This is a genomic window from Reinekea sp., assembly GCF_982785585.1.
In genome coordinates this window covers 1-41,317 of the sequence record NZ_CEYAVF010000030.1, presented here as the reverse complement: position 1 = coordinate 41,317, position 41,317 = coordinate 1, and the positions used below count along the sequence as shown (strand labels likewise).

The 41,317-nt window shown below is 54.0% G+C and carries 32 protein-coding genes and 2 tRNA genes; 22 read left to right on the top strand and 12 right to left on the bottom strand.

What is annotated here, in order from left to right:
* Positions 1 to 258: 258 nt before the first annotated feature.
* From gatB to gatC, 3 genes are read right to left on the bottom strand one after another with little or no spacing between them, the layout of a single operon-like run.
* Entirely contained in the window at positions 259 to 1,692 is a 1,434-nt protein-coding gene (gene gatB / locus AC4FIC_RS11975; protein WP_273283848.1) for an Asp-tRNA(Asn)/Glu-tRNA(Gln) amidotransferase subunit GatB, read from the bottom strand.
* A 10-nt stretch (positions 1,693 to 1,702) separates the two neighbouring features.
* Positions 1,703 to 3,151, bottom strand: a complete 1,449-nt coding sequence (gene gatA / locus AC4FIC_RS11970) for an Asp-tRNA(Asn)/Glu-tRNA(Gln) amidotransferase subunit GatA (protein WP_100257685.1) — start codon at positions 3,149 to 3,151, stop codon at positions 1,703 to 1,705.
* An 11-nt stretch (positions 3,152 to 3,162) separates the two neighbouring features.
* On the bottom strand, positions 3,163 to 3,450 hold the full coding sequence (gene gatC, locus AC4FIC_RS11965; protein ID WP_100257684.1) for an Asp-tRNA(Asn)/Glu-tRNA(Gln) amidotransferase subunit GatC: 288 nt from the start codon (positions 3,448 to 3,450) through the stop codon (positions 3,163 to 3,165).
* Positions 3,451 to 3,718: 268 nt separating this feature from the next.
* Between gatC and AC4FIC_RS11960 the strand changes: the two genes are divergently transcribed.
* From AC4FIC_RS11960 to AC4FIC_RS11930, 7 genes are all read left to right on the top strand, one after another.
* The gene (locus tag AC4FIC_RS11960) at positions 3,719 to 4,756 is read left to right on the top strand and encodes a rod shape-determining protein (protein WP_100257683.1); all 1,038 of its coding nucleotides are present in this window, start codon (positions 3,719 to 3,721) and stop codon (positions 4,754 to 4,756) included.
* A 131-nt stretch (positions 4,757 to 4,887) separates the two neighbouring features.
* Complete coding sequence (gene mreC, locus AC4FIC_RS11955; protein ID WP_273283842.1) at positions 4,888 to 5,745, top strand: rod shape-determining protein MreC; 858 nt, start codon at positions 4,888 to 4,890, stop codon at positions 5,743 to 5,745.
* Positions 5,742 to 6,230, top strand: coding sequence for a rod shape-determining protein MreD (mreD, locus tag AC4FIC_RS11950; protein WP_100257681.1), 489 nt, complete (start codon positions 5,742 to 5,744; stop codon positions 6,228 to 6,230). The genes mreC and mreD overlap by 4 nt, the downstream gene beginning before the upstream one ends.
* Positions 6,230 to 6,826 (top strand): Maf family protein, encoded by a 597-nt coding sequence (locus AC4FIC_RS11945; RefSeq protein WP_193437299.1) that lies wholly within the window; start codon positions 6,230 to 6,232, stop codon positions 6,824 to 6,826. The genes mreD and AC4FIC_RS11945 overlap by 1 nt, the downstream gene beginning before the upstream one ends.
* Positions 6,827 to 6,880: 54 nt before the next feature.
* Positions 6,881 to 8,341: a ribonuclease G gene (gene rng / locus AC4FIC_RS11940; protein ID WP_100257680.1), complete on the top strand. Its 1,461-nt coding sequence runs from the start codon at positions 6,881 to 6,883 to the stop codon at positions 8,339 to 8,341.
* Between the two features lie 104 nt (positions 8,342 to 8,445).
* Positions 8,446 to 12,285 (top strand): YhdP family phospholipid transporter, encoded by a 3,840-nt coding sequence (locus AC4FIC_RS11935; protein ID WP_476195008.1) that lies wholly within the window; start codon positions 8,446 to 8,448, stop codon positions 12,283 to 12,285.
* A 25-nt stretch (positions 12,286 to 12,310) separates the two neighbouring features.
* The gene (locus AC4FIC_RS11930; RefSeq protein ID WP_227003666.1) at positions 12,311 to 13,129 is read left to right on the top strand and encodes a carbon-nitrogen hydrolase family protein; all 819 of its coding nucleotides are present in this window, start codon (positions 12,311 to 12,313) and stop codon (positions 13,127 to 13,129) included.
* Here AC4FIC_RS11930 and AC4FIC_RS11925 read toward each other — a convergent pair.
* From AC4FIC_RS11925 to rarD, 4 genes are all read right to left on the bottom strand, one after another.
* Positions 13,104 to 13,868 carry an NRDE family protein gene (locus tag AC4FIC_RS11925; RefSeq protein ID WP_100257678.1) on the bottom strand — a complete coding sequence of 255 codons (765 nt, stop codon included), beginning with the start codon at positions 13,866 to 13,868 and terminating at the stop codon, positions 13,104 to 13,106. The genes AC4FIC_RS11930 and AC4FIC_RS11925 overlap by 26 nt on opposite strands.
* 2 nt (positions 13,869 to 13,870) lie before the next feature.
* On the bottom strand, positions 13,871 to 14,248 hold the full coding sequence (locus AC4FIC_RS11920; RefSeq protein ID WP_100257677.1) for a VOC family protein: 378 nt from the start codon (positions 14,246 to 14,248) through the stop codon (positions 13,871 to 13,873).
* Positions 14,249 to 14,323: 75 nt separating this feature from the next.
* Complete coding sequence (locus tag AC4FIC_RS11915) at positions 14,324 to 15,127, bottom strand: DUF1338 domain-containing protein (RefSeq protein ID WP_100257676.1); 804 nt, start codon at positions 15,125 to 15,127, stop codon at positions 14,324 to 14,326.
* Positions 15,128 to 15,247: 120 nt separating this feature from the next.
* Positions 15,248 to 16,171, bottom strand: coding sequence for an EamA family transporter RarD (rarD, locus tag AC4FIC_RS11910; protein WP_100257675.1), 924 nt, complete (start codon positions 16,169 to 16,171; stop codon positions 15,248 to 15,250).
* Positions 16,172 to 16,437: 266 nt separating this feature from the next.
* Here rarD and galU point away from each other — a divergent pair, with 266 nt between their 5' ends.
* Positions 16,438 to 17,280: a UTP--glucose-1-phosphate uridylyltransferase GalU gene (gene galU, locus AC4FIC_RS11905; RefSeq protein WP_100257674.1), complete on the top strand. Its 843-nt coding sequence runs from the start codon at positions 16,438 to 16,440 to the stop codon at positions 17,278 to 17,280.
* Between the two features lie 85 nt (positions 17,281 to 17,365).
* On the opposite strand, the gene AC4FIC_RS11900 is transcribed toward galU, so the two are convergent.
* The 4 genes from AC4FIC_RS11900 to hexR form a co-directional block, all read right to left on the bottom strand.
* A complete protein-coding gene (locus AC4FIC_RS11900; RefSeq protein WP_100257673.1) occupies positions 17,366 to 19,264 on the bottom strand; it encodes a 2-oxo acid dehydrogenase subunit E2 in 1,899 nt (632 codons plus the stop codon).
* A gap of 21 nt (positions 19,265 to 19,285) precedes the next feature.
* Positions 19,286 to 21,943 carry a pyruvate dehydrogenase (acetyl-transferring), homodimeric type gene (gene aceE, locus AC4FIC_RS11895; RefSeq protein ID WP_100257672.1) on the bottom strand — a complete coding sequence of 886 codons (2,658 nt, stop codon included), beginning with the start codon at positions 21,941 to 21,943 and terminating at the stop codon, positions 19,286 to 19,288.
* 256 nt (positions 21,944 to 22,199) lie between these two features.
* Positions 22,200 to 23,648, bottom strand: a complete 1,449-nt coding sequence (pyk, locus tag AC4FIC_RS11890) for a pyruvate kinase (protein WP_273285772.1) — start codon at positions 23,646 to 23,648, stop codon at positions 22,200 to 22,202.
* A 126-nt stretch (positions 23,649 to 23,774) separates the two neighbouring features.
* Positions 23,775 to 24,635 (bottom strand): transcriptional regulator HexR, encoded by an 861-nt coding sequence (gene hexR / locus AC4FIC_RS11885; protein ID WP_100257671.1) that lies wholly within the window; start codon positions 24,633 to 24,635, stop codon positions 23,775 to 23,777.
* 265 nt (positions 24,636 to 24,900) lie between these two features.
* Here hexR and zwf point away from each other — a divergent pair, with 265 nt between their 5' ends.
* The 11 genes from zwf to queF all read left to right on the top strand — a co-directional run bounded on the left by zwf (position 24,901) and on the right by queF (position 38,710).
* Positions 24,901 to 26,382, top strand: a complete 1,482-nt coding sequence (gene zwf, locus AC4FIC_RS11880) for a glucose-6-phosphate dehydrogenase (RefSeq protein WP_100257670.1) — start codon at positions 24,901 to 24,903, stop codon at positions 26,380 to 26,382.
* A gap of 19 nt (positions 26,383 to 26,401) precedes the next feature.
* Entirely contained in the window at positions 26,402 to 27,097 is a 696-nt protein-coding gene (pgl, locus tag AC4FIC_RS11875) for a 6-phosphogluconolactonase (RefSeq protein ID WP_100257669.1), read from the top strand.
* Between the two features lie 16 nt (positions 27,098 to 27,113).
* Positions 27,114 to 28,940 (top strand): phosphogluconate dehydratase, encoded by a 1,827-nt coding sequence (gene edd, locus AC4FIC_RS11870; protein ID WP_100257668.1) that lies wholly within the window; start codon positions 27,114 to 27,116, stop codon positions 28,938 to 28,940.
* Positions 28,941 to 28,943: 3 nt separating this feature from the next.
* Entirely contained in the window at positions 28,944 to 29,954 is a 1,011-nt protein-coding gene (gene glk, locus AC4FIC_RS11865; RefSeq protein WP_100257667.1) for a glucokinase, read from the top strand.
* 54 nt (positions 29,955 to 30,008) lie between these two features.
* Entirely contained in the window at positions 30,009 to 30,635 is a 627-nt protein-coding gene (locus tag AC4FIC_RS11860; protein ID WP_100257666.1) for a bifunctional 4-hydroxy-2-oxoglutarate aldolase/2-dehydro-3-deoxy-phosphogluconate aldolase, read from the top strand.
* 328 nt (positions 30,636 to 30,963) lie between these two features.
* Entirely contained in the window at positions 30,964 to 33,156 is a 2,193-nt protein-coding gene (gene malQ, locus AC4FIC_RS11855; protein WP_100257665.1) for a 4-alpha-glucanotransferase, read from the top strand.
* A 302-nt stretch (positions 33,157 to 33,458) separates the two neighbouring features.
* Positions 33,459 to 34,553 carry an ABC transporter ATP-binding protein gene (locus tag AC4FIC_RS11850; protein ID WP_100257664.1) on the top strand — a complete coding sequence of 365 codons (1,095 nt, stop codon included), beginning with the start codon at positions 33,459 to 33,461 and terminating at the stop codon, positions 34,551 to 34,553.
* Between the two features lie 189 nt (positions 34,554 to 34,742).
* Positions 34,743 to 35,981 (top strand): DUF4032 domain-containing protein, encoded by a 1,239-nt coding sequence (locus tag AC4FIC_RS11845; protein WP_100257663.1) that lies wholly within the window; start codon positions 34,743 to 34,745, stop codon positions 35,979 to 35,981.
* A 188-nt stretch (positions 35,982 to 36,169) separates the two neighbouring features.
* Positions 36,170 to 37,111 (top strand): ABC transporter ATP-binding protein, encoded by a 942-nt coding sequence (locus AC4FIC_RS11840; protein WP_100257662.1) that lies wholly within the window; start codon positions 36,170 to 36,172, stop codon positions 37,109 to 37,111.
* A complete protein-coding gene (locus AC4FIC_RS11835; protein ID WP_100257661.1) occupies positions 37,108 to 37,878 on the top strand; it encodes an ABC transporter permease in 771 nt (256 codons plus the stop codon). The genes AC4FIC_RS11840 and AC4FIC_RS11835 overlap by 4 nt, the downstream gene beginning before the upstream one ends.
* Before the next feature lie 10 nt (positions 37,879 to 37,888).
* Entirely contained in the window at positions 37,889 to 38,710 is an 822-nt protein-coding gene (queF, locus tag AC4FIC_RS11830) for an NADPH-dependent 7-cyano-7-deazaguanine reductase QueF (RefSeq protein WP_100257660.1), read from the top strand.
* A 1-nt stretch (position 38,711) separates the two neighbouring features.
* On the opposite strand, the gene AC4FIC_RS11825 is transcribed toward queF, so the two are convergent.
* On the bottom strand, positions 38,712 to 40,154 hold the full coding sequence (locus AC4FIC_RS11825) for an adenylate/guanylate cyclase domain-containing protein (RefSeq protein ID WP_100257659.1): 1,443 nt from the start codon (positions 40,152 to 40,154) through the stop codon (positions 38,712 to 38,714).
* A gap of 101 nt (positions 40,155 to 40,255) precedes the next feature.
* On the opposite strand from AC4FIC_RS11825, the gene AC4FIC_RS11820 reads away from it, so the two are divergent.
* From AC4FIC_RS11820 to AC4FIC_RS11810, 3 genes are all read left to right on the top strand, one after another.
* A complete protein-coding gene (locus AC4FIC_RS11820; RefSeq protein WP_100257658.1) occupies positions 40,256 to 40,837 on the top strand; it encodes a nitroreductase family protein in 582 nt (193 codons plus the stop codon).
* Between the two features lie 150 nt (positions 40,838 to 40,987).
* Positions 40,988 to 41,077 (top strand) — tRNA-Ser (locus AC4FIC_RS11815).
* A 36-nt stretch (positions 41,078 to 41,113) separates the two neighbouring features.
* A tRNA-Pro gene (locus AC4FIC_RS11810) sits at positions 41,114 to 41,190 on the top strand.
* Positions 41,191 to 41,317: the final 127 nt, after the last annotated feature.

Genomic DNA, 41,317 nt, shown 5'->3' with positions numbered 1-41,317 from the left:
CTTGTAGTGGCCAAACTTAACTATTAGGGCGTTACAGACGAGTATAGTTGGGCGCAGCGCGATGCCGGCGCAGAGGGGGGGTGGGTTGAGTGTCGGGTGTAAATAGTTTGGCCCAAGGGGCGAACGATTGATGCGCAGGTGAAGACTGGTTGAACGACTCGATGTGCCAGCTTACTGCAACCAAGGTCGTGCGCCGAATTCGGTGGCGCGCAACCGAGCCAGAAATTCAGCGGCCAATCAAACTGGCCGCTTACGCTGCTACTGTTTTGCTTTTGCTTGCAGGATCTCATTCACCTGACCGGGGTTGGCCTGGCCCTTAGAGAGCTTCATGACTTGGCCGACGAAGAAGCCAATCAGCTTATCCTTGCCGCCCTTAAACGCATTGAACTGATCGAGGTTGTCGGCAATCACCTGATCTACCAGAGCGGCAATGGCTCCGCTGTCGGTGACCTGTTTAAGACCTTTGGCGGCGATAATCTCATCGGCCGAGCCTTGAGCGTCACTCATCGCTTGGAATACCGTCTTGGCAATGTTGCCGGAGATGGTATTGTCCTTGATGCGCAACAACAGTAGACCCAGGTCCTCTGGCGCAATGGGGCAATTATCGATGGTTAAATCCTGCTGGTTGAGCAGTTTCGATAGATCGCCCATACACCAGTTGGCGGCCAGTTTGGCGTCGCCACACTGTTCGGCGACCCGTTCAAAATAGTTTGCCATCGGGCGACTGCTGGTCAACACGCTGGCATCGTATTCGGTTAGACCAAAATCGGCGATAAAGCGCGCCAGTTTGGTGTCCGGTAATTCTGGCAAGGTCGCACGTATGGCTTCGATATAGGCGTCATCGATTTCGATCGGCAGTAAGTCGGGCTCCGGGAAATAACGGTAGTCGTTGGCGAATTCCTTACTGCGCATCGGTCGGGTTTCATCCTTATCGGCATCATAGAGCCGAGTTTCCTGGATGATTCGGCCGCCGTCTTCCAATATATCTTTCTGACGCTCGACTTCGGTATGAATCGCCTTCTCAATAAATTTAAAGGAATTCAAATTCTTCAATTCGGTGCGCGTGCCAAACTCAGATTGACCGAATGGCCGCAGCGAAATATTCACATCGCAGCGCATGGAACCCTGCGACATATCACCATCGGACACGCCGATATAGGTGATGATGCTGTGAATTTTTTTAAGGTACGCGATGGCCTGTTTGGCGTTGCGAATGTCCGGTTCAGAGACGATTTCGAGCAAGGGCGTACCGGCTCGGTTCAGGTCGATGCCGCTCATGCCCTGAAAGTCTTCGTGCAGCGACTTGCCAGCATCCTCTTCCAGGTGGGCTCGGGTCACACCGATGGTGAAGTTGGTGCCATCCTCGGTGGTGATATCGACGCTGCCCTGGCCGACAATCGGGAAATCCATCTGGGTAACCTGATAGCCCTTGGGCAGATCGGGATAGAAATAATTTTTCCGATCGAAGACCGAGCGCTTGCCAATCTGCGCATCGATTGCCAAGCCGAAGGCCACTGCTTTTGCCAGTGCCTGTTCATTAAAGACGGGCAATACACCGGGTAGCGCCAGATCGATCACGCTGGCCTGGGTGTTGGCCTCAGCACCGAAGGCGGTGCTGGAACCTGAAAATATTTTTGATTGGGTTGAGAGCTGGACATGAATTTCCAACCCGATAACCGTTTCCCACTGCATACGCTTCTCCTTATAAATTCGGCTTGCGGGTATGCCAGTCTGTTGCCAGCTGGAATTGATGGCCGATGTTGAGCAACCGGGCCTCGTCAAAATAATTGCCGATAAGTTGCAGCCCCACTGGCAGTCCAGATTGGAAACCGCAGGGCAGGGCTAGGCCCGGTAAGCCGGCCAGATTGACTGACAGGGTATAGATGTCTTCCAGATACATGGCTACTGGATCTTGACTTTTTGCGCCAATTTTCCAAGCCGGTGATGGGGTCGTTGGCCCCAAGATTACATCGACATCGGCCAAGGCTTGTTGAAAGTCCTGCTTGATCAGGCGGCGTAACTGCTGGGCTTTACGGTAATAGGCGTCGTAATAGCCGGCTGACAGCGCGTAGGTGCCGACCAGGATGCGGCGTTTTACTTCGATGCCGAACCCATCGGCGCGCGTGCGCATATACATGTCGGCTAAATCAGTTGGTGCATCGCAACGATGGCCATAGCGCACACCGTCATAACGTGACAGGTTGGTTGAGGCCTCGGCGGGGGCAATAATATAGTAAGCCGGAATCGACAACTCGGTACGCGGCAGGGAAATTTCCTTCACCACGGCACCCATCGCTTCAAATTGCTTAACGGCGTCCATGACGGCGGCACGGATGCCCGGATCGAGCCCCTCACCAAAGTATTCCTTGGGCAGGCCTATTCTCAAGCCCTTGATGGGTTGATTGAGGTTGGCTAAAAAGTCTTCGACCGGGCGCTCCATTGAGGTCGAGTCCTTGGGGTCGAACCCGGCCAAGCTATTGAGCAGCAAGGCGGCATCCTCAGCGGTTTGAGTCATCGGTCCGGCCTGATCGAGCGACGAGCCATAGGCAATCATGCCCCAGCGCGATACTCGGCCATAGGTTGGCTTTAAGCCGGTGATGCCGCAAAAGGCGGCTGGCTGACGAATTGACCCACCGGTATCGGTACCCAGAGCGACCGGAGCCATGCGCGCGGCAACCGCAACGGCAGAACCGCCTGAGGAGCCGCCCGGCACGGCTTCCAGATCCCATGGATTGCGGGTCGCGCCGTAATAGCTGGATTCGGTAGAGGAACCCATCGCAAACTCATCCATATTGGTCTTACCGAGCATGACCATGCCCGCGTCAGCTAGGCGAGCCGTGGCTGTGGACTCATAGGGTGCGATAAAGTTATCGAGCATTTTGGAGCCGCAGCTGGTGCGTACGCCGGCGGTACAGAATATATCTTTGTGCGCAATCGGCAGGCCGGTTAAAGCACTGGCGTCGCCCTTGGCACGGCGGGCATCGGCGGCGCGGGCACTGTCTAGGGCTTGGCTGCCGGTGACGGTGACAAAGGCATTGTAACGGCTGTCTGCTTGCTGGATTCTGTCCAGGTACGCGGTGGTCAATTCGACACTGGAAAAGTCGCCTTGGGCCAGGCCATCAGACAATTGTTTGAGGGTTTTATCTAACATGCGCAGGTACCTTACTCAATAACTTTAGGGACGAGAAACAGGCCCTTTTCGGCGTGGGGTGCGTTGGCTTGCAGCAGCTCGCGTTGATTTGCTTCGGTGACCACGTCGGCCCTGAGCCGTTGCGCGGCATCGAGAGGGTTGGCCAGCGGCTCAACATCGGTGGTGTCGATGGCCTGCATCTGATCAACCAATGCGAGGATCGACGAGAGGCTGTCGACGTAGTCGGCCATTTCATTTTCATCGATTTTGATACGCGCCAAACGCGCGACATTTTCAACCTGAGAGCGATCGAGGCTCATGGTCGGGGTTCTCCTGAACAGACATTTGAATTAAGTAAAATGGTAAACCAATCGATGCGGTAAAGATTGGCTTTTGCGCGCTAATAAGCCACAGATCGACGAATTTTTCAGGCAAAGCGCTAATGGCTGCCTGTTTTTCGATCAATTCTATGGAAATCCCTTAATAGACGCTAGGTTATCACATTTACTCCTTGCCCAAAAACCCCACCATTGTTACATTGCCAAGCTGTTATGTGTCTGTCACCTTTTGCATTAAAGCGATAATTAAATGTTTAAACGAATTCGTGGTTTATTTTCAAGTGACTTGTCGATCGATCTGGGAACGGCCAACACCCTGATATATGTGCGCGACAGAGATATCGTGCTCAACGAACCGTCTGTTGTTGCGGTGCGCACCACCGGATCCACCAAGACCATCGCGGCCGTTGGTGAAGAAGCTAAGCGTATGCTTGGCCGGACGCCCGGTAGCATTCAGGCCATCCGGCCGATGAAAGACGGCGTTATTGCCGATTTTCACGTCACCGAAAAGATGTTGCAGCACTTCATTAGCAAGGTGCACGAGAACAGTTGGTTTGCCCCCAGCCCACGCGTACTGGTCTGTGTGCCTTGTAAATCGACCCAAGTTGAACGCAAGGCTATTCGCGAATCGGCCTATGGTGCCGGTGCACGCGAAGTTTATCTAATTGAAGAGCCAATGGCAGCCGCTATTGGTGCCGGCTTACCGGTCGAAGAGGCACGCGGTTCGATGATTGTCGATATTGGCGGCGGCACCACTGAAATTGCGGTGATCTCGCTCAACGGTATTGTTTTGAGCGAGTCGGTTCGGGTCGGCGGTGATCGCTTCGATGAAGCCATCGTGTCCTATGTGCGTCGGAACTACGGTTCCTTGATTGGCGAAGCTACGGCTGAGCGGGTCAAGATTGAGATCGGCTGTGCCTACCCAGGTGCCGAAGTGCGCGAAATTGATGTCCGCGGCCGAAACTTGGCCGAGGGTATACCGCGTAGCTTCACCCTAAACAGCAATGAAGTTTTGGAAGCGCTGCAGGAAAATCTGTCGGCCATTGTCCAGTCTGTCAAGAGTGCCTTGGAGCAAACACCGCCGGAATTGGCTGCCGATATCGCCGAGCGCGGTTTGGTGTTAACCGGTGGTGGTGCTCTGCTGCGCGATATCGATCGCTTGCTCAGTGAAGAAACCGGTCTGCCGGTTTTGATCGCCGATGATCCGCTGACCTGTGTGGCGCGCGGCGGTGGTCGAGCGTTGGAGATGATGGACGACAGCACCTTTGATTTCCTCAGTTCCGAATGATAAGCCTGTCCATCATAACGTAGGGCCCGTCTTGGGGCGCTAGTCCCACTCGACCGACCCGAGCCTTGCATCTAATGCAGGGCTTCACTTTATTGGCCACCCGGAGCCTGTTGGCAGATTGGCCAGGCCTTTTGTTTATCGCCGAATTCAGGAGCCCGCTCATCAAACCGATCTACTCAACCGGGCCACATCATGGCTATCGATTCGCCTTGGTTGCCGCCGGGTCGCTCTTGTTGATGTTTCTCGACCTGCGCTTTAACCAATTGGACAAGGCCCGTCAGAGTCTGTCTTATGTGGTTGCACCGGTGCAATCTCTGGTTGCCTTACCCAGTGAACTGGTCAAATGGTCCAGTGAAACCTTTTCCGAACGTAATGTCCTGCTAGACTCCAACCGCTCGCTGCGCAGCCAGATGCTGATCTTGCAGCAAAAGGTGCAATGGTTGGCCATTCTAGAGGCTGAGAACGGCCGCCTGCGGCAATTATTGAATGCCACCGCGCGCCTGGAGACCGAATTCCTGACGGCGGAGTTGATTCGCGTCGATCCAGACCCCTTTTCGATCCAAGTCATCGTTAACCGAGGCGCCCAAGACGGGGTCGCGGTTGGCCAGGCAGTGGTCGATGCAGACGGCCTGTTTGGTTTGGTGGTGCAAGTCGATTCCTTGTCCTCGCGCGTCGCGCTGGTGGCCGATGTAAACTTGGCGGTGCCGGTCTATATTAATCGCAATGGCATGCGTACCGTGGTGGTCGGTACCGGTGACCTGAACAGTTTGGAGCTGGAATATATGCCCGATACCGCCGACGTTAAGATCGGTGACATCTTGGTTACTTCCGGCTTGGGCCTGCGTTTTCCGGCCGGCTATCCGGTTGCCGAGGTGATCGCCATCGAGCACGATCCGGGTGAGCCCTTTGCGCGCATCCGTGCCGCGCCCTTAGCTCGTCTGGACCGCTCACGCAGCATGTTGATCGTATTTCAGGGGCAAAAGCAATGAAAGCAAAACCGGCACACGGACTCTGGCTGATCGGCTTGAGCTTTTTCGTCGCCTTTTATTTGGCGGCCTTGTCGCTGCCCGGCCGATTTGAGATTGCTCGACCCGATTGGGTTGGCCTGATGATTATTTTCTGGGTACTCATTGTGCCGGAACGATTTGGCATCTTAATGGCCTTTTTGGTCGGGCTCTTTTATGACACCTTGATGGGCACTACCCTTGGCCTTTACGGACTGGTATTTGCCGCCCTGGCCTACACGGTCTTGTTGTTAAGTGTCCGCTTACGGATGTATCCGCTGGGCCAGCAGGCGTTAGCGATATTCTGCCTCATCGGGGCCACCCATATGCTCAGTCAGTGGCTCAAGACCGCTCTGATGTCGGTGGTGTCCGGTGAAATACATATCTGGCCGGCGTTAACCTCAGCGCTCCTTTGGCCTTGGGTCTATGGTTTATTGCAGGCACTGCAGTTGCGGGCGCGGGTGCAATAGTGGCCAAGCTGATATTGGCATCCCAATCGCCTCGGCGACGCGAGTTGCTGACCACCTTGGGAATCGACTTTACCGCCCTGGCCACCGACATCGATGAGTCGGTTTTGTCGGGCGAAACGCCCAATCGCTATGTCGATCGTCTCGCCCTGGTCAAGGCCCAGGCCGGCTTGGCATTATTGGATCGGCCAGCAGACTGCTGGGTCCTCGGCTCCGACACCAGCGTGGTGATCGACGGCCAGATTCTCGGCAAGCCAACCTCCAAGGAACACTTTCAGACCATGATGCGATTGTTGTCTGGGCGTACCCATCAAGTACTGACGGGCATTGCCCTGGTGTCCGTTGGTGACTCTTATCGAGCCTTGGTAACCACCGACGTTAGCTTTATGGCCTTGTCGGAGCCGCAGATTTCGGCCTACTGGCATTCTGGCGAGCCACTCGACAAGGCCGGCGGCTACGGTATTCAAGGCCTGGGTGGGGTTTTTGTAACTAAAATTGCGGGCAGTTACAGTTCCGTCGTGGGGCTCCCGCTGCATGAAACCGCCCTGCTATTGGGTAAGGCACGATTCTCTTTGTATCAGGGCCTGATGCCAATTTAAGCGCATCGGGTTTTGGTATGGCAAAATCTTATTTCGATTTTAATAGGATCTCAGATGACTTCCGATATTTTAGTAAATGTGACGCCGATGGAAACCCGAGTAGCACTGGTTGAAAATGGCGCGGTGCAAGAAATTTTTCTCGAGCGCAACCAAACCCGGGGGCTGGTCGGTAATATTTATAAAGGCAAGGTGGTGCGCGTGCTACCCGGCATGCAGGCCGCCTTTATCGATATAGGACTGGAGCGTGCGGCCTTTATTCACGCGTCCGATATCGACCACGATCGAGTCGATAATGAGCCTCACAAACCGATTCAAACCCTGGTGCGCGAAGGCCAGGCGCTGGTAGTTCAGGTGATTAAGGATCCGATGGGCACCAAGGGTGCGCGCTTGACTACGGCCCTATCCATCCCCTCTCGCTATCTGGTGTTTATGCCCGGTTCTAACCACATCGGGGTCTCACAGCGCATCGATGGCGAGACGGAGCGCGACCGACTCCGTAAGACGGTGACTGAAATGAAGGCGTTGGAGGAGATCGAAAAGGGCGGGTTTATTCTGCGTACCGCGGCTGAAGGTATCGGAGAGTTCGAGATTCGTTCGGATATGAATTACTTGAAACGCGTCTTTCGCGTGCTGCAGGAGCGCATGAAGGACAGTGTTGCGACGTCCGTTATCTACGAAGACCTGCCCCTCTACTTGCGGGTGGCGCGCGACTTAGTGCGTGCCGATACCGAGAAGATTCGCATCGATTCGAAAGAAACCTTCGGCAAGGTTCAAGATTTCGTGACCAAATATATGCCCGAGGTGATCGATCTGTTCGAGTATTATCCGGGCGAACGGCCGATCTTCGATCTCTATTCGGTTGAGGACGAGATGTCTAAGGCCCTAAGCCGCAAGGTTGAGCTGAAATCGGGTGGCTATTTGATTATTGATCAAACCGAGGCTATGACCACGATCGATGTCAATACCGGCGCCTTTGTTGGCCATCGTAATTTAGAAGAAACCATCTTTAAAACCAACCTAGAAGCGGTAACGACCATTTGTCGACAATTGCGCCTGCGCAACCTGGGCGGCATCATTATTCTCGATTTTATCGATATGGTCGATGAAGAACACCGCCGTCAGGTACACCGCATGTTGGAGAAAAATCTCGAAAAAGATCATGCTAAGAGTAAAGTGACCGGGGTGTCGGAGTTGGGTCTGGTGGAGATGACCCGCAAGCGCACCCGAGAAAGCCTGGAACATGTCTTAACCGAACATTGCTCGGTTTGTCACGGCCGCGGTCGGCAAAAAACACCGCAAACCGTTTGCTATGAAGTGTTTCGTGAAATTCTGCGCGAAGAACGAGCCTATAACAACGATCGTTACCTAGTATTGGCGTCGCAACAGGTGGTCGATCGGTTGTTGGATGAGGAGTCCTCGAATGTTGCCGATCTAGAGGAATTTATTGGTAAGCCGATTCGTTTCCAGGTTGAACCGATCTACAGTCAGGAACAGTTTGATGTCATTCTGCAGTAGGCTTGAGTTCATATCTTAATTACAGCAGGCTGTTAGCGTGCTGTAATAATGGAAAAAGTACTGTACAGCCGCAGCGAGACAGGTGATCGAAGAGATATGAACTGATGCCGCCGACAACAACCCCTTTTTGGCCCGCGCTGCGCAGCGCCGTGCTTAGAGTCTTGGCCTTCTGGGTGCTGTTGTTCGCCGCCTATCTGGCCCTGGGTCGGCAATTTTTTCCCTATATTGAGCGGTTAAAGCCCGAAGTTGAAACTTGGCTCAGCGCGCAAGTGGGTGCCCCAGTCAGCATTGGACGGTTGCAGGGTGAGTGGGAGCGCTTTAACCCGGTAGTGCAGTTAACCGATATCCAAATCGGGGACACGCTCAGCATGGCCAAGATGACGCTAGCACCTGGCCTCTATGAGTCGATATCGCGCGGTGGCCTGGCTTTTATCCGTTTCGAATTAAGTGATTTCAGTGCCGAACTGGTGCAGACCCCCCGCGGTTGGCAGATGCATGGCCTGGCTTCGGCCGAGGGGGAGGGCGTTAAGCTAAACGATCTTCTCCGCCTGCTGCAACGTCAGCGTGAAGTGCAATTTACCAATACCCATCTAAGCCTGCGGCCGCTCACCCTACCGATGTTTGCTTTGACCCTGCAGCAGGGTCGAGTCAGCGGCACGGATAACGAGATTGACCTGGTTGCGGATGCCGTCTTTAACGGCCAAGGCTTCGACATCCCGCTACAACTGCAAGTTGAAACTCGCCAGGATGGCACCCAGGCCAATCGCGCCTATTTTAAGCACGCGGCCATCGATCTTGCGCCCTGGATTGAGGTATCGGACGCCGAGGTCAGGCACGCGATCGTCGCCGGAGAGTATTGGGTTAATTTTGATCAGCATCATGTGCTGGATGTGACCGCGCGCCTGCAGTCCGACCTAATCGCATTGGAAGGCCCTGCAGATATCATGCGGGTCCAGGACCTCAAGGCAGAAGCCTATCTGGAGCGGCGGACGGATGGCTTTGATGGCTGGTTGAACCTGCTCGCGGGTCGTTCAAACGCTCAGGCCTTATCCGCGACACAGGCCTACATTAGCCGGCGCGCGGATCGTTTGACGCTGCAGTGGGACCGGGTAGCACTAGACCTTATTGGCCAGTGGTTTGCTTTGGATGATCCCAGCGGCTTCTGGCGCGGCCTGCAACCGAGTGGCTTTCTCGATCAGGGACAACTCACCCGTGTGGACCGAGAGCCTGAATCCTGGCAGCTGACGGCGGCGGTGACCGACCTAGCCACCTCGTCGGTCGAGGCTGTTCCGGGCACTCAGCAGCTGAACGGCCGGCTGGACATGAAAGGCGACAGAGGGCAGCTCAGCCTATCGGGCACTGGGGTGCCAATCGACTTACCGGCACTCTATGCCAATGCTCCGATCGCAGAGGCCCTAGCGCTGCAGTTGACCTGGCAAGCCGATGCCGAGCAGGGCGTCATCAGCGAGGGTTCGGCGGACCTGACTCTGGCCGTGCCTGAGCAGGCCAGGGCCGGGTCGATAGCCAAGCCGTTGCCGCTGCACCTGCAGTGGCAATCGACGTCGCCCAATGCACAAGCGCGCCACATGGGCACAGAAGGCACGCTCGAGCTTCAGGTGACGGCCGCGCAGCTCGATGCCTCCTGGGTCCAGTTTTTAGCCAATAACCGACTGTTGAGGCCGGAGACGGTGCGAATAGTTGACGCGCGGCTGCGCGGCGGTGACTTCAGTCGGGCCGAGTTCAACTATCTGAGCCGCACAGACGAGGCGTTTAAAGCTCGCAGTCAATATTTCATCAATGCCAGTGTCGCCAACCTGGAAATGACATTTTTGGATGAGTGGTCACCGGTGCAGGGCGTCGCGGGCGAGTTTGCCCTAACCGATGCCGGTTTGAACTTCTCCGGTCTACAGGGCCAGTATCCCGGCTTTAGGCTGAGTAAAATGGACGCGGCCCTTAATTTTTCCACTCAGCGCATCACCACGCGAGTTAAGGCCCTGGCGTCGGGTCGTGAGGCGTTGCAATTTTTGCAGACTGGACCGTTACAGCTCGGCGATGGCGCGCGGTTTAGCGATTGGGCGGCGACCGAGGGTGAGGTTGATGTCACCCTGCAGCTGGAATGGCCGCTGCTGCAACTCAGTGCACCAGAGGTTTCAATAGACGCAGAGCTGCGTGGCGTGACCTTAACCCTGGGTGCATTAGATCTCGCCTTAACCGATATTAATGGCCAGTTAAGTTACCAGAGCCGTGCCGGACTGCGCAGCGCAGACTTGACGCTGATCCATCAGGGCCAGCTGCAGCGCGCGACGCTGGCGAGCGACAACGGTAGCGCTTTTAGCATCGCCCTGCTGGGGCGCACACCGGTGGCCTATTGGGGTGAGCGCATCAATGACCCCTTTCTGCGTGCCCAACACGTCAGCGTTGGCCACCAAACCCTGATCCGTATCGAGCCTGGGCGCACCCGGATCGAGAGTCGGAGTGATTTGATTGGCCTAGCCTTGCCGCTGCCAGCCCCCCTGAGTAAATCTGCTCAGGCGCCCTTGGCCTTGGACCTAAGTATTAATTTCGACCCGCGGGGTTGGACGACCCTGTCGGCCAACTTGGGGACCAGCCTAACCAGTTATCTTGAACTCGATACAGCCAATAGGGTCCAACGTGGTGCGATCGCTATCAATGAGCCGCTTCGGGTTCGGCGAGAAAACGGTGTCTACTTCGATATTCAGGTTGACCAAGCCGACGCCGACAGCTGGTGGCAATTTGTCCAAGCCTTCGATCAACGCTACCCCGCTAAAACACCGCTGAATCCAGGCCGTTCCTTTGAATCAATGATTGCCGCGATCAACATTCAAGCGCAGCGTCTGGTTTACCTGGGACAAGACTGGAGCGATGTGGTGACCACCTTGCTGCGCGCCGAGAATGCTTGGCTGATTTCCTTTAACAGCGCCGAGGGTCAAGCGGAGGTGGCCATACCTCATGGGCCTGAGCCCATCTTCGCCGACGTGCAATGGGTCGCGCTGACTTCTGCCGCAGAACAGGTCCCCTTTGTTGATCAGCTGGATCCTTTGTTGAATTACTTGCCGAGCGATGTGCCGGATTTGTCACTGCAAATTAATAAGCTGATTTGGAACCAGCGTGACTTAGGTAATTGGCGCGCTGAAGTCAGAGTCGAGGACGGTGTCTTGACGGCATCTGACCTGGTTGGCCAGATGCCTGGAGCCACCCTGAATGGCGATCTGTTGTGGACCCGAGAGCAGGCCAAACATCGAACCGACTTTAACGGTTCGATTCGGACCGGCAATCTGCAAGATGTGCTCACTACCTGGGGCTATGCGCCGGTACTGAGCACTCGAGATGGCATGCTGGATGTAGCGACCCATTGGCAGGGCTCCCCGGCGCATTTTGACTTTAAACGGTTGCAAGGCGCCATCGGCTTGAAGTTCAATCAGGGTGCGATCTTGGATGTGCCCGAATATGAGGGCGTTAAGCTAATCGGACTGTTGAATTTCACCCGGGTGTTGAATCGTATTGCCTTTGACTTTTCCGATTTGCTGCGCACCGGGATTACCTTTGACTCCATCGACGGTGAGTTGCTGTTCGATCGCGGTTTCGCCCGAGTAGGGGAAAGGCTGGTCATCGATGGCTCCGCGACCAAATTCCGCTTCAGCGGCGACGCCGACCTGCTGTCAGACGAATTGGATGTCGACATGACATTGACCGTGCCGTTGTCGAGCACCTTCCCCTTAGTGGCATTGCTCGCCGGTGTTTCGCCCCAGGCTGCGGCCGCCATCTATGTGACCGAGCGGGTCTTCAACAATCAACTCGAACGCCTGAGTTCAGCGCGCATGCACGTTACGGGATCCTTTGAAGCCCCCAATACACGGTTTTATCGGGCCGGTGCTGGCCTTGTGGCAGAACCCACTGGGCCGACCGATAGTGAGCGCGAGTAACCATGACCCTAGGAGAACCAGAGCAATGAGTACGCCCCTGAAGATATATTTTGTTCAGATGACCAGCCGTATCGAGGTTGACGCCAATCTGGCGTGGGTCGGACAGCAGGTCGCGCAGGCGGCAAGCAGCGGGGCCGAGTTGGTGGTGTTGCCGGAAATGTTTGCCCAGATGGGTGGCCTCGATCCGCGACCAATGGCCGCCGAGGAGCGAAATTTTGACGGCCCAGTTGGCTCGGTCATCCGCACCTTAGCACAACAATATGGCCTGTGGATTGTGGCCGGCACGGTGCCGGTCCTGACCGCTCTCGACAGCCGGCCCAGAGCACGCTGCCACCTAGTCAATAACCACGGTGAGGTGGTTGGCCATTATGATAAAATGCACCTCTTTGACGCTTTGGTAGGCGATCAGCAAGGCGTTTATAAAGAATCCAATAACTACTCGCCTGGGTCTTCGGTGGTAACCCTGAACAGCCCTTGGGGGGCTCTGGGCTTGGCCGTCTGCTATGACCTGCGCTTTCCAGAACTGTTTCGCCAGCTCAACGATGCCGGTGCCGAGCTGGTTATCGTGCCCTCGGCTTTTACCTATAAAACCGGCCAAGCGCACTGGGAAGTCTTGTGTCGGGCCCGGGCGATCGAAAACGGCTATTTCATCGCCGCCGTCAACCAATGTGGCCAGCACGACCCACGGCGGCGAACCTGGGGGCACTCCCTGTTGGTCGACCCCTGGGGTGAGATTCAGGACCTGGGCGCCGAGCCCTGTGGTCAGTTGTTAGTCGTGGAATTCGATCGGGTCGCGGCCGTGCGGCAACAGTTGCCGGTTAATCAGCACCGCCGGCTAGATTGAAGCGTGCGCTGGTGAGGATCTGACCGTGCCCATCGAGTTGATGCTCCACCACCTCAAGAGCCCCTGAGCGCAATTGCCGAGCCTGAGTCCGGCACCGGGTGCCATAGTCGGCGCCGACGATGGTTTGCGCCGAGAGCGTTTGCTCCCAGTCCAGCGGCACACCAGTGCTCGGCAGCGCTTGCTGCTCGGCGATCGCAGTCGAGGTGAGAATGGTTTGGCCGTCCGCGCTCTGTAAACGGGCATCACCCCAGGCGCGCATCTGTTGTTTGGCTAAAACCGTTTTTGGCCAGGGCGTATTCAGACTGTCGTTAGACAAACCATGGATGCCGGGCGCTAACCATTGGCCGCTCGGGTGAATGCTGCTGAAATAGAACAACCGCCGGGCATCGCCTAACACCAGATTGAAACCGCCATAGTCGTTCAAGCGTGGCAGAATAGCGCGATGGTAAGCCTCGATACTCGCGCAGCCTTGGAGAAAGTCGCGCACCAGATCACCTCGGCTGAAGGCCGAACTGGCGCCGATAAAACCGGGTCGAATATTGGTCAGCAAGGCAAAATAACCGCGCCGATTGAAGCCCAACCAGGTGCCACCGGCCTGTAAGTCCTTGCCGGCGAGCAAGGTTCGGTCTGGCCACCAATGCATGGCCTGGGTGGGGCGTTGGCGAAACTCATCGCGGTTGGCGACCAGATTCAAGGGTACGGCGCTACCGGGTTGCCAAGAAAAAACCGCTAAACACATACTTACTCCGCACTGTGCAGTGCAATGAGATGGCCATCCGGATCCTGAATAACCGCCCGTTGACCAAAAGGCTCTATACTCTGGATCGGTTGCACCAGGACCCCACCGTGCAATCGGACGCGCGCAATGGCTTGGGGAAGGCGGCCTTGGCAATTGAAGTAGGGCAGCATGGCGGCAGCCGGTTCGAGCGAATGAGCGCGTTCGATTAGGGTAAGACCGGAACCGGCGCCGGAAAACTGTAGGCTTGCACTGGCACTGTGGGGCCGGGCATCGCGCAACGGCTGGTCGAAAATAGCGCTGTAAAAGGCGATCGACGCATCTAGGTTGGTGACCGGGAGGTCGAGCCAGAGCAACAGGTTGAAATTTTGTGGCTGAGTCATAGCGGCGCGCACGGCAAAAACAGTAGTGTAGGGCAGTGACCGCGCGTTGACAACGGCCTTGCCCTAGACGCCGAACTAGCCCTGACTGTCGGTCGATTCAAAAATCTTGTCGGCACTGGCGGCGACGAAACCCTGGTACAGCTGGCCGGCGTCATCGCAATAACGCTTGGCAAACTCGTAGTAACAGGTTGAGACCTCATGGCGGTCACCGTCGGCAAACTCAAACTCCTGGGTCGAGGCTAGGGTCGATGACTGCTCCAGTAAGACCGCTGGTGAGCCCTTGACCCGGCCGCCACTGGCGTTGATGTTGAAGCCTAACGCCTCCACAAACTCATTCAGGTCGGCCACCTCCGACATCTGCGCCAGGGCATTGATGCTGATCGTGAAATGGTTTACTCGCAGACCGATAATGCTCAACCAGGCGGCATATTCACTCTCGGCCGCGAGCATTTTATAGTCGGCAAAGGTCGGTGCAAGCCAGGCTCGGCCGCGCCAGAATACGCTCGCATCCGCGGCCGTATCAACCGGCATTTGGCCGATCAATCGCTGCAGAACAGCCTGGCTTTCGGCCGACAATTCTTCGACCCGCAGCTCACTGATAAAGATGCGCGGCAAGTCTGAACTCGGCGGCGTATAGCCCATGGCGTCGAGTTTTTTACCGGCAAAGTAATAGGGTTCGAAACGCTTATAGCCAAGTGCCAAAATCAGGGGTTCCAGTGTCGCGAGTCGGGCCGGGCCCTGGTTGAAGGTGCGAAAGGCAATATGATCGTTCAATACCGTCTCACCGCGCATCCTTAAGGCGCCTTCAATGGCCTCTGCCTGAGGTGTCATCTTGATATAGTCTTGCCAAATCTGCTGATAGAATTCACTAGTATTCACGATGCGTTTCTGCCTAAGTCATTGAGTGGGAGGCCGCGGCCGGTCTGCCCAAGCATAGGACGGAACCGCCGGTGGCGTTACCAGAGGAACGCCCCGTTGTTATGGGAAAGAGACATTGGTTTAGGGCGCTAATGACTCGCTCAGTTTGAGGGCGTCGGCCGAGCGCCGTTGTAAACGCAGTTTGTGCACAGCATCCCAGACCAAGAGCGCCAAGGCGCTCCAGATAATACCAAAGGTGACCAACTTGGCGGGCTCCAAGGGTTCGTTGTAGACAAATACGGCGAGTAAAAACATGCCGCTGGGGCCAATATATTGGAAGAAGGCAATGGTCGACAGGGGCATTCGGTTGGCCGCTGCGGCAAAGCAGATCAATGGAATCATCGTCACGGGTCCGGCGATAAATAATTGAAAATTGGTGAACGGGTCGTTGGTGAAAAAATTGGCGCTTGAACTAGTGGCGAAAAGCAAATAGATCAATGCGATGGGCAACAGCAGGCCGGTCTCGAGTGCCATGCCTACGAAGCTGTCGACCGCCAGCTTTTTGCGGACTAGGCCGTAGAGTCCGAAGCTGGTGGCCAACGCCAGCGCCACCCAGGGTAATTCACCAAAGCGAATCAATTCAAAGAGGACGGCGACCAGACACAGGGCTGCGGCAATTTTTTTGATCCGATCGAGGCGCTCGGCGAAAAAAATCATCCCAAGTAAGATATTGATCAATGGATTTATGTAATAACCCAAGCTGGCACTGAGCATTTGATTGTCATTGATCGCCCAAATAAAGACCCCCCAGTTGGTGCCGATGATGAGGCTTGAGGCCAATAGGCTGAGGCGGATTTTAGGGTTGCACAGTGCGCTCCACAAGGGACGCCAGCGCCGACTGAGGGCGATGATGATTAGCGTCAAGACCAGGCTCCAGACGACCCGATAGGCGAGGATGTCCAACGCCGGTAACGCCCCTACCCATTTGAAATAGACTGGCCCGATGGCCCAAAGGGTGAACGCGGTCAATGCAAATAGATAACCCTGTCGTTGTTGCTGGTCCATACTAAGCCTCTGGCATACATCGTTGACGGCCAGTCAACGCTGCCGGGAGCAGACCATAACCACAACCGCTGGGTTACACCAATCATTTATACCAGCTAAATTCAGATAGCTGAGTTTTTCGCTTGGGTTAGTAGTCCTGTTTGGCAAACTAAGGCACAATAAAGTTAGTGTATTGGGCTGTTTCAGCCAATCTGTGCGATAAGCAGCGCGACACAGGATTATCAATGAATTCGGGCCTGTTAACTCAATAAAAGGGATTAAGACCAATGATTCGCAAATGTATGTTTCCAGTGGGCGGTTACGGCACACGTTTTTTGCCGGCCACCAAGGCATTGCCAAAAGAGATGTTGCCGGTCGTGAACAAGCCTCTGGTGCAATACGGCGTGGAAGAATCGATCGAAGCGGGCTTGAATTACATCGGTTTCGTCACCGGGCGCGGTAAACGCGCCATCGCCGACCACTTCGATATTTCCTATGAGCTGGAGCACCAGATCAATGGCTCGACCAAGGAACAGTATTTAGAATCGATTCGTCATGTGATGGAAACCGGGGTGTTCTCTTACACCCGACAGAAAGAAATGAAGGGTTTGGGCCATGCCATCTTAGCGGGCGAAACCCTGATCGGTAATGAGCCCTTCGGCGTGGTGTTGGCCGATGACCTCTGTGTCAACGAGCCGGGCGAAGACAATGTGCTCGCGCAGATGGTCAAGATTTATCGGCAGTTTCGTTGTTCGATCGTTGCGGTCATGGAAGTACCGACCGACGAGATTCACAAGTATGGTGTCATTTCCGGGGAGTTGATGAAAGACGGTCTCTATCGGGTCAGTGATATGGTTGAAAAACCCGATGCCAAGGATGCCCCGAGCAATCTCGCGGTCATTGGGCGCTATATTCTCACTCCGGATATCTTTGAAATATTGCGCCATACCCCACCGGGTAAAAACGATGAAATTCAATTGACCGATGCCCTCAAACAGCAGTGTCAGGACGGGGTCGTGTTGGCCTATCGGTTTAAGGGCACACGCTTCGATTGCGGGTCGGTGCAGGGTTTTGTTGAGGCGACTAACTACTGTTTCGAAAATATCTACCAGCAAGGCGATAACAGCTAAATGGGCATCGACTGGCCATTGGCTTGATCTGTGCCCAACAAAAAGCCCGGCCAAGCCGGGCTTTTTTATGCCAACCGATAATCGGTTAGAGGACTAAGCGACGCACATCGGACAGCACCAGCGCGATAAAGGCGGTGAACTTCGCCGCATCAGCACCGTTGATGGCACGATGATCGTAGGACATCGACAGCGGAGTAAAGTTGCGTGGTACAAACTCCGTGCCGTTCCAATGCGGTTTAATGGCGTTCTTGGAGACACCCAAGATCGCCACTTCGGGTGCATTGACGATCGGCGTAAAGGCGGTACCACCTAAGGCACCCAGACTCGACACGGTAAAACAACCACCCTGCATTTCAACCGACTTGACCTTGCCATCGCGACCGCGCTTGGCAAAATCGATGATTTCCTCGGCTATCTGCCAGATCGATTTCTTATCGGCGTCTTTAATCACCGGAACGATCAAGCCATTGGGTGTATCAACTGCAATGCCTATATTGACATACTGCTTGTGGACCATGTGCTTACCATCGGCCATCAGCGAGACGTTGAATTTCGGAAATTCGATCATAGCGGCGGCACAGGCCTTGACGATAAAGGCCAGTGGGCTGATCTTAACCCCGCGCTTTTCCATCTCACCCTTGAGCGATTGACGGAAGGCTTCGGTATCTGTCACATCGGCCTCATCGAATTGGGTCACATGCGGAATCACCAGAGCATTACGCACCATATTAACGGCGGTAAGCTGTTGAATTCGGCTCATTTCCTTGATTTCGACAGTGCCAAAGCGCGCAAAGTCCTGATCGGGTACGGTCGGTAAACCGGCCCCGGCCGTGATCTGCTGCGGCTCTTGTAAGCGCTTCTTAACCCAACCGGCGACGTCATCTTTGATCACTCGGCCACGTGGTCCAGTACCTGGTACTGCACCAAGGTCGACACCAAATTCTCGAGCCAATTTACGCACCGCGGGACCGGCATGTACTGCCTTACCGGAGGCCACTGGCGCACTCGCGGGCACCGGGATCACGGGGGCAGGTGCTTCAGCCTTCGGCGTCTTAACCTCTGCTCGGGATGGAGCTGCGACGACCGGCGCGCTAGGAGCAGCGGCATTGGTTTTCACTTCAATCAGCTGAGTACCTTGGGCAACGGTATCACCAACCTTAACCGTGATGGACACCACTTCGCCGGATATCGGAGAGGGTACATCCATCGAGGCCTTGTCGGACTCCAGTACCACCAGGGTATCGTCGAGGGCTATCTGATCGCCGACCTGGATGGCTATCTCGATAACACTAGCGCTGTCCATGCCAATATCGGGCACGGTGACGGTTTCGATCGCTGACCCGGCCGGCGCTGCTGGAGCTGCAGCGGGTTCAGCAACGGAATTGGTCGCAGCTACGCTCGCCGGCGCAGAGCCGGCCGTCTTGAGTTCCAATAAAATTGAACCTTCAGAGACGGTATCGCCAACCTGCACGCTGATCGCGATCACCTCGCCACCCTGCGGTGCTGGGACATCCATGGAGGCCTTGTCGGACTCCAGAATCACAATGGTGTCTTCCTCGGCAATAACATCGCCGACCTGGACGGCGATCTCGATAATATTGGCACTGTCCATACCGATGTCTGGTACCAATACAGTGGTTACGCTGCTGGTCTCGGCGTTAGCCTGCGGCGCAACAGCTACGGGGGCCGCGGCAACGGCTGGTGCTGCGGCCGGCGTATTAGCACTGCTGCTCGGGGCGCTCGCGTCGCTGGCCAGTTCGATATAGATCATCTCGTCACCTTCGGTGACGCTATCGCCTTCCTGGATCTTAAGCTGAACAATTTTGCCGGCCACGGGGGACGGAACGTCCATCGAGGCCTTGTCAGATTCCAACACCAGAATGGTATCGTCAACGCCGATCACGTCGCCCGCTTTCACGCTCACCTCAATACAGGTGGCGGAATCCATTCCGATATCGGGTACTCGGATAATTTCAGTGGTCATGTAAGACTCCTAATTCGGCAATCATACTGTCATTGGATTGGGTTTGTTGACGTCCAATGCATATTTTTTAATCGCTTTGGTCACTACCTTGGCTTCGATCACACCCTCATCGGCCAAGGCTTTTAATGCCGCCACCGTGATCCAGTTGCGATCTACTTCAAAGAAGTGACGCAGCTTGGCGCGCGAGTCACTGCGGCCAAACCCATCGGTACCCAACACGGTATAGGACTGGGGTACCCACTTGCGGATCTGATTACCATAGTTTTTCATATAGTCACTGGCCGAAATAACTGGCCCACGGCGCGCTTTGAGCATCTGCGTGACATAGGCTTCAGCCTGGTCCGCTTCCGGATGCAAGAGGTTCTGCCGGTCGACTTCAAGACCATCACGGGTCAGTTCGTTATAGCTGGTGACCGCCCAAACATCGACTTCGACTTTATAGTCGTTACGCAGCATTTCGGCTGCGGCACGAACTTCCTGCAAGATGGAGCCAGAGCCGAACAGCTGCACAGCCTGCTTGCTCTTCTTAACGCCATCTTCCAGCAAATACATGCCTTTCTTGATGCCATCGATCATCTCAGGCTCTAAGCCGGGATGCTGGTAGTTCTCGTTCAGGGTGGTAATGTAGTAGAAAACATTTTCCTGATTCTCGATCATCCGGCGTAAACCGTCTTGGACGATGGTGGCAATTTCATAGCCATAGGTAGCGTCATAGGTCACACAGTTCGGAATGGTGCCAGCCAGTATATGACTGTGGCCATCCTGATGCTGCAAACCCTCACCGTTGAGGGTGGTCCGACCGGAGGTCGCGCCAATCAAGAAGCCCCGTGCCTGCAAATCGCCTGCGGCCCAAGCCAAGTCACCGATACGCTGGAAACCAAACATGGAATAGTAGGCGTAGAACGGCACCAGCTGGTAATTATAGGTACTGTAAGAGGTCGCCGCGGCAATCCACGAGCTCATGGCACCGGATTCGTTGATACCCTCTTGCAGAATTTGGCCTTTGAGATCTTCTTTGTACCACATGACCTGATTCTTATCCTGCGGGATATAGGTCTGTCCCAATGCCGAATAGATACCAAATTGGCGGAACATGCCTTCCATACCAAAGGTCCGGGCTTCGTCCGGGACAATCGGCACGATACGTTCGCCGATCGCCTTGTCTTTCATCAACTGGGATAACAGACGAACGAAGTTCATCGTGGTGGATATCTCACGGTCACCAGAATCTTTGGTGATCGAGTCGAAGGCCTCGAGCGTTGGCACGGTGACCTTGCCTTCGGCTTCTCTGCGACGGATCGGGATATAACCGCCCAAGGTATTCCGGTGGTTGCGGATGTACTGCATCTCAGGACTATTTTCGTCCGGACGATAAAAAGGAATCTGACCTGCATCGAGATCGGCATCGGAAACGGGCACACCGCATCGGTCACGGAACTGCTTTAGGTCATCAACCGATAGTTTTTTCAGCGAATGAGTCATGTTCTTCGCTTCACCGGCTTCGATGCCATAACCCTTGACGGTATGCGCCAAGATGACAGTCGGTTTGCCGTTGTTGTCGTTAACCGCACGATTGAACGCCGCATACACCTTATAAGGGTCGTGGCCACCACGGTTCAAACGGAAGATATCCTCATCGGAGAGATCTTTAACCAATTCCGCCAATTCAGGATACTTACCAAAGAAGTGCTCACGAGTGTAGCTGCCGCCATGAGATTTATAGGATTGCAATTCGCCATCGACGACCTCGTCCATACGTTTTTGCAACAAGCCTTTGGTATCGTTAGCAAACAGTCGATCCCAATGGCGACCCCAGACGACCTTGACCACATTCCAGCCAGCGCCGCGGAACATACCTTCCAATTCTTGGATGATCTTACCGTTGCCGCGCACCGGCCCGTCGAGCCGCTGCAGGTTGCAGTTGACGACAAAATTGAGGTTGTCTAGGTTCTCGCGACCGGCGAGCGATATAGCGCCTAAGGATTCCGGCTCGTCCATCTCGCCGTCACCCAGGAACGCCCAAACTCGGCCACCTTTTTCAATCTTTTCGTGGTTTTCCATATAGCGCATAACATGCGCCTGATAGATTGCCTGTATCGGTCCCAAGCCCATCGAAACGGTCGGGAACTGCCAGTAATCGGGCATCAACCAGGGGTGCGGATAGGACGACAGGCCATTACCGTCGACTTCACGACGAAAGTTGTGCAATTGGTCTTCGCTTAACCGACCTTCAACGAAGGAGCGTGCGTAGATACCCGGGGATATATGGCCTTGGAAGTAGACCATGTCACCCGGATGGGTCGCGGTAGGTGCCCGCCAAAAGTGGTTAAAGCCAATGTCATAGAGGGTCGCAGAAGACTGGAAGCTGGAAATATGGCCACCCAGATCATCGCCGGACTTGTTGGCGCGAACCACCATGGCGACCGCGTTCCAACGAATGATGGCGCGGATTTTTCGCTCCAGCTCGTTGTCACCGGGGTATTTAGGTTCTTCTTCCAAACGGATGGTATTGCGAAAGGGTGTATTAATAGCAAAGGGGACCGAGTCGCCCGTGTGTGTCACCTGGTCAGAAAGCCGTTTCAATAAGAATTGCGCGCGATCAGCGCCTTCTTCGCGCACTACAGAACTTAGTGCGTCGAGCCACTCTTGCGTTTCAATGGTATCAATATCATGTTCCATAGAGTTAAACCCTCTTCCCCAATGGTTAACGGACCAATGCCGTAGTAAGTGTTAAAAATTCAGTCAAGCTCAGCAACCGAGGCGAATTATTATTTAGCGCCCTAGCCGCAGTAAACTCGATACTCGAGCCGGTAAATCGAAGATGTCGCTGTTAGCGACATTTTCAGAAAGGGCGAAATTCCGCTTTTTTTGTCGCCCTAAATAGAAAACGGCAGCCGAAGCTGCCGTTATCAATGATTTTTTATTAGGTGTCTTTTTACAGGATATTACCAACACTTACAATCTTAAATGTGTTCGACCCGCCATGCACCCCTTGATGATCGCCATAGGCCAAAATGACGAGGTCGCCGTCCTTGACCCTGCCGCGTCGCTTCACTTCGTCGACCGCGAGTCGATTTACCTGATCACCGGCATGAGCGGTGTTATCAAATGGGATGGCCTCGACACCTCGGTACAGGGCGACCCTGCGTGCAGTGCTGTCGTGTCGGGTCAGGGCATAAATCGGCAAGCCGGAGCTGATTCGCGACATCCACAGGGGTGTGGAGCCCGATTCGGTCATGCACAGGATGGCTGTGACGCCGCGCAGATGATTGGCGGCATACATGACTGTCATGGCGATGGTTTCGTCGATACGCTTGAACTCCGTGCCAATGCGGTGGCGTGACACGGTGGTCAGCTTGTGTCGTTCGGCACCCAGGCAAATGTCGTGCATCGCCTTGACGGTTTCAATAGGGTATTTGCCTACGGCCGTTTCGGCCGAGCACATGATGGCGTCGGTGCCATCCAGAACGGCATTGGCGACGTCGAACACCTCCGCCCGGGTCGGAAATGGATTGTCGATCATCGATTCCATCATCTGGGTGGCCGTGATCACGATGCGATCCAAAGTTCGGGCCCGCTTGATGATATGTTTTTGCACCCCGATCAGCTCTGCATCGCCGATTTCCACGCCCAGGTCGCCGCGGGCGACCATCACGACATCGGATGCGAGGATGATTTGATCTAGGTTGTCGTGGTCCAAGGTCGCTTCAGCACGTTCCAGTTTGGCAATCAGTTCTGCACTGGAGCCCGCCGCATTGAGCAGCTGGCGCGCCTCGATCATGTCCTGCGCGCTGCGCGGAAAGGACACCGCGACATAGTCGACGCCAATTTCAGCGGCGGTGAGTATATCTGCCTTGTCTTTGCTGGTCAGCGCTGCGGCTGAGAGGCCGCCGCCTAACTTGTTAATGCCCTTATTGTTAGACAGCGGGCCACCCTGAATAACCCGCGTATGGACCGCATTCGCTGCGACTTGCTCAACCTGGACCTTGACGCGGCCATCGTCTAGCAAATAGATGTCGCCGACCTGGCTATCGCTGGCCAGTGCGGGGTAGTCGATGCCGACCCGCTCATGGCTGCCAAGGTGCTTGTCGAAGTCTGCATCGAGGACAAAGGCTTGGCCGACGATCAACTCTATCTTGGCGTCGTCTTTAAAGCAGGCAATGCGAATTTTCGGACCCTGTAAATCGGCCATAATGGCCACTTGCGGCAAACCCAGGTGGGCCGTGATGGCCCGCACCTGTTCTGCCCGGCGCTGATGGTCGGCCGGGCTACCATGCGAAAAGTTTAAGCGAACCGTATTGGCGCCGGCCTGTAACAGTTGTTCGAGCACGCCTTCTCGATCTGTCGCCGGGCCCAGAGTGGTTACAATCTTGGTGCGTCGCATGGTCATTGTGGGTTCTCGCTGTTCTCGGCCAGAGGCCTTTAGTGAAGGTCGATACGGCTCGCCACCGAACTAAAGCACGAGCAATGCTTAAAGTTAGTTGCACGGCAACTGTCTCTAAGCATTATGTTAGTCGGCATCTTCAAGTTTGTAACGTGTATCAGTCAGGGCCGCCTTGATTCGTTTTAGATGGCTTTGGAATTCAGGCCCTAACTTAAGCGTTACGCCGGTCGCCATGACATCTAATAGGGTCAGATGCACGATACGCGACGTCATGGGGGTATACATGTCGGTATTTTCTGGACTGTCGACACCCAACAGAATGTTGCTGTTGGCGGCCAAGGGCGAGTGGGGCGAGGTCAGGGCGATCACCGTGGCACCCGAATCACGGGCGATCTGGGCAGTTTCAACCAGCGAGATGGTTCGGCCGGTATTAGAGATGATGACTACTACATCCCCAGGTTTGGCGGCGGCGGCGGCCATGCGTTGCTGCAGTACATCGGTATAGTGCACACAGGGCGTATTGAGTCGGAAAAACTTATGCTGAGCGTCCATGGCTACGCTACCGGACGCGCCTAGGCCATAAAATTCAATGCGCCGAGCTTGAGACAGGGCGTCAACCGCGCGGCTCAGTGCGTTTGGGTCGATTGAGCGCTTGGCGTCGCTAATCGCGCTCATGGTCGCCTCAAAAATTTTGCTGCTGTAATCCTCGACCCGATCGTTCGGCTCGACATTGCGATTCACATAGGGGGTGCCCGTCGCCAGACATTGCGCCAGCTTTAGCTTAAAATCCGGGAAGCCGGTACAGTCCAAGCTGCGGCAAAAGCGATTGACGGTCGGCTCTGAGACATCCGCCGCCTTAGCCAGGCTGGCTATACTGGAGCGGATGGCTTTGTTGGGATCATTAAGGATAACGACGGCGACCTTGCGTTCGCTTTTACTGAGGCAACTTGGGTTGGATTTAAGGCGATCTAATATATTGGCAGTCATTGTAGTTTTTGTTCCAATTTTGATTGCCTTAGAATTGTAGGAAATCAACAACTTCAAGGTAAAGTGATCCAGCTCTAGCAATCGTGTGTTTGCCCGAGGAAACGTCATTTAAGCCCACATTGTAAAGGTTCAAACCAATAAAGCATTGTATTATCAAGAATTATGCTGGTTATTATGTAGTAAAATTACGTGAAAAGTGATTGAATGCCTAATTTACTGCCTTTAATGAAATAAAGCTACATTTACACTTTTAGTCAGGAGTAAGATGAACCCAGTTATCACCCCGGTCCACTGCAATGTCGTAATTTTTGGTGGCAATGGCGATTTGGCAATCCGCAAGCTGTTGCCGGCGCTCTATCATCTCGAACGCGATGGTCATATTTGCGGCAGTGCCCGAATAATAGGGGCCTCGCGCAGCGATCTGGGCGGCGAGGCATACCGGGCTCTGGTCCGGGCCGGGTTTGACGAATTTATTGGTGCCGAAGATTGGGACGAAAATCTCTGGTCAACCTTCTCTGAGCGACTCGATTACATTGCTGTGGACGCCAAAGATCCAGCGTCCTTTGCCAAGCTAAAGCGTGCCTTGGGTAGCGAGTTCGAAGCTCAGGACACGGTTTATTATCTGTCCACCGCACCGCAGTTCTTTGGTCCTATCTGTGAGAACCTGGCCGCAGCCGGTCTTATTTCGCCGTCCAGTCGGGTGGTGTTGGAAAAGCCGATCGGCAAATCATTGGCCTCATCGAAGGTGATCAACGACGCGGTCGCCAAGGTCTTCCCCGAAAACAATATCTACCGAATCGACCATTATCTGGGCAAGGAAACGGTACAGAATCTATTGGCACTGCGCTTTGCCAACGCCTTATTCGAGCCGGTTTGGTCCAACTCCCATATTGATAATGTCCAGATTACCGTGTCAGAGACGGTCGGTTGCGAGGGGCGCTGGGGTTATTACGACGATTCCGGTGCGCTGCGCGATATGATCCAAAACCACATGCTCCAGCTCCTGTGCCTAGTGGCCATGGGCGTACCCGTTTCACTCGAGCCGGAAGCGGTGCGAGCCGAAAAAATCAAGGTGCTTAAATCGCTCAAAACCATGTCGCCCGATCAGGTCCGCCGCAACGCGATTCGAGCCCAATATGGTGCCGGCAATATGGCCGGCAAGGCGGTACCCGGCTATAAAGAAGAGCCCGGTGGTAAGCCCGAATCGAGCACTGAAACCTTCGTGGCGATTAAAGCCGAGCTCCATAATTGGCGCTGGCGGGGTGTCCCCTTCTTCTTGCGCACGGGCAAGCGTTTACCATCCCGTTTTAGCGAAATCGTTATTCAGTTTAAAAGTGTGCCGCACTCTATTTTCCCGTCAACGTCGAATCTACTGCCCAATAAGCTAGTGATTCGGCTGCAGCCGGAGGAATCGATACAGCTCTCCATGATGAATAAAATTCCGGGGCTTAGTGAAGGCATGCCAGTTATGCCGGTCACCCTGAACCTAACCATGCCCGATCGTTTTGCCGAAGTGCGCGTCCCCGAAGCCTATGAGCGGCTCATTCTCGATGTGATGCGCGGTAATTCCACGCTCTTCGTGCATCGTGATGAGGTTGAGGCCGCCTGGGTCTGGGCCGATGCGATACTCGATGAGTGGTCGGTTTCAACGGTCGAACCACACAGCTACCCCGCGGGCAGCTGGGGGCCGCAAGCGTCCTTCGAGTTGACCGCTCGCGATGGCCGATCTTGGCATGAATCCAAATAATTAAGGAGCTCTAAGCGCGATGATTACACCGCAGATTTTTCCAGATCGAGACAGCCTAACCCAGCAGTTGTCGGAGCAAATAGTCGCGCGTCTAAGCGCCGACCTGCTGGCCTTCGGCGTGGCCAGCCTCGCCGTGTCCGGTGGGCGCACGCCGGTCGATCTACTGCAACGTCTCAGTCGAGCCGATATCGATTGGCCCCATGTTTGGGTGACCCTGGTCGATGAACGCTGGGTCGATAAGGCCGACGAGGCCAGCAACGAGAGGCTGGTGCGCGAAAATCTCCTGATCCACCATGCCGCAGCAGCCCGTTTTATCGCCTTGAAAACCGAGCACGAGCACCCTAAGGATGCGCTTGCGGAGCTGAGCGTTAGTTTGTCAGTCTTGCCTGAGCAGTTCAGCGTGGTGGTCTTGGGCATGGGTGAAGATGGCCACACTGCCTCGTTTTTCCCGGGTGCCGCTACCCTAAGCGATTGTCTCGATTTGACCAATCCTCAGCCCTGTTGCGCCACCTTGCCACTCACCGCCCCTCACGCTCGGATGACGCTAACCTTACAGCGGATCTTAGCCAGCCGCTGGTTGGTTTTGCATCTGACCGGTGATGCCAAGTTAGACGTGTTAACCGAAGCCTGGCAAGACGGTCCGATTGAGTCGCTGCCGGTGCGCAGTGTGTTAAAACAAGAGCAGAGCCCGTTGGCCATCTTCTTTGCCAGCTAACTAACCGGAGATCTCCATGAGCCTCACCGTACAGAAAATTACCGATCGAATCGTCGCGCGCAGTGCCAAATCCCGAGCCAAATATTTGGCCAGGATGCAGCAGGCAGGCGATAACATCCCCGATCGCAAGCAACTGTCCTGTGGCAATCTGGCGCACGGCTTTGCCGCCTGCGAGCCGGCAACCAAAAACACCATTAAAATGATGAACGCGGCTCATATCGGCATCATTACCTCCTATAACGATATGCTCAGCGCGCACCAGCCCTACCAGCGTTTTCCGGCCATCATTAAACAGGCGGCAGGTGAGATGGGCTGCACCGCCCAAGTAGCCGGCGCCACCGCGGCCATGTGCGATGGCGTGACTCAGGGTCAGCCGGGGATGGAGCTGAGCCTGTTCAGTCGAGACAACATCGCCATGTCGGCGGCCATTGGCCTGTCGCACAACATGTTCGACGCGGCGATGTATTTGGGCGTATGCGATAAGATCGTCCCCGGTCTGGTCATGGGTGCTCTGCGCTTTGGCTATTTGCCCACTATTTTTGTCCCAGCCGGGCCCATGCCGAGCGGTTTGCCCAACGACGAAAAAGCCCGCATTCGCCAAGAATATGCTCAGGGTAAGGTGGGCCGTGATGAGTTGTTACAGGCCGAATCGGATTCGTACCACAGTGCCGGCACCTGCACCTTTTATGGCACAGCCAACACCAATCAGATGTTGATGGAGATTATGGGCTTGCATCTGCCGGGCAGTAGCTTTGTCAATCCGGAAAATTCACTGCGCGACCTGTTGACCGCCGAAGCCACCAGTCAAGTTTTGCGCATCACACGGCAGAATGGTCAGTACACACCGCTCTATGCCATCCTCACTGAAAAGGCCTTTGTTAACGGCATTGTCGGTCTGCATGCGACGGGTGGATCCACCAACCTGACCATTCACCTGATTGCTATGGCGCGTGCCGCAGGCATTATTTTGACTTGGCAAGATTTTGCCGATCTGTCGAAAATTGTACCCTCGATTGCACGGGTCTACCCCAACGGTATGGCCGATGTGAATCATTTCCACGCTGCCGGGGGTTTGCCCTATGTCATCGGCCAATTGCTCGAGGGCGATTTGCTGCATGAGGACGTGACCACCATTATGGGTCAGGGCCTGCATCGCTATACCCAAGAGCCCTTTATCGAGGCCGGCCAGGTTGTGTTTAAGGCCGGCACCGTGGCATCGCTCAATAAGGACATCGTTCGGCCCATTACCGAACCCTTTAGTCTGGAAGGTGGCCTGCAGGTCTTGGATGGCAATTTGGGTATCGGTGTAATCAAGAGCTCAGCGCTTAAAGAAACTCAGAAAATCATTGAGGCCCCCGCGGTTATCTTTGACAGCCAGCACGACTTGCAGGCGGCCTTTGACGCAGGGCAACTCGATCGGGATTGCATGGTCGTGGTCCGTTTTCAGGGTCCAAAAGCCAACGGCATGCCAGAGTTGCACAAGTTGACACCGTTGCTCGGCGTATTGCAGGACAAGGGCTATAAGGTCGGCCTGGTAACGGATGGCCGTATGAGCGGTGCCTCCGGCAAGGTGCCTGCGGCCATTCACGTGTCGCCGGAAGCCGCCATAGGCGGTCCGTTGGCCCGTATTCAAGAGGGCGATATAATCTATTTAAACACCCATACCGGCGTTTTAGCGGTTCGTCTGACAGAACAAGAACTCAGCCGCCGCAGTCTCGCCTCGGCCGATTTATCGGCCAGCCACTTTGGCGTTGGCCGTGAGTTGTTTGCCCATATGCGCATGGCCGTCAGTACGCCGGAAGAGGGTGCTACCGTATTTCGTTTTGAAGATTTTGAGGAGTAGTGCATGCAAGAATTAGGTCTAATTGCCGATATTGGCGGCACCAATGCGCGTTTTGCCTTGGCACCGATACACACCTTGGCGGCGGGTCAGGAACTGGTCATTCGTGAAGCCGAATTGATTGCGCCTACGGCCTTAAATGGTGCGCATTACGCCACCATTGGTGACGCAATAGAAGCCTATCTGTCGGGCCCCGCCAAAGGCTATGCCCGTCCGGCCCATGCAGTGATGGCCATCGCCTGCCCGACGGATCAAGATCAGATCAGTATGACCAACCATACCTGGGCCTTCAAGGTCTCGGAATTGAAGGCGGCCACGGGTTTGACCAGCCTAAAGTTTATCAACGATTACAACGCCCTGGCCAATGCCATTCCGCATCTCGATGAAGCCGATTTGATCCAGGTCGGCCCCGGCGCGGCGGTTAAGGGTATGCCCATCGCCGTAACCGGCCCGGGCACCGGCTTGGGTCTCGCGGCGCTAGCGTTCAGTGCGGTCGGCCCGGTCACCCTGGAGACCGAAGGGGGGCATGCACACTATGCACCGACCACCGAGACTGAAATTGACATTCTGCGTTTCTTGTTGAAAAAATACAGCCGCGTTTCAAATGAACGACTTATTTCCGGTATGGGTTTGGAGAACATATACAGCGCCTTGACGGCCATGCAGGGCGCCGAAAAATTCTTAACCGCCCCGGAAATTTCCACCGCAGCGGTGGCGCAAACAGACCCGATCTGCAGCCAGGCTTTGGCGCAATTTTGCGCAATAGTCGGCAGCTATGCCGGGGATGTTGCCCTAACTCTTGGCGCTAAAGGGGGTCTCTATATCACCGGGGGTATTATTCCGCGCTTTATCGATTTCTTTGCGCAGAGTGAATTTCGCAGCCGCTTCGATGACAAGGCACGCCTATCCGGTTTCGTGACCCCCATACCCACCTATGTGGTGGTCGCCAAACAACCTGGTCTATTAGGCTCGGCCGCCGTGTTAAACCAACGCGTCAACTATAAATTGTGGGACTGATAAGAGTCTTGGTCAGCCGAATGTTGGTCAATAACAAAATAAGAGAATTGCTGAATGAACTATACGCTTGAAGATATAATGACCCAGGCCTATCCGGTAATGCCGGTGTTGGCCGTGGAGCGAGTCGAGGATGCCATCCCACTAGCGCAGGCGCTGAAAGCCGGTGGCTTAAACGTATTGGAAGTCACCTTGCGCACGGCCAATGCCATGGCGGTGATTGAGGCGATGAAAACCGTCGCGGGCGTTATCGTCGGCGCAGGTACTGTAACCCGAGTCGAGCAGCTCCACGAGTTGGTGCGCATCGGCGCCGATTTCGCGATCAGCCCGGGCGCCACACCGGCGCTGCTGGCCGAAGGCAAACGGGTCGAGCTGCCTTTCCTACCGGCGATCGCAACCGTCTCGGAGATGATGCAAGGCTTGGAGTTAGGGTATGAGCATTTTAAGTTTTTCCCAGCCGAAGCGGCAGGTGGCACAGCGGCCCTAAAATCCTTTGCCGGCCCCTTTCCCAAGGTTCGTTTCTGCCCAACGGGTGGCATTTCAGTAAAAAACTTTAAAGACTATTTAGCCCTAGACAATGTTACCTGTGTCGGTGGCTCCTGGCTGGTACCATCGGATGCACTCGCAGAACAAGACTGGGACCGAATAGAGGCATTGGCCCGGCAAGCCTGTTTTTTGGTTTAACTGGCTTAACCGGTTGAAACAAGTGCTGGCAGGTAACCCATGCACCACATCAAGCTGGCTTGCCGGTCACCGTTTTCCGAGCTGCATTGCGCTAGTTCAGCGGCACCCGGGCTTGCTGAGGTGGTCACGTTTGGCTGCTAAGCGCGCACTATCAGTCGATACCAAAAGCCCGAACTCCACCTGGTTGAAAATCCTTCCCAGTTGGATCCTTTTCAAGGCGTACTTTCTGAAGCTCTACTCTACACTGTCGGGCAAATACGATAGGGCGAATCAAGAGTGATTGTGATCGAGCACTCCGCCGTAAATCAAATGTCCTAAGGAGTGACCGATGGCGAACTATGAGCTGGCTTCAAAAATTGCTCATCTACGCAAAATTTCCACCAGCTTTGTTGATTATCAAGGCAATGAGGCACAGGTTCCATTCGAAAATATTGAATTAATTCTCAGTGCCATGGGTTACGAGCTTGAGGACGAAGCAAAGCTAGCCCACGATGCCTGGCAGCTCGATACCCACCAATGGAATCAGTTACTGGAACCTATTACCGTATTGTCGCCGCTAAGAGATTACTGGGGCATCAATATCTATGTTAAAAATTACGAGTTGAGTCAGGCGGGCCATTGGTCCATCACCTGTGAAACGGGCTCACGGCTTGAGGGGTCCTTTCATTTGGACGGCCTAAACCAGACCGGCGATTATTGGATGGGTCACATTCAACATGTGCGGCGTATTCTGCCGTTGCCCATGGATTTGCCCTTGGGTTACCATCAGATTCAAGTTAGTGTCGGTGAATCCACAATGACCTCGCCGCTGATTGTGACCCCGAAAACCAGTTATCACAGCGAGCCGATGCGGCGCGGGGATAAGACCTGGGGAACTGCGATTCAGCTCTACACCCTGCGCTCTGAGTCCAATTGGGGCATGGGAGATTTCGGCGATTTAGCGCAACTGATTCGCGATATGGCCAGCGCCGGTGCCGATGTTATTGGCTTGAATCCAATCCATGCCCTATACCCCATTAGCCCTGATCATTGCAGCCCTTATAGCCCGTCGAATCGCAGCTTTTTAAATGTCCTGTACACCAACATACCCGATGTACCGGAATTTCTAGCGTCACCGGCCCTGCAACGAAAAATAACCACTAAAACCTTTGCTGCCCGCGTAACCGCTTTACGCGCCTGTGACGATGTCGACTATGCCGGGGTGAGTGCGTTAAAGTTTGAATTTTTTGAAGCGCTTTTTGCACTCTTCTGCAAAAATCATCTTGGCAAAGGCACTGCACGTGAGCGATCGTACAATGAATTTGTTCGCTCCCAGGGCGAGCCATTACGCAATCATGTCCTCTTTGATGCCTTGTTGGCGCATTTTAAAGCCCTTGATATTAACGCATGGGGCTGGCCAGTTTGGCCCGAGGCCTATCAAGATTATCGCTCCGAGGCGGTGGCCGAGTTTGCCGCCGAGCACGAACGGGAACTGAACTATTGGACTTATTTGCAATTCATTGCCGATGAGCAGCTGCAAAACGTTAACCAGTTAGCCAAGGACCTGGGCATGAAAATTGGCCTATATCGAGATTTGGCGGTCGGTGCCGACCGTGGCGGTGCCGAGGTCTGGAGCAATAAAGAGAATTTTTGCCTGAGCGCGGCGGTCGGTGCACCACCCGATGCCTTGGGTCCCAATGGTCAGAATTGGGGGCTGCCACCGCTGGACCCGATTAAACTGAAGCAGGAAGGATATCAAACCTTTATTACCTTATTGCGCAATAACATGCGTGCCTGTGGCGCGTTACGGATCGATCATGCTTTGGCTCTGTTGCGTCTGTGGTGGTGCCCGCCAGGCAAAACAGCTGCATTTGGGGCGTATGTTTATTACGACCTGTTCGATTTGCTGGGAATCCTGACACTCGAGTCTCAGCGCAACCAATGTATGGTTATTGCCGAAGATTTGGGCACCGTGCCGGAAGAGGTGACGGCGTTCTTTCCTCAAGCCGAGCTCTATTCCAATAAGGTGTTTTATTTTGAAATGGACGGCGTCGTCTGTACCGAACCACAAGACTACGCCAGCAAGGCGCTGGCAATCGTCTGCAACCATGATATGCCGACCGTCAGGGCTTTTTGGAACAAGAGCGACTTGGATCTGCGCAACCAGTTAAATATGTTCGCCACCGACGAGGATTTTGTCGACGAGCAGGCCCGCCGTGAACAGGCCAAAGGCCTGATTCTCGCGTTATTACAGAAGCACGGCCGCCTACCCCAGGGGGTCAGCCTCGATCCAGCAGATTTAGCAGCCATGACGCAGGCGCTGTGCTTTGCCATCCATAAACAACTGGCCTCGAGTCGCTCGCAAATAGTGGCGATCCAGCTTGAAGATATGATGATGATCAATAAGCCGGTCAACATTCCCGGTACCAGTCATGAGTATCCCAATTGGCGACGCAAACTGGACCGAAGTAGCCAAGAATTGTTTGCCCAGTCCGATATTCAACAATTTTGTCGTGATATTACCGGCTTGCGTCAGCTTTAGTGGCGGTAACGCTTCGGCCCTCGCGTCGATTCCGGCTAAATGTTTCACCGCCTCGACCCGCTACAGCCTATGAATTTCCTCGGTTTGTTAATCTAGGCACCATGACTTGGGTCAGCTGTTGTGAATTTATACTTGCATTTGGTAGTATAATTACGTCTATAATGAGTCCATTGGATATCAAGCTGTAATAAAACTACAAAATGGCGATATAGGCTTATTTACCTTTGGGTAATCGCCGCATGGGCTCCCAGTCTAGATACTGGCGAGCAACGCTTCAAACGACGATAAAAGAGTGAACACAGATGGCCAGTATTAAGTTTGAAAACGTAATTAAAAGCTATGGTGATGTAAATATCATCAAGGGTTTAGACCTCGAAATCCGTGATAAAGAATTCATGGTTTTAGTCGGACCTTCCGGTTGTGGTAAATCTACCACCCTACGTATGATTGCCGGTTTAGAAGAAATAACCGACGGTAAACTCTATATTGGTGATCGGGTTGTTAACACCGTTCACCCGAAAGATCGCGATGTTGCCATGGTGTTTCAGAGCTATGCGCTCTATCCCCATATGACCGTTTATGAAAATATCGCCTTCGGTTTGCGCTTACGCAAGATGGCGAAAGATGAAATTGATCGTTTGGTTACCGAAGCCGCGGACACTCTAGGCTTGGCGCAACTGCTCGATCGTAAACCCAAAGCCTTGTCCGGTGGCCAGCGTCAACGGGTCGCCTTGGGTCGAGCAATTGTGCGCAAGCCGTCGGTGTTTTTGTTTGACGAGCCGTTGTCAAACCTGGATGCCGAATTGCGGGTGCAAATGCGCGCCGAAATTGCCAACCTACAGAAGCGCCTTGGCATTACCTCGGTCTATGTAACCCATGACCAGGTTGAAGCCATGACCATGGGCGATCGCATCGCGGTGTTGCACGATGGTAACCTGCGCCAGGTCGGTACCCCCTTAGACCTATATGACACGCCCGCGAATGTCTTTGTCGCTCAGTTCATTGGCACGCCGAACATGAATATCATCAAGATGAAAGTATCTGATGATGGCAAAACCCTCTCTCATACCGACGTGACCATTGCCGCACCGGCCTTCTGGAAAGCGGGCATCGAGGCCCGTAAGGGTAAGGAAGTCTATGTTGGTTTCCGTCCAGAGCATGTCCGCGATGCGGCTGAGCACGAATGGAAGAACACCGCGTCGATCGCCGGTAAAGTGACCATTATTGAGACTTTGGGTCATGAAGTTGTCGTTCATATGACGATGAGCAGTGAGAAGAAGCCCTTTATTGCCAAGATGGATGTGCACCGCACACCGCAGCTGGGCAACAACCTAGAATTACATATCAATACCGATAAATTGCATCTGTTCGACGGCGAAACGGATCAACGCCTCTAGTCGTTCAGGCACATTATTATGACTTGAAGCCGGCCCATGTCGGCTTTTTTAATGCCTGAGCGTTTTGTGAATCGGCGACCCGTGCTGAACCCTTTGAGCTCTACCGTTAAAAAACCTATACTCTGGCGCTGCCTTCGTGTCTAGGTTGTGGGCTCTTATTTAGCCCTGTGTTTCATCTTTGAGGTCGTCATGAAATTTCAAATAGCGTCACCGAGCCACTACTTCACCGATTTGCGCCTACCCTGGTCGCGACACCTTAACGATTGGCCGGAAGAGTACTTTGTCGAAGTGGCGCGCGGTATTCATCGCAATGTGGTCAAGTTTATTTCGCACAAAGACCAGGTTTATGCGTTAAAAGAATTATCAACGCCCATCGCGCAAAAAGAATATCGACTGTTGCGAGAATTGCAGGAACTTGGCTTGCCGGTGGTTGAGCCCGTGGGCCTGGTTACCAATCGTGATGAAAATGTCAGTGGCTCAACCTATTTGTCGGTCGCCAAACCCAGGACCGTGGATCTGCACAACCGTGGCCTGTTGATAACCAACTATATGGTGGGCGCCTTACCCTATCGTAATATCGTTCAGCAGGGCATTTCACCGAAGCAAATGCATCAAATGCTTGATGCCTTGGCCGAACTGCTAGTCCGCCTGCACTTATCCGGCTTTTATTGGGGCGACTGTTCTTTTTCGAATGCGCTTTTCAAACGCGATGCCGGGCTGATGGCAGCCTATCTGGTCGACGCCGAAACCGGCGAATTGCTCGATGAACTCACCGATCGTCGTCGGGAGCACGATTTGGACCTGGCGCATACCAATATAGCCGGGGATCTGATGGACATCGAGGCATCATTCGGATTGCCCGGCCAAATGGATCCCGTTGACCTGGCAGACTCCTTATTGGATCGCTACAACAACTTGTGGGCTGAGCTCACGCATTTTGAAATATTCAATCCAGAAGATCAGTTTTTGATCGAAAAACGCATTAGTCGACTTAACGATCTAGGTTTCGATGTCGAAGAGATGGAAATTACCACCGTTGATGACGGCAAGCAGGTGCGCATGGTGCCGCGTGTGGTTGAGCACTGGCATCATAAGCGTCGCTTGGCCGCTTTAACTGGGTTTCAGGTGCAGGAGAATCAGGCTCGGCGGTTGCTGAATAGTTTGAATCGCTATCGAATTACCCTCTCCGAGCAGGAAGGTCGTGACGTTCCCTTACCCGTTGCGGCCTATCGCTGGATTTCGGAAATATTTAACCCATCGGTACAGAATATCCCTATAGAATTGAAAGGTGGTCTCGATGACGCTGAAATCTTTCATGAAATTTTGGAGCATCGCTGGTACTTAAGCGAGGCGACCCACGCCGATGTAGGGATGCCATTTGCGTCACAAAGCTATATCGATACGGTATTACGGCGGCGCAACTCCTAGCAGAGCAGGCCGTTAAACCTGCATATTTGACCGTACCAGACTTTTATCGATGCGACGCCAGGAGCATCTCGGGCACTGGAGCTCCTGCCCTTAGACTCAGGACATCAACTGGCACTATTGAAATCGAATGGCTAGCACCCATCTATAGGGGCTACTATCATCCAACCCCAATCTTTACTGAGAACGCCATGGCGAATGCCCTAGAAATATCACATTTAATTAAAACCTACGACAATGGCTTTCAAGCCCTAAAGGGCATCGATTTACAAGTTCCACAGGGGGATTTCTTTGCGCTCTTGGGGCCAAACGGTGCCGGAAAGTCGACCTGTTTAGGAATTGTCTCGTCGCTGGTCAATAAAACCGGCGGGTCTGTGAAGGTCAATGGCTTTGACCTGGTTTCACAGCGCGAGCAGGTCAAGCGTACCCTGGGCGTGGTGCCGCAAGAATTCAATTTCAATGCCTTCGAGAAGGTCAATGACATCATCGTTCAGCAGGCCGGCTACTATGGTTTGCCGCGCAAGCTGGCGCACCAGCGCGCGGAGAAATACCTCAAAAAGCTGGATTTATGGGACAAGCGCGACAACCAGGCGCGGATGCTGTCCGGTGGCATGAAACGGCGCCTGATGATTGCCCGAGCCCTGGTACACGAACCGTCTATGCTGATCCTGGATGAGCCCACGGCCGGCGTCGACATTGAGATTCGGCGCTCTATGTGGGTGTTCCTGAAAGAGCTCAACGATCAGGGCACCACGATCATCCTGACGACCCATTATCTGGAAGAAGCCGAATCCCTTTGCCGTAACTTGGCGATCATTGGCCATGGCGAAATTATTGCCCAGGGTCCAACCAAGGAAATGCTCAAGGGTAAGGATAAGTCGACCTTTATCGCCGACATCCAAGAAACCGTGCTGGAACTGCCGGCCGAACTGGCAGCCTTCGGGGCTTTTATGGTCGATGACCACAGTATTGAATTTCATATTAATAGGGGCGACAGCCTGAATGAAATTTTTGCGCTGTTCAGCCGTCACAATCTACAGGCTATGAGCATTCGGCCCAAGACCAATCGACTCGAAGAGTTATTTGTCGACCTCACTGATCACCAGAACGAACAACAGGCGGCAAAATTATGAGTCATCCTTACTGGGTCGCGTTTTCCTCTATCGTGGAAAAAGAGGTTAAGCGCTTTTTGCGTATCTGGCCGCAAACGCTGCTACCGCCGGCGATCACCATGGTGCTGTATTTTGTGATATTTGGCAATCTGATCGGCAGCCGCATCGGGCAGATGGGCGGCTTCGATTATATGGAGTTTATCGTACCGGGTTTGATCATGATGTCGGTGATTACCAACAGCTATGGCAATGTCAGTTCGAGTTTTTTTTCCAACAAGTTCCAGCGCTCACTAGAAGAACTTCTGGTCGCCCCGGTGCCCAATTGGATTATTCTGTCCGGCTTTGTTATTGGCGGTGTTGCTCGCGGTATTGCCTGTGGCGCAATCGTCATGGTCTTGAGTCTATGGTTTGCTGATTTGAGCGTGAAACACCTTTGGGTGACGGTGTCGGTAACCCTATTAACCGCCATTGTTTTTTCATTGGCCGGGCTTATTAACGCCGTTTACGCCACCAAGTTTGATGACGTCACCATTGTCCCGACCTTTATCTTAACCCCCCTCACATACCTGGGTGGGGTGTTTTACTCGGTGTCGCTGTTACCCGACTTTTGGCAGGTGGTGAGTCATCTCAATCCGGTGCTCTATATGGTCAACACCTTCCGATATGGCATCATTGGCGTGTCCGACATTCCGATTGGCTTTGCCTTCGTGATGCTAATCTGTTTTGTGCTGGCCTTAGGCGGCTGGGCCCTTTATCTGCTGACTACCGGTCGCGGCCTGAGAACTTAGGAATAATTGAATGAAACCAGAATACTCACCATTGGGTAAAAGCAGTGCTTATGCTGACCAATACGATGCCTCCTTGTTGTTCCCGATACCGCGACTCGACAAGCGCTTGGAGCTCGGCCTCACGACGGATCTACCTTTTTCCGGCGTTGATATTTGGAATGCCTATGAGTTGTCATGGCTCAATGCACGCGGCAAGCCGCGGGTTGCGCTAGCCGAATTTAGCGTGCCAGCCGGGTCACCGAATATCGTCGAATCGAAGTCGTTAAAACTGTATTTGAACAGCTTCAACCAAACTCGGTTTGACGATGACGAGCAGGTGCAACAGCGGCTCGTTCAAGACCTTTCGTCGGCGGCGAACAGTCCGGTGCAGGTCAAGGTTATTGCCCTCAACGCCGAGCCGAGTAGCCTGGTGTTTCAGTCCGACTCGGCCGAATGTATTGATGACCTGGATATCGAAATCGAGAATTATCAACCGAGCCCGGGCGGTTTGGTGGTCAGCGACACGGTGGTCAGCGAACAGCTAGTGTCACACCTGCTGAAGTCCAATTGCCTGGTCACCGGACAGCCCGATTGGGGCAGTGTCTATATTGACTACACCGGGCCGCAGATCGATCGAGCAACTTTACTGCGCTATTTGATTTCTTTTCGACAGCACAATGAATTTCATGAGCAGTGTGTGGAGCGAATTTTTGTCGATTTGAAGTCGGCCTGCCAGTGCGACAAATTGACCGTCTATGCCCGTTATATCCGTCGCGGTGGTCTGGATATCAACCCATTTCGCAGTGATGATCCGAGCGCGGTGGTCAACAACATTCGCCATATTCGCCAGTAGACTAGTTGAGGTCCCGGCCGATCAGGGACTTCTTTATTTTTTCTAAGGCATCGATAATCTTTTCTTTTTCGTAATTTTTAATTTTCTCCATATCCACCGACACCGAAAAACCATCGAGGTCCAACTCGGTAAATGATCGCCGTGCGCCTAAGTCCCTGCGAAAGTCGACCACTTGGTAAACGGGAATAGGGCGACTGAAACCTTTGGCCTTAATCTGCCCCTTTGCCGTGCAGAGAATACGATCCTGTACTAGGGAAAAGGTTTCATAGGAAATTAGGATTTCGCTCGGCTCGGCTGCCGATTCCAGACGTGACGCCAAGTTCACTTCCTTGCCCAGCAGCGTGTAGTCCATGCGAGTCTCCGCCCCAAAGTTACCGACCGTACAATAGCCGGTATTAATGCCCATACGGATTTCCAGCGGATGTTGAATGCCCTGGGCTTTCCAACGCTGGCGCAGGATTTTCATCTGCTTACGCATTTCAATGGCCATGGCCACGCAGGCTTCGGCATCGCGTTTGACACCCTTGGTGTCCGGATCGCCAAAAAATACCATGATGGCGTCGCCGATAAACTTATCGATGGTACCACCGTATTTCATAACGATGCGGCTCATCGCGGTTAGATAGGTATTGATCAGGTCGGTGAGGGCTTCAGCCTCCATCTGTTCCGACAATTCACTGAAGCCCTTGATGTCCGAGAAAAATATTACCAGCTGTTTGCGCTGGGTCTCCAACTTCACGTCCTGCTTGCCACTAAAGATATTGGCCCAGACCTGCGGCGACAGGTATTTGGAGACCTTGCGCGATAGGGTCCGATAGCGTTCATTTTGCTTATACATTTCCAATCGTGCCGCCTTGAGTCGACGTGCTGACTGATTAGTATAGAAAGCAGTAGTAGCAACATATAGGCCGGTGCCCAAGGCCGCGATTAGGCTGGTTACTAACACAGGTTCGGTGAGCTCAAAGTCGGGCAGCAGAAGATACATACCCCCGGCCCCAGCGCCAAGCGACATCAAACACAGCAGGTAGGCCAAGGCCTGGCCGATGGCGATAAAGCTGGCATTGGCCATAATCAGGATAAAAATGGACGGCATAACGGGCAAGCCCATAGCCACTAGAATGATGCCAATGAACAGGGCATCAAACAAGATCAACAGATAGCCGATTTGTTTTGGATAGCGCCGTCTCAGGGGTAGGCTCAGGTAACGGATCAGGGTTGGATAGGCTAAACAAAAACCCACTATCAGCACAAAAAATTGTGAAATAGAACCATAGCCTAAGGTACTGAGCAGGGTTCCGCCCAAGGTTAAATAGACAATGGAACGTGAATTGAATTCAGCCGAAATGGGCAGGATAGTAAAGTCGTCAAATAGCTCCAATTCCTGGGTGGTGTTCTGGTCGAGACCAGTGGTTGCGGCGGAATTGACGGACGGTCGCGTGATCATAGTTAGATTCACCTGAAAGTGTCATAATGCGCACACCACGCACTCTGATAAACACCAGTTCTAATGTACCTTAAAATAACGCCAAGATCATGGGCCGAACGATGACTTTTATAGAAAATACTGATTTTTTAACCGGGCTCCAACAACGAGTTTCACATCCACGTTTAACAGCCCCGGCACCGAACAGTGATCAGATGGCCAGCTGTTATCAGGCCGCATTCCGAGCACCGGATCATGGCCGATTGCGACCCTGGCGCTTCGTTGAGGCCCAGGGTGACCAACGCCAAGCCTTGGGCGCTGTGCTGGCCCAGGCGATGCTGTTAGCGCAGCCGGAATTGACCGATGCTCAGGTCGATAAGCTTGTCAACGGTCCGTTGCGGGCACCCTTGGTGATCCTTTGTTATGCCCACCTAACCGAGCATCCGAAGGTTCCGGCGAGTGAGCAGTTGCTAGCGACCGGCTGCGCTGTTTATGGTCTGTCCTTGGCGCTGCGCGCCTTGGGTTTTGGCTCGGTTTGGCGCACCGGCGAAAGCTGTTATACACCAGCGGTTCATCGTGCATTGGGTCTTGGGGCAGATGATCAATTGGTCGGTTATCTGTATGTGGGAACCGCAACAACAGCGGATAAAAGCGTTCCGGAGCTGTCGCAGGATGACTTTGTTAGCCAATTCAGCCCGCTGTAGCCTAGATCCTTAGTGCTAAGCCATTGTTTTCTTTAAACAATCCTTGCCATCCGGGTTTATTTTAGCTAAAGTTCGGCACCGTTTTAGTGATGTTTACTTTTTAGCATCGCTGGCACGGCATGAACTGTCTATACCCTGTTCAGTTTGTTAGGTGAGTTGTCCGAGTGGCTTAAGGAGCACGCCTGGAAAGCGTGTAAACGAGGAATCGTTTCGAGAGTTCGAATCTCTCACTCACCGCCATAGTATTGGTATCTGCAAAGGTATCTATCTTGAAGTCGGAGCATAGCGCAGCTTGGTAGCGCATCTGGTTTGGGACCAGAGGGTCGGGGGTTCGAATCCCTCTGCTCCGACCAATTCAAGATCTCAGTACTATTCCACCTGCTCGACGCGAACCGCCAGACCCCAGGGTCGTGGCCGAATGCGGTCCAGTCCGAATCCCTCTGCTCCGACCCATTCAAGATCTCAGTACTATTCCACCTG

Bases quoted from the DNA above. Each gene is read 5' to 3' on its own strand.
- gatB (WP_273283848.1), bottom strand. From the start codon at position 1,692: ATGCAGTGGGAAACGGTTATCGGGTTGGAAATTCATGTCCAGCTCTCA.
- gatA (WP_100257685.1), bottom strand. From the start codon at position 3,151: ATGTTAGATAAAACCCTCAAACAATTGTCTGATGGCCTGGCCCAAGGC.
- gatC (WP_100257684.1), bottom strand. From the start codon at position 3,450: ATGAGCCTCGATCGCTCTCAGGTTGAAAATGTCGCGCGTTTGGCGCGT.
- AC4FIC_RS11960 (WP_100257683.1), top strand. From the start codon at position 3,719: ATGTTTAAACGAATTCGTGGTTTATTTTCAAGTGACTTGTCGATCGAT.
- mreD (WP_100257681.1), top strand. From the start codon at position 5,742: ATGAAAGCAAAACCGGCACACGGACTCTGGCTGATCGGCTTGAGCTTT.
- rng (WP_100257680.1), top strand. From the start codon at position 6,881: ATGACTTCCGATATTTTAGTAAATGTGACGCCGATGGAAACCCGAGTA.
- AC4FIC_RS11935 (WP_476195008.1), top strand. From the start codon at position 8,446: ATGCCGCCGACAACAACCCCTTTTTGGCCCGCGCTGCGCAGCGCCGTG.
- AC4FIC_RS11930 (WP_227003666.1), top strand. From the start codon at position 12,311: ATGAGTACGCCCCTGAAGATATATTTTGTTCAGATGACCAGCCGTATC.
- AC4FIC_RS11925 (WP_100257678.1), bottom strand. From the start codon at position 13,868: ATGTGTTTAGCGGTTTTTTCTTGGCAACCCGGTAGCGCCGTACCCTTG.
- AC4FIC_RS11920 (WP_100257677.1), bottom strand. From the start codon at position 14,248: ATGACTCAGCCACAAAATTTCAACCTGTTGCTCTGGCTCGACCTCCCG.
- rarD (WP_100257675.1), bottom strand. From the start codon at position 16,171: ATGGACCAGCAACAACGACAGGGTTATCTATTTGCATTGACCGCGTTC.
- galU (WP_100257674.1), top strand. From the start codon at position 16,438: ATGATTCGCAAATGTATGTTTCCAGTGGGCGGTTACGGCACACGTTTT.
- AC4FIC_RS11900 (WP_100257673.1), bottom strand. From the start codon at position 19,264: ATGACCACTGAAATTATCCGAGTACCCGATATCGGAATGGATTCCGCC.
- aceE (WP_100257672.1), bottom strand. From the start codon at position 21,943: ATGGAACATGATATTGATACCATTGAAACGCAAGAGTGGCTCGACGCA.
- pyk (WP_273285772.1), bottom strand. From the start codon at position 23,648: ATGCGACGCACCAAGATTGTAACCACTCTGGGCCCGGCGACAGATCGA.
- hexR (WP_100257671.1), bottom strand. From the start codon at position 24,635: ATGACTGCCAATATATTAGATCGCCTTAAATCCAACCCAAGTTGCCTC.
- zwf (WP_100257670.1), top strand. From the start codon at position 24,901: ATGAACCCAGTTATCACCCCGGTCCACTGCAATGTCGTAATTTTTGGT.
- pgl (WP_100257669.1), top strand. From the start codon at position 26,402: ATGATTACACCGCAGATTTTTCCAGATCGAGACAGCCTAACCCAGCAG.
- edd (WP_100257668.1), top strand. From the start codon at position 27,114: ATGAGCCTCACCGTACAGAAAATTACCGATCGAATCGTCGCGCGCAGT.
- glk (WP_100257667.1), top strand. From the start codon at position 28,944: ATGCAAGAATTAGGTCTAATTGCCGATATTGGCGGCACCAATGCGCGT.
- AC4FIC_RS11860 (WP_100257666.1), top strand. From the start codon at position 30,009: ATGAACTATACGCTTGAAGATATAATGACCCAGGCCTATCCGGTAATG.
- malQ (WP_100257665.1), top strand. From the start codon at position 30,964: ATGGCGAACTATGAGCTGGCTTCAAAAATTGCTCATCTACGCAAAATT.
- AC4FIC_RS11850 (WP_100257664.1), top strand. From the start codon at position 33,459: ATGGCCAGTATTAAGTTTGAAAACGTAATTAAAAGCTATGGTGATGTA.
- AC4FIC_RS11845 (WP_100257663.1), top strand. From the start codon at position 34,743: ATGAAATTTCAAATAGCGTCACCGAGCCACTACTTCACCGATTTGCGC.
- AC4FIC_RS11840 (WP_100257662.1), top strand. From the start codon at position 36,170: ATGGCGAATGCCCTAGAAATATCACATTTAATTAAAACCTACGACAAT.
- AC4FIC_RS11835 (WP_100257661.1), top strand. From the start codon at position 37,108: ATGAGTCATCCTTACTGGGTCGCGTTTTCCTCTATCGTGGAAAAAGAG.
- queF (WP_100257660.1), top strand. From the start codon at position 37,889: ATGAAACCAGAATACTCACCATTGGGTAAAAGCAGTGCTTATGCTGAC.
- AC4FIC_RS11825 (WP_100257659.1), bottom strand. From the start codon at position 40,154: ATGATCACGCGACCGTCCGTCAATTCCGCCGCAACCACTGGTCTCGAC.
- AC4FIC_RS11820 (WP_100257658.1), top strand. From the start codon at position 40,256: ATGACTTTTATAGAAAATACTGATTTTTTAACCGGGCTCCAACAACGA.